Origin of the sequence: Haloprofundus marisrubri (assembly GCF_001469955.1) — an archaeon.
In the GTDB taxonomy this organism is placed as follows: Archaea; Halobacteriota; Halobacteria; order Halobacteriales; family Haloferacaceae; genus Haloprofundus; species Haloprofundus marisrubri.
In genome coordinates, this window is the sequence record NZ_LOPU01000038.1 from 1 (window position 1) to 48,708 (window position 48,708).

Below are 48,708 nucleotides of genomic sequence, written 5' to 3' on the forward strand. Positions count from 1 at the left end.
TCTCGTTGGTTTCGACCCGTGCTGGCACAGATTCCCCTTTTGGCTCGACCATCGACAACCCGTGGGCTTCTGTCTTACCGACGTTACATACGCGACGTTGCTCGTGTCTCCCTATTCTCGAATTTAACCGTATCAGCCGAACTAGTCCCGAAGAACAAGCCGTTACATTCGCGGCGCAACCCCCTGTTTTGTCGGTAGACTTATCGGCGTCGCTTTGGAACGTTCGGCCATCCGATGGCCGACGAAAATCACTCCGAGACGGACCGCGACTCGCTCTTCCGGTACGAGGAGCCGATTTTCGCACGAGAGGAACTCCTCGATATTCGGCATATCCCCGGACCGGAGCGAATCGTCGGCCGCGATACTCACATGCAACGAGTTGCGAACGCAGTCAACCCCGCGATATTCGGTCGCCCGCCGAAGCATCTTCTCATCTACGGCAAGACCGGAACGGGAAAGTCGCTCGTCTCCCGCCACGTAACTGAACGACTGGCGGCCGAAGCGGCGAAAGACGAGGTCACGGTTCGGACCGCGTTCGTCGACTGCGGCGAAGAAAATACCGAGACATCGGCGGTAAAGACGATTGCGAGTCAGCTAAACGAACCCACCGAGACCGGCATCTCGGTTCCCGAACGTGGACTGGCGACGGGCGATTACTACAAACGGCTGTGGCGGATTCTCGATGCTCGATGTGACGTTGCGTTGATTCTGCTCGACGAAATCGACATGCTCGAAGACGACGAGATTCTCCGCAAACTCTCACGTGCGGGCGAGAACAACCGAGTGTCGCGCTGTAGTATCGGTGTCATCGGCATCAGCAACAAAATCGACTACCCGGACCAGTTGACAGAGCGTGTCAAAAGCAGTTTCCAACACGACGAAATCGTCTTCAAACCGTACACGGCCGACCAGTTGGGGGATATCCTCGACAACCGCTGTGACGCGTTCCGTCCCGGGGTTCTCGGCGACGACGTCATCCCACTGACCTCCGCGCTTGCTGCACAAGAACACGGTGACGCTCGAAAAGCGATAGATATCCTCCGAAACGCCGGCCGCATTGCGACCGAAGAGGAACTGACCGAGGTAGTCGTCGGCCACGTTCGAAAAGCGAAGGAACGTACAGAGGCGAACCGATTCAACGAAATCGTGGCCGGAACACCGGTACAGGGGAAAGCGATTCTCCTCGCTCTGGCGATGTTGACGCTCGTTTCCGACGAAACCGAATTTTCGACGAAACGAGTGTACGACACGTACACTTCCATCGTGAACGAAATCGGGATGGACCAACTCTCCGAGCGCCGAGTCAACGAAATCTTGCAGGAGCAGGCGTTCTTGAACGTCATCAACTCTACCCGTACGAGTCGTGGTCGGGGCCGCGGCGTGTACAGCACACACCGTCTGCTCGAAGATGCTGACATCGTAAGAAAAGTGATTACTGCCGACGACCGGTTCGACGAGTTCGATGGTGTTGGCGCGTAACGTCCTGCTTCTCCAGTCTGAGTCCCGTTCGGCTGTTCTCCCGACGAGTCTTACTGCGCGAGTAGACGGTAGGCGTTCAGGCAGATAATCGCGGTGAAGAAAAACACCGCCCACACTTCTGCCGCCAATGCGCTTACGAGCGGAACGCCGACAACCGCAGCGAGCGTCACGACGAGTCCGACCAACCCGAGAATCAACTCCTCGGACTGCCAGATGTCGCTGACCCCGGTCGGCTCGACGTATACGAGTACATCGTCGAGGTTCGGTCCCGGTGCGACTGTTCCGGTACTGCGGTTGTATTCGATGACGCCGTTCTCGGCCAACTTCGGAAGATGTGTCTGTTGGAGAGAGACATAGACACTCTTGTACACTTTCTCGGGTGCTGGTGTCTCCTCCGCTTCGGTGGCCGCAATCGTCCGAGCGACGTCGCCGATGGTCACCGACTCAACTTCGTCGGCCAGTAACGCCATCACCATTCGACGACGGTCGTTCTTCAGCAAATCGAACACGACATCCTCTCTGGCCGCCGGATTCGGCGTCTCGGCACGCCCCCCTTCGCCAACAGGACTCAGTTCCGCGAACATCACATCTTACCAAGTGTGTAGTCCGTATTCATTCTTATTCAGAAAATCCAGTAATATAGCGTTTAATGACTGTGAATACGACCGTTCTCGTGTCCCCGAAAACGAGTCGGACAGCCGAGCGTTACCCTCCAATAATCGACGAGTTGTTTTGCAACAGTGGTTCTCATCGTCTCTTACTCCGGTTTCTTCGCTTCGGTCCGAACTCCTCTCGTAGCCGAATAAGCTGCTGTTACCCCAGGTAACGCCGCACATAGCTATCACTGATACGCCCGTACGATTGGACAGTCGTCTCGGACGACGAAGAGCCGAGACCACCCCCCCATCATGGCTGCTACACGATACGTTCCCGGACTGCATCCGCACGCGCCGAAGCGCAACGTTCTCGTCTGTCTCTGGTATGCGTTCCTCCTCGTCTTGTTCTCGGGAGTTCTCCTGTAGGTTCGCCGGTCGATTTCGCCACGCCGGCCACGAGACCGACAGCGAATCGATTCGGCCGTACCACGTCTTTTCTCGCACAGCGGTCTCTACACTCTCCTGCACAGCCATCTCTATCTCTCGCCTCGCGTGCGCGCGCGAGTGTAGTGTCTGGGGCTACGCTACTCCGCTCGACTCGCTGTTTCGCTGCGCCGCGCCGTTTGGGGCGTCGGGCCCTCACCACCCCGTTCGTCGACCTGACAGCGGCACGTTCCCCGGTCGAGCAACTCCGAGAACGATAGCGACCGGTCACAGTCGCCGCAGACGATAGTCGTATCCACATATACGTCGAACGAGTCGAGCGCGACGATATCCGCCCGGGAAAGTCGTTCTATCGTCTCTTCGGTGACCAACCGCATCCGATTCTGTAGCGAGAGCACGGTTTTGTCCGCTTTTTCGACCCGAGACCCGGGGTCGGACGCTCGTTTCCGCGTCTCTCCGAGGCAGTCCCGAAGGTGTGTGTGCACGGTCTGGTGTGAGACGAAGTCGTTGCGAACTCGTTCGACGTTGACTCCGACCCGCTTGAGGTAGTTCTCGGTCTCGGCTCGCTGTCCAGCGCTCACGGACCCGTCGCTCAGACGTTCATAGAGGTGTGAAACGTCACCGTCCAGCACAGTCATCGGCGACTCGGTCACCACCGCCTCCAACACCCGTTCGTTGAAGAACGTCTCCAGGCGACGGAGACTGTACCGCTCGCCGCTCTCTCCGAGCCACTTCGAGACGAGAACTCCGTCTACTTGCCCCAAATCGTACCGTTCGGCAACTCGTTCGACCTTGCACCCGCAGCCACCTTCGGATTCGTCGGTGGTTCCCTGCTGCTGGTTCATGGTTGCTTGCCCTGTTTTCGATTGGTGAGTTAAACCTTTCGCCGAACGTGTAGTTCTCTATTTCTTTTGTTTCTCGAAATTCATCACACCGTCTGAAACCTCATGTCCCGTGATAACACGAACCGCTCTCGGATTACACAGATACCCGTGTAAAGAGCGACCGTTTCCGAAACCTGTCGCCGCTCGCGGACGGAAACCGACGCATACCAAAGGGTCGTCGTTCGGAACGAGTACACAATGAACGAGTCACCAACCGGACAGACTGTTCTCGTTACCGGCGGCGCAGGATTCATCGGCAGCCATCTGGTCGACGCTCTCGTCGAGGAGAACGACGTCCGGGTGCTGGACAACTTCTCCTCGGGGCAGCGCGACAATCTCCGTGACGAGGTTACCGTCTTCGAGGGGGACATCCGAGACGACGACCTACTCGCACGCGCCATCTCCGGTGCCGACTTGGTCTACCACACCGCGGCGCTGGTCAGCGTCGCAGCATCGGTAGAGAACCCACTTCGGAGCCACAGTACCAACGCCTCCGCCACTGTCTCGCTGCTCGAACACGCCCGAGCAGAGGACGCGAGGGTCGTTCTCTCGTCGAGTGCGGCTATCTACGGCCAACCGGAAGCCGTGCCCATCGACGAGTCGCACCCGAAGAGCCCCGAATCGCCGTACGGTGCGGACAAACTCGCACTCGACACGTACGCGCGACTCTACCACGACCTCTACGGTCTCGAGACGGTTGCACTCCGGTATTTCAACGTCTACGGCCCACGTCAGACCGCCGGCGACTACAGCGGTGTCATCAGTATCTTCCTCGACCAAGCGACGACGGACCAACCCATAACCGTCGAAGGTGACGGCGGACAGACCCGAGACTTCGTTCACGTCCGTGACGTCGTTCAGGCGAACTTGGCCGCGGGAACAACCGATGCAGTCGGACAGGCGTACAACGTCGGGACTGGTGACACGATTTCGATTAACGACCTCGCGGAAGCGATTCGGGACGCTGCGGATTCGTCGTCGGAGATTACCCACGTCGACGCACGTCCGGGCGATGTCAGAGACAGCAGAGCGGACATCTCCCGGATTCGAGACGCCCTCGGTTTCGACCCGACGGTGACGCTCTCGGAAGGTCTGTCCTCGCTGTGTGAGTGAGGCAAAAAGTCCGGTAATCCGTCCGACAACGGTTCCGTCTCCGACTCTCCAGCAACTTACTTGGCTTCGTCGTCCTTTACGGTCGTGTCTCTCGTCTACACATCAACGAGAGTGATAGACTCTCAGAGAGTTATTTTCGAGTGTTTGGAACGTGATAAAGGCTATATCCTCTGAAACAGTCTGTGCATAAGTAATCCGGAGACAGCGACGCCATCGCAGCCGACTGCGTCCGAATCTGGAGAAAAGTATGAGACAGGATATCAGCAGTATTCGAGTATGATTTCGGGCCGAGACATGGGTACGTATGCGAAACTGTTCGTGCTCTGCATCGTCTTGCTGAGCGTTGCGTGTGGTTCGGTCGCCGCCACCGACGAACCGGCAGCTCCCGTCTCCGATTCCTCCAGTGTTCTTGCCTCCACCACGGACCCGGCGGCCGACACTGTCTCTCCGTCTGCGAACCCGCTCTGGCAGTTCACCGTGACTGACTCGCTGTCGTACGCCAACGACGACTTCTCTGCCACCGACGTCCCGCGGGTTCTCGCTGACGTCGGAAGCAGACTCTTCACGACTATCTTCGGCGACTCGATGCTTCGAGAGAACACGACCAGTATCGCGCTGACGATGTTTTTGGGTAAACTGGACGGCGCGTCGACGACCACGCTCCAACGAACCGACGACATATCACTCGGCGGAGACGTGTACGCGGCACCGCCTATCGAGTGGATGAACCCGAGCTCGGACGAACGTCTCGCCGAAATCGACTACTTCGCGCTCATGTTGAGCCTCACGACGGTGCTCGTGAGTATCGGACTCGTCGCGTACCGTCGTCTCTCCGCGCCGCACGGAATCGAACGCGAAGTCGAACCTTCGCTTGCGGAACCGGAGTCGAAACCGACCGACGAGGAGCGTATTATGAAGCTACTCGAAACCCACGACGGGCAGATGAGACAGGTCGCCATCGTCGAAGAAGTCGAGTGGTCGAAGGCGAAAGTAAGCCGACTACTCTCGCAGTTAGACGACGAAGGAAAGATAACGAAACTCCGCCTCGGCCGCGAGAACCTCATCTGCACCCGCGGTTGCGAACCGGAGGCGTCTCGGTCACCCTTCGCGGCGGTTCAGGAGAACTGAGACCCTACCGTAGTAACTAGCGCCTAACCTGTTTCAGTGGACGAATAACAATCTCCCTAACTAGTCAATTCTCGGTAACGCCCGCATCTACGAGTGCGGGTGGGGAGTGATTATGAGTCTACAAACAGGAATCTACGTCACAACGCGCCGTCTGTGCCGGTCTCTGACCGGTCAGGCGTCGTCGAGACGCTTCACCGCGATTACCCTCGCAGTGGTGCTTCTCGTGAGTTCGATAGCCGGCCCCGTTGCCGCAGCGTCTCCGGACGCTGCCGACCAAGCCGCTATCGGAGATATCGGCCCGGCCGCGGCCGACGAGACACCGATAGAGTCGAACGAAACGTACAACGCCGCTGACGGTGTCGTCTTCTCGAGCATGGTGGAAACCGCCGACGGCGGCTTCCTCCTCGCCGGCTGGGTCGACAGTGGGAAAGACGACCTCGGCGACCAAGCGACCGTCGTCAAAGTCAACGCCGCGGGCGAGCGGCAGTGGACCAAACGATTCGGTGACGAGGGTACCGACCGACTGTTCGACATCATCGAGACCGACGACGGCTACCTCGCCGTCGGTCGGTCGAACGACGATTCGGGCTGGTCACAGGCGTGGGCAGTCGGCCTCTCCGACGACGGAACCGTCGAGTGGGAGGAACAGTACGGTGACGCTCGCGGTGACTCGTTCTGGTCTGTCAGCCGCGCGGGCGACACGTACCTCATGAGCGGTTGGACGCCGACCGACGGCAACGGTGCCGACGGCTACGTCGTCGCAACCGACGAAATGGGCGACGTCGCGTGGGAGTGGACCACCGGCGGTTCGGAAGACGAGTACATCCGAGATAGCGTCGTCACCGACGACGGCGTCGTGTTCGTCGGCGATTCCGAGACGTTCTCCGGCAACAGTGTCGGCTACGTGGCGAAACTCGGTACCGACGGCACGCTCGCTTGGGAACAGACCCACGAGAACGCAGGTACTGACGTGGAGTACCGCGCTGTCGCCGCCGGTGACGGCGAGTTCGCCATCGCCGGCGTCGACAACGGCCAGTCGACCGACAAACCCGACGGCCTGTTCGCGCGCTTCAGCGACACCGGTGAGTTCCGCAACAGTCGGACCTACGGTGACGACGGCTACGACATGCTGGAAGGTATCGCCCACACCGGCGACGGCTACATCCTCAGCGGCGGAAACCGCCTCTTCGCTTCTTGGGACCTCGACGGCTGGCTCGTCCGGACCGACGAGAAAGGCAACTCCGAGTGGAGAGAGCGTCTCGGAACGACCGACCGCGACGCGTTCTGGCCCGTCGTCGTCACCGACAACGGCTACGCTGCGGCCGGATTCACTGGCGACCAAGGCTGGTACGTCAGCGTCTCCCGACGCGTCGACGGCACCGTCTCTTCGGTGAACGGCACGTCGACGGTGACCTTCGGCGACGAACCGCTGCAACTCACCTACGACGAAGAAAAGAACGCGAGCAACGTCTCACCGTCGCTCACGCGTCGCCAGTTCCTCGACCAGTCGATGCCGGGTACTCCGATGTACGCGGCGAGCATCGACAGCGCTGCCGACGGTGAAAACTCCATGACGCAGGTCGTCGCCCGCTTTGACGAGGCGACACTGCAAGAGCGCAACATCACCGCGACGTCACTCCGATTGGGTTCGTACGTCGACGGTCAGTGGCAGTTTGCAAACAGCGAGACCACTGTCGAAAACGGAACGGTAGTCGTCCGCGCGATGCTTCCTTCGGCGGCTAACACCGTCTACGGTGTCTCGTCGCTCGAAGGACCGACCGCTACCGTCGACGGCGTCCCGCAAGGTGCGGTCGCACCCGGTGAAGCGGTGGAACTGAGCGCAGCCGCGTCGAACGGTGGGTCCGACGAGAACATCTCCGTCTCGTGGGCGTTCGCCGGTGGCGAGGCCGAGGGCGAGTCGACGACCGTTCAGTTCGACGAACCCGGCTACCACAACGTCACCGCGACGGTGACCAACGCGTACGGTCTCTCCGACGAACGGACCGTCTCCGTCGCTGTGAACGACCAGCCGAGCGTCACCGTCGACGCACCGGATACGTTGTCCGTCGGTGAATCTGCGCAACTCAGCGCAACGGTCACCAACGATATCGGCAACGCCACCGTCACGTGGCTCCTTCCGAGCGGCAACCAGACGGGTTCGACCGTCGAGTACACGCCGCAGTCTGCGACCGAGCAGTCCGTCGTCGTCGTCGTCCGCGACGAGTTCGGCGGCGAGACGAGACAGACGCTGGATATCTCGGTCGACGAGGTACAGAACCAACAGACCGAAACCGAGCAGGACACGTCCACGACGACGCCCGGATTCGGCACTGTCGTCGCGTTCGTATCGCTAGTGCTGTTCGCGGTGGCTCTCACGCGTCGAACGCGGCGCTGAGGTCTCACCCGCTGCCATTCTGACGAAGAGATAAGTCGATTGCAGACCTCTGTGCGGTATGGATTCGACTGCCCCCGGAGACGCTATCAAAGCCGACCAGTACCAGTACCAAGACGGGACGGTGGAAGTCGTTTTTGCGGTCTCCGACGGCCGAGTCCTCACACTCCGTGAGTACCCCGACGTTCCGACGTTCAACCGTGCGACCGAGGTCGCGGCGTACCGCGGTACCCACCAAGGGGTCGCAGAACTCCCGGACTTGCTGGAGTTCGAAGACCTCGACTTATAAAGAGAGTCAGCGGTACTGCTGGTAGACGCTGAGCACGATGATGAGCGTGAGGAAGATGACCGCCCACACCTCGACTGCGAGTGCGTCGAGCACCGGTACGCCGAGTTGTGCGCCGACAATAGTCAGTAGTCCGACGACGCTCACGACGAGATACACCGACCGCTGCATCGCTCCGAGTCCAGTCGACCCGTCGGTGTACACCTGAATCTCATTCATGCGACCGCCCGGCATAATGCGCTGGTCGTCCGCGTCGTACTGGATGATTCCCTGTTCTTCGAGTTTCGGAAGATGCGTCTGCCGAAGCGAGACGTAGACGCTCTTGTACAGCTTCTGGGCGTCTTCCTCGTTATCCGCCTCCTGTGCCGCGATTTGTTCTGCGAGTTCGGAGACAGCGATACTGCCTCCGCTCTCGGCTAATCCGTTGATAGTGGCCCGTCGGCGGTCATTGCCCAGAATATGGAATATCTCCGCCTCGTCCAGTTCTCCTTCCGTGTTTACCTCGCCCGTCATTCTCTCTAACGAGTTCATTATCCCTCTCTCTCACTCCTCGCGCGGCATTGTGTGACCCACTGTCCCAATTTCGTCTCAGTGTATTGCTTGTGTCTTCAGGCAGGTTTAATAGTTCGCACTGTCACGCTCGCTTTCAGTATCACATTTACAACTGAAATTCGGCGTTAAAATAACAGTGACAGAGCGAACAAACGCATCACTCCGTGTCCTTGACGAGTCCGAACAGGACGAGGTTCGTCCGGGTGTGCAACTGGTAGAGTGCCCCGCAGACGAGGAGGGAGAAGACGACGAAGATGGGAAGCAAGGCGTTGAGCGACCGGATGTACGGGACACCCAACAAGTTTCCGAGGAGGAAGGCGACGCCGACGCTCGCGGTGCTGAGATAGTAACTGTTCCAGGACATCCCCTCGATAGGGAACGAGTCGATGGAGAGTCGGAGCGATCCGTCGTTCGTTTCGCCGTGTTCTGTAGTCGTCTCCGCTCCGACGGTGACCGGAAGCGTTCCTCGCTCGAGCATCAGTCGAACGCTCTCACGGGCGACTGTCGTCTCCGTGTTGTCGAGCGGAAGCCGTCCGACGAGTCGCTCGGTAATCTCCGAAGTACCGCTGTCGTCGCTACACCCGCCTTGCCCGCTCGTCTCGTCGTCTGTAGAGCGGTTACCGGTGAGCGTAGACAGGAGTCCGGAGAGCCTCATAGTACACTGTCCACCGTCTGCACACCGTTATATATATTTTCTGGGCTTAGCTCACTGAATACGATGCCCGAAAACGTGGCTACTCACCCGTAGTTTAGCTGTTCATCCGCTGCTGCGGGATGTGTTCACCGGTCTGTCGCTCCCGAGACGTCGTGCATTCGAGACAACCGTGCACGTCGTCGATGTTGTCACCGAACACCCGCGCGAACTGTGGCGTCACGTGCCGACCGCAGTTGCTGCAGCGTGGACTCGTGTTCGATGCACCCCTTCCGTTCCAGTTCAGGTCTGCCATTGTTGGATTCTCCCTTGTGTTCGTTCCGCGTCGGCGGCGGCGTTCACCCCCGGCGGTCTGCTTTCTCCGTTTGCGGCCGTTCGTCGGCCGTAGCGCGGATTTCTCCGCCTTCGATTCTTCTGTGGGTGCAGAGACCTGATAAAAGACGAACACCGTTTGTCAAGGTTTATTCGAGTTCATGCAGAGTAGATGTACATTTCTCCGTGAATGAGGGTTACACCCCCCGAATCCGCAGACGCGTGTAACCATCCGGTAAGGTCCTTCGTTCCGTATCGTTCAACGGTTTCGAGGGCGTGATGAACGACGAAAGCGGTCCTTGATTCGAATTCACGGAGTGGTTACCGCCTATAGCCGATTTTTAACCTGCAAGTAATAATGTTACAGCCTCTTGGACATACATCCGTCTGAGTATATCGACTACAGGGGGAAACTGTACAGGTGACCGACACGACTCCACATCAACGGGCATTTCGGTGGCGAACGTCGACGTTCGCCGCCGCGGAACCGGCGGAACGTCGTCCGTCCGGTCCCGAGTCGACCCGCTTTCAGGCACCACCGTAATCAAACCCGATTCGCTACCGACACGCCTCCCGCGAGGGCTTATATGCCCTCCCGTGGGAGTAACGCCGACCCGGGTCACCCGACGTGTCAGAAGCGACTCAAATCCACGTCCACACATGCCAGAGAATATTACCGATACGAAACCCGACAGTCCGGTTGCGAGCGCAGCTCTCCTCGACGTACTGGGTGACGAGTGCTCACGCGCCATCCTCGCCGCCGCCGGCCGAGAGTCGATGACTGCAAAGGAGTTGACGAACTCCTGTGACGTCTCACCGGCGACAGTGTACCGGCGCATCAACACCCTCCTCGACCACGGATTGCTCGAGGAGTCAATAGAGTTCGGCGCGAACTCCGGACGACAGAAAGTGTACAAGACGACGTTCTCACACGTCGACATCGACCTCTCGGACGACGGGTTCGACGTCACATCGCACGACCAGAACGGCAGTTCCTACCATCTCATGCGTCTGCTCTCGGAGATGCCGTTCGAGCACGTCCGCACCAACACGGTCGACCGAGAGCTCACCGTCCAAATCGGTCTCACCGACGAGATGTTCGAGCAGTTCGTCGAGATTTGGGGCCAAAACTGCCAGTAACGCTGTTTTAGCGGTTTGGGTGGTAGAAGTCGGAGGGTACTGTTGTTTATGACATGGATAACAAATACCCAGTCTGTTGAACGGTCTATCAGAATGTACAGATGCACTATTTGAGTGGATTCCAACGAGACCTGCTGTACGTTATCAGCGGGTACGAAAGACCGTCGGGGCAGCAAGTGAAAGACGAACTCGAGCAGTACTACGACACCGAGATAAACCACGGACGACTGTACCCGAACCTGGACACGCTCGTCAACAAAGATCTCGTGGAGAAAGGCCAACTCGACCGGCGAACGAACTACTACGCGCTCACCGAACGCGGTGAAGAGGCGATGCGGAAACGCCGCGATTGGGAAGAGAACTACTTCTCATTCCAAGAGTGAGCCCCTGCAGGGGACCCCGGAGCCGAAGGTAACCGCGGCATAACAAAATCCGAAGCAAGCCTCTGTGCGGTTGACTAGTTACGAACTACGGACGAATTTGCGTGCACGACGGGCAATATGAAATCAGAAACTAAGACCTCAACACGGCTCTCTACGGAACAGTTGCTACCGACTGATATCTTCGCGGCGTTGCTGCTCGCTGGCGGAGGTGTACTCGCAGCGCTGTTCGTACCCCCGTCTCTCGGTTTGGTCCGACTCCTGCTCGGTCTCCCGCTGCTGCTGTTCCTTCCCGGATACGCACTGGTCGCAGCGCTGTTTCCGAACCGACCGGCCGACCGAACCAGCAGTTCGTGGTCGAACGTCCGTGAACCGCTCGTCCACGGTATCACCGGCGGCGAACGGTTGGCGCTCTCGTTCGGACTGAGTCTCGTCATCGCACCGATTCTCGTCCTCGGTCTCGGAGCGTCGGTCTGGGGAATCTCACTCCAGTCAGTTCTCGGCGCGTTCGGCCTCTTCGTGACGTTGTTCTCGCTCGTCGGCGTCGTCCGTCGCTACCGGCTCTCCGTCGAGGAACGGTACAACCCCTCGTTCACAGTCGGATACACTCGGTACCGACGCCGACTCTCGAACGGTGGGACCGCCATGACGGCAGTCAACGTACTGCTGGTACTCGGCGTCGTCGCTGCCGCGAGCAGTATGGCGTTCGCGCTCGCTGCGCCACCGGCCGGCGGACAGTTCACCAACTTCTCGCTTCTCAGCCAGGACGAGAACGGGACGTTCACCTCCGCAGGCTTTCCCTCGGACGTGACGCAAGGAACCGCGATTCCGATGGCGACGAGCATCGAGAACAAAGAGGGCCAACAGACGAACTACTCCGTCGTCGTCCAACTACAGCGGATGGACGGCCAGCAGGTAGTTGAGCGACAGGAACTTACTCGCTTCTCGCGTACGGTTGGGGACGGCAGTACGTGGCGACACAAGCACTCCATCGTCCCCTCGATGACCGGCGAAGACCTCAGAGTCCAGTATCTGATGTACGAAGGCGAACCGCCGGCCGACCCCCGCGCACAGAACGCCGACGACACCCTCCACATATGGATTACCGTAACCGAACCCTGAACACGCCCGTATCGACGACCTCTGACGCGTACACCGACTGTATCCCCCGTCGCTCGCTCGCGGCTTCCGCCTCGAGGTGTCGCTGACGTGTGGCCGTGGGAGCATCTCGCGTTCGGCTACATTCTGTACTCGGTCGGACACCGTATCGTCACCCGTCGAGGCGTGACGACTCCTGCAGCGCTCGCCGTGGCGTTCGCAACACAGCTGCCTGACCTCATCGACAAGCCGTTGGCGTGGACGTTCGAGATTCTGCCGAGTGGCGTCTCGCTGGCGCACTCGGCGTTCTTCGTTCCGCCAGCCACGCTGATGGCGTACCTCGTCGGTCGTTGGACAGGGTTTAGACGGCTCTGGATACCGTTTTTCATCGGCTACGTCTCACACCTCTTCGGTGACGGAATCTCGGACATCGCCTACGGCGGGAGTCCGTCGTTTTCGTTCCTGCTTTGGCCGCTGTACGAGACGTCCGCACCGTCGCGTGCTGGCCTCTTCAGCAACTTCTTCTACTACCTCGGCAACTACATGGAGACGCTCGCCAGCCCGGAGGGCTTCATATACGTGCTCATCGAGCTGACGCTTCTGGGGACGGCGTTTCTTCTCTGGCTGTGGGACGGCGCTCCCGGCCTTCCACGCTTCCGATTCAGTTCGTCGTCGCCGAACCGCGACCGGTAACACCGGTCACGCGCGCGTATACGCCGCGGAGTACCGTCTCGAGGCTGCCGAAGAACGGAAGCGGGTCGTCGACCGACATCACGTCGTACCCTGTTCGACTGACGCTATCGGTGAAGAACTCTCTCATCACCCGGGGTCGGTCGCTCGTTTTCGAGAGGCGTATGACGTCGCCGAGTAGCCACCGCATGCGAACGCCGGCAACGTACGTCAGTGTCGGCTCGGCGTCGCCGAAGCAAGCAGCCCGATACAGCAGGTAGGGAACGTCGACGCCGGCCCCGACAGTGAGTGCGAGACTGCCCCACAGACGCGGGTTCACCTCCATCAGCTTCGGTTCTCCAGTTCTAGCGTCGATACGGAACTCGACCATTGCGACACCGCGCCACTCGAGATGCTCCAGCAGACGTCTCGCCGTTTGCCGGAGTTCCGGGTCGTCGACGGTCTCTCGGTACGTACTCGCACCACCGTCGTCGTGGCTCGACCGCAAGCGATGCTGTATCGTCAGTCCGAGAAGCGTTCCCTCACAGCTGTACACCGTGTACACGCCGCGTTCACCACCGTCGGGGACGTACTCTTGGACGAGAGGAGTACCGGCAGGAGTACGGGCGGCCTCGAACGCCTCCTCGAACGTCGCTCGGTCTTCACAGACGTACACGCCGCTCCGCGAGGAGCCCTCCCGCGCCTTGACGACGAGCGGTCGACCGAGCGTCTCGACTGCTCGGTCGTACGACGGCGAATCGAGGAGCGTTCTCGGATGCGCCACGTTCGCCTCGCGGGCCGCTCGAATCGTCTCTGATTTGTCGAGGCAGATGAGCAACCGGTCTTCCGGAGGTAGTGGAACGACGGTGTACGGTTCGAACCGCGCTCGTGCTCTCGACACCGGTCGGACTGTCGTCTCCGCGACGGGGAGAACCATCCGATACTCGCCGTCACGTAGCTCTGCTTCGAGCCACGAGAGAAACGCTTCGGCGTCCTGTTCGGGTGCTGGATACCGCCGCGTCTCACGAGCGTACTTCGACAGCGACCCTGCGGACCGACGAACCGGACTGGCGGCAACGACGTCGACGCCGCGCCTGCCGAGACACCGAATCGCCGTTACTGCGTACCGGCAGTGAGCGTCGAGAACGAGTACCGTATCAGTCGCAGACGAGTGTTCGGATTTGCGGCGTCGGGTGCTTCGGAGTATCGAATTTCTGCGCTGCCCGCCGTCGGACAACGGTTTTCGGCCAACTGTCCTCACGACGCCACGCCTCAGGGGGTTATTGGTGCCCGTGGCGGCCGTTCGAGCGCGTATCGAGCGACGACGACGCCGACAACGGCAGCGCTCACCACCGCGAGAGTCCACGAAAGAGAGAGGCCATCGAATGGGGCGACGCTGAGCACCTGCAGCAGCAACAACCCGATTCCGCACACGCCCGCGAGGAGATAGCCGACGTGCCAAGGGTGTTTGCTCTCGGCCCCGTGGCCGAGATACTTCTCGACGTTGCTGCTCGGTTGCAACGAGATGACGTTCTCCGAACGGTCCCACTCGACGATACCTCGCTCTTCGAGCATCGGGAGATGGGTCTGATACAGCGAGATGTAGACGCGCCGGCGTTCCGCGCGAGCGAGTTCGCCGGGTTGTTTGTCGTTCTCGGTGGCCGCGACGTAATCGACGAGGGGACTCAGCTTCGAGGCACCGCCGTTGGCTCGAAGGTGACGGATGATGCCGAGCCGACGCTGGTTGCAGAGCGTGTCGAACAACTCACCCTGTGTGAGCCCACCGGACGGTGCGCTAGTCATCCCTCGCGTGAGGCCATGAGTTCACTCCGTCGACGGTCCGGCTTGGCTGGCAGTACATGTCTTATCCATCCACACTATCGCCACTTTACTATCCGCCGACTAACGGGAAGGTGGGCTGTCGTTGCCGTTCGCTGTAACGTGGTTGTCACTCCGTTCTATCGTATCGTCTGTAAATAATTTCGTACTGTTCTATACCGAAAAATGGTAAACTGGCTCATACTACTCCATCAGGCTGTGAATAACAAAGCTCCGATACCAACAGGTCAGGGTTGCAACTGTACGGACTGGGAGACGGACGCCCGGTCGAGGTTACACTACGTCATTCATGACACAAAGAGACAAACACGGCGAAACGAAGGAGACCCGCCGCCACGCGGCTGGAGAGTCACCTGTCGAACTCGGGTCGGACGTAGACGTCCACGAGACCGCAGTTCTGGGCCACTCACACGGTAACGCGTCGGAACCAACGGTGTTGGGTGATGGCGCAACGGTGCGTGCGGGCACTATCATCTACCAAGATGTCGTCGCCGGTGACGGGCTCAACACAGGTCACAACGCACTGATTCGAGAGCTCACGACGCTCGGCGACAACGTACTCGTCGGGACGAACACCGTCATCGACGGGCAGACCGAGATTGGCTCGAACGTGAGTCTCCAGACGAACGTGTACATCCCGACCGGGACCACCATCGGAGACCGCGTCTTCGTCGGCCCCGCGGCCACACTGACGAACGACCCCTACCCGATTCGCAAGGAGGTCGACCTCGTCGGACCGACACTCGAAGACGACGTCTCCATCGGCGCAAACGCGACCATCCTCCCCGGCGTCACCGTCGGCGAGGGCGCGTTCGTCGCTGCGGGCGCGATAGTCACCGAAGACGTCCCACCGCGAACGCTCGCAGTGGGCGCTCCCGCGAAACACCGGGCCCTGCCGGAGAACCTTCAGGGACGCAACTTACTCGAATGATACCAATCGCCAGCCCCGAACTTGGCCCTGAGGAACAGCAACGCGTCGCAGACGTGATTGAGAGCGGATATCTCGCGGACGGCCCCGAGGTACGCGCCTTCGAGGAGGAGTTCGCCACCTACTGCGACGCCGACCACGGCGTCGCCACCTCCAACGGAACCACGGCGCTCCACGCCGCCTTCGAGGCGCTCGACATCGGTCCGGGTGACCGCGTCGCAACCACGCCGTTTTCGTTCATCGCGAGCGCGAACGCGATTCGACTCACCGGCGCCGAGCCGGTGTTTCTCGACATCGACCCGAAGACGTACAACCTCGACCCTGACGAACTGGAAGCGGCACTGCGCGACGGCGAACAGATAGACGCCGTACTCGCGGTCCACCTCTACGGACTGCCGGCGGAGATGCCGCGCTTCGTCGAACTCGCAGAGGAGTACGACTTCGCACTCGTCGAAGACGCCGCACAGGCACACGGCGCGAAAATCGACGGCCAGCCGGTCGGTTCGTTCGGAGACGCAGCCTGCTTCTCCTTCTACCCGACGAAGAACATGACGACGGGTGAAGGCGGCATGGTCGTCACGAACCACCGCGACGTCGCCGAGGGCGTCGCCGAGTACATCAACCACGGCCGCTCGAACGCCTACGGCGGGAGCTCCTCTTACGAGCACGTCTCCGTCGGCCACAACTTCCGGCTGACCAGTCTCGGCGCGGCTATCGGCCGCGCGCAACTGGAGAAACTGCCCCGCTTCGTCGAGGCACGCCAGCGTCACGCCGGCAAACTGAACGAACTGCTCGAAGATTCGTCGGTGACGACGCCGTACACGCCGGACGGCTACGAGCACTCCTTCCACCAGTACACGGTCCGTACGGACGACCGAGACGGACTGCAGGAGACGCTCGACGAACACGGTGTCGGGTCGGGAATCTACTACCCAGTTCCGATTCACCAACAGAAACCGTACGCTGACCTCGGTCATACCGCCCCGAACGCGGAAGTGGCGGCGACGGAAGCACTGTCGCTGCCGGTCCACCCCGCACTGTCGGCCGACGACCTGGAGGTCATCGCCGATGCGGTTCTCGCCCACGGCGAGGAGGTGATGGCGTGAAACCCAAGGTCGGTGTCATCGGCGTCGGTCACATGGGACAGAACCACGTTCGCGTCTACAGCGAGATGCCCGGCGTCGAACTCGCCGGCGTCTTCGACGCGGACGACGAACAGGCCGCGCGCATCGCCGAAGAGTACGGCACGACGGCGTACTCGATGGACGACCTGCTCGCAACGGTCGACATGGTCTCTATCGCGGTGCCGACGCGCTTCCACGCGTCCATCGCCCGCGACTGCATCGACGCAGGCGTCGACCTGCTCGTCGAGAAACCGTTCGTCGACGACCTCGAAGTCGGTCGCGAACTGGTTCGCCGCGCGAACGAGGCAGGTGTGACGCTCCAAGTCGGCCACATCGAGCGCTTCAACCCCGCCATCACGGCACTCAACGACATCGCCGCCGACCTCGACATCATCGCGGTCGAAGCCCACCGTCTCGGCCCGCCGATTAACCGTGACCTCGGCGACAGCGTCGTGATGGACCTGATGATTCACGACGTGGACATCATCCTCTCGCTGGTCGACGCGGAAGTCGAGTCGGTCTCGGCGCTCGGAACGCGGAACTCGCAGTACGCCGACGCGCAGATTCAGTTCGACGACGGAACCGTCGTCTCGCTGACGGCGAGTCGACTCACCCAGCGCAAGGTGCGGACCCTCAGCGTCACCGCCGACGAGTGCCGCGTGGACGTCGACTACATCAGCCAGTCGGTGGACATCCACCGCAACTCGCTGCCCGAGTACATCAAGCAGAACGGCGAACTGCGCTACCGCCACGAAAGCATCGTCGAACAGCCGATGGTCGAAAAGAACGAACCGCTGCGCGACGAACTCACGGCGTTCGTGAAGGCGGCGACGGAGAAGACGACGCCGCGAGTCACGGGCGAAGACGCCCTTCGCGCCATCGAAGTGACCCGCCAAATCGACGAACTGGCCTCGAAGGCCGAACGTCACGAGGTAATTCAATGAGCAGCATCCCGCGCGGAATCGGCCTGTACGGGTCGGAGTATTCGACGCAAGCACAGCGCATCGGCCTCACCAGCGGCGCGGTCCCCATCGCCATCTACGGTCTCGGCAAGATGGGACTTCCGCTGGCGAGCGTCTACGCCGAGATGAGCGGCAACGTCACCGGTGTCGACATCGACGAGGACGTCGTCCGGATGATAAACCGCGGCGAGTGCCACATCGACGGCGAACCGGGACTTCCCGAACTCGTCTCCGAACAGGTCGAACGCGGCCGATTCGAGGCCAGTTCCGACTCCCGTAAGGTCGCCAAGGACTCGTCGGTCCACGTCGTCATCGTGCCGACGCTCATCAACGAAGAACACGAAGCGGACCTCGGAGCGCTCGAATCGGTCTGCGCCGACGTCGGCAGCGGCCTCGACCCCGGCGACCTCGTCATCATCGAGTGTACCGTGCCCCCGCGCACGTGCGAGGAAGTCGTCATGCCGATTCTCGAACGCGAGAGCGGCCTCTCACGCGGTGAGTTCGGCCTCGCGTTCTGCCCGGAGCGTACATCCAGCGGGAAGGCGCTGTACAAACTCCGTGAAGCGCACCCGAAAATCGTCGGCGGTATCGACGACGAGAGTACGCGCATCGCGGAGATGATTTACGGCGAGATTACGAACAACGACGTCATCCCGGTCTCGGACGCGACCACCGCAGAAGCTGTCAAGGTGTTCGAGGGTCTTTACCGCGACGTGAACATCGGGCTGGCGAACGAACTCGGTCGCGTCACCGACAGCCTCGGCATCGACACGACCGAGGCGATAGAGGCGGCGAACACGCAGTCGTACTGCAACATCCACACGCCCGGAATCGGCGTCGGCGGCCACTGCATCCCGTACTACCCGTACTTCTTCATGCAGCAGGTTCCCGAGCAGACGCCGCTCATCCAGACCGCCCGCGACGTCAACGACTCGATGCCCGGCTTCGCCGTCGAGAAACTGCTGGACGGACTCTCGCGTCGTCACACCGACATCGACGGTGCGAAGGTGCTCGTCCTCGGAGTCACCTACCGTGCAGGCGTCGCCGAGACGCGAGCGACACCCGCAGCGCCGCTCATCGAGGAACTACAAGGCCTCGGTGCGGACGTGTACGCGACGGACCCGCTCGTCGACGTCACCGAGTTCGGTGCAGCGTCGGTCGACCTCGAAAACGTGACCGACGACGACTACGACGCCGCCGTTCTCGTCACTGCACACGAGCAGTTCCAGAATATCGACTGGAACGAGTTCGCGGACATGATCGTCGTCGACGGTCGACAGGCACTCGACCTCTCCGATACGGACCACTACGTCTACACCATCGGCGTCGGCCCCGGAGAGATGCGTGAGAAGGGACGAGTCGGACAGTAAGCCACAACCAGACAACAGCTACGACATGATACCCGGATACGATTTCGCACTTGGACTCACCCACGACGTAGACCGACCGCATCAGAGCCCGATACACGCGGTGTACTACGCGCTCAGAGAGCGAAATCCAAGCCGTCTCCGGGGACTTAAGCCGGGGTCGAACCCCTACTGGCTGTTCGACGACATCATGGAAATCGAAGACGACCTCGGCGTCCGGTCGTCGTTTTACTTCCTCCAAGAGCAGTCGATGCTGCAGCGGCCGCTCGAGGAGTGGCGCGATTCGAGACACTGGGTCGAACACATCGGCCGATACGACATCGAAGCGCCCGACATCCACGACCTCATCCGGCGTCTCAACGACGGCGGGTGGGAAATCGGCCTCCACGGGTCGTACAGTTCGTACGACAAACCCGAACTGCTCTCCGAGCAGAAAGCGACGCTCGAACGCATCCTCGGCGACTCGGTCGTCGGCGGGAGACAACACTGTCTCAACATGACCGCCCCCGACACGTGGCGGCACCACACCGACCTCGGTCTCCAGTACGACTCGTCGCTCGGGTCGAGTTCGACGTACGGCTTCGAGCACGGGTACGACCCGATTCGGCCGTTCGACGACGAGTTCGTCGTCTTCCCGCTCACCATCATGGAACGAACGCTTCCCAACGTCTCCGAGAGCATCGACGAGGCGTGGGCCGAGTGTGAACGGTTGTTAGAGGAAGCCGCCGAGAACGAGGCGGTGATGACGGTGTTGTGGCATCCTACTTACTACGACGAGGAGGAACGCCCCGGCTACCGTCGGCTCTATCGACGACTCATCGAACGTGCACAGGAGATGGGCGGCTACGTCGGTCCGCTCGCCGAGATATACCAATCGCTCGAACATCCGGTCGCGGTCGACGCTGAGCGGTAATCTCCCTTTTTGGGCGGCAGAGTAGTCAGTGACAATCACGGGACTGCGCCGGGGTATGCTGCGGATAACAAAGCCCCGAACGGCTCTTTTGGTTGTCAACAATGAGAGTTGAACGGCTCGACTTGACAGCGTGGGCTAACGCGCTGCCGTCTTCTGGTTTCGAGGTCTTCCACACCCCTGAGGCGTTGAAGGTCCTCCGCGAACACGCGCCCGGTGAACTTCGGCTCTACGGTGGGTTCAAAGGAGAGCAGGCGATTGCGCTGCTCCCACTCGTCGTCCGCCGTCGTTCCGTCGGGACCGCCGTGTTCTCACCGCCCCCTGCGATGGGTGTCCCCCGACTCGGTCCGATTATGATGTCGCCGAGTCCCAAGCGACGCAAACGCGAGCGTGTCAATCGCGAGTTCACGAAGGAGGTGCTCGACGACCTGCAGTTGGATACGTCTCTCAGTTTCTTCCGGATGGTCTGCGGCACCGACTACCCCGACCCGCGGCCGTACTCGTGGAACGAGATGCGCGTCAATCCCTACTTCACGTACGTACTCGACACGGAGAACACGAGTACGGACAACTTGCTGAGTTCCTTCAGCAAGAGCCTCCGACGGGAGATTCGAGACGCCGAGGAGACCGACGTAACCATCGAAGCCGTCCCCGCTTCCGAGGGGGCGAAACTGGTGTACGAGGACGCGAAGTCCCGGTACGAAGAACAAGGAGAGAACTACCAACTGTCGTGGCCGTACGTCCGCGACCTGACGAACGCGCTCTCGGATGCCGGACGATGTCAGGTGTACGTCGCCCGTGCCCCTGACGGTGAGTATCTCAGCGGTATCACCACGCTGTACTCCAACGATATGGCGTACTTCTGGCAGGGCGGGACGATAAGCGAGTACGACGGGACGACCGTCAACAGCCTGATTCACTGGCGTATCATTCAGGATATCGCCGATGGCAACGCCCCAATCGACTCGGTCACTGCCTACGACCTGATGGGCGCGAACACCGAACGCCTCTGCCGGTACAAAGCGAAGTTCGGTGCCGAACTCGTTCCGTACTACACAGTCGAGTCCTCGGGTGCAAGCATGGATATGGCGAAGAAAGCATACAGTCTCATCAACGGATAATGGTCTCCAACGGGTACGGTCTACGGCCGAATAGCGCGATACAGCACCGCGATTCGAACACGGAGCAGCCGTAATGGTCGACAAGGGTGGCGAACTCAAGACGCTGCTGTCGAGCGCCAGCCTCGTCATCGTCGGCGGTCTCATCGGGTCGGTTGGAAAACTGTTCGAGCGAATCATCGTCGGACGCGCGCTCACACCGGAAGCGTACGGCGAGATGAACATCGGCTTCGCCGTGATGACGTTTGCGACGACGCTGTCGCTCGTCGGGTTCACGCAGGCGATTCCGCGATATCTCTCCCGGTACGACGACGACGCCGACCGACGCGGTCTCTGGGTCGGCGGGATGATGCTCACCGGCGCACTCGCGCTGCTCGCGACGCTCGGTGTTACGCTCTTCGCCGAGCAGTTGGCCGAGTGGTTCTTCGATAGCGGTGAGCAGGCCGTGACGCTGCTGCGACTGTTCGGTCTCACCATCCCCTTCGTCGTCGGGATGCAGGTCGCCGTCGGTGCGATACGCGGCTACGAGAACACTATCTACAAGACGTACGTCCAGGACCTGACGTACCCGCTGGTCCGTATCGGCCTCATCGCCGTGTTCCTGTTCGGACTCGGCGGCGGTCTACTCACTGTCGGGTACGCGTACCTCGCCTCCGCCGTGTTGGCGTTCGTCGTCGCACACGTGCTTCTCAATCGGATAATTCCGCTCCGAGGCGCGTTCAAGACGCACAACCGAAAGATGCTGACGTTCTCGGCGCCGCTCATCGTCTCGACGGTGATGTCCATCCTCATCATCCAGATGGACAACATCATGCTCGGCTTCTTCACGACGTCGTACCAGACGGGCCAGTACGGTGCGGCGTACACGCTTGCGTCGGGTATGCTCGTGGCACTCTCCGGATTCGGGTTCATCATGCTCCCGATGGCGTCGCGTCTCGACGCCGACGGCAACCACGAGGAGATAGACACCATATACTCGACGACGACGAAGTGGATTTACATCCTCACGTTCCCGGCGTTTTTGACGTTCGTCATCTTCCCGGATGACGTACTCCAAATCGTCTTCAACAGCGACTACACGCCAGCGGCGGCGGTGCTACCGATTCTCGCACTCGGTTTCTTCACCAGTGCGATGGTCGGCCGTAACCGCGAGACGCTGTCGGCACTCGGCGAGACGAGGTTTATCCTCGTCTCGAACTCCGTCGCGTTCGTCGTGAACTTCGGCCTCAACGTCACGCTGATTCCGATTTACGGGTTCGTCGGTGCCGGTATCGCCTCGGCAGTGTCGCTCGCCGTGCTGAATCTCATTGTCGTGCTGGTGCTGAAAGCGAAATTCGACATCACACCGACTTCGCCGGCGAACATCAAGACGTTCGTCTTCGTTCCCTTACTGCTGCTGCCGCTGGGGTTCGCATTCGAGCGCTACACCACGTTCTCGCCGTCGTTGGTGACACTATTCCCCTTCCTCGTGGTCGTCGGACTACTCGGAATCGCCGTCGTCGTCGCTGTCGGTGCGCTACAGGAAGAAGACCTGTTCGTCATCGAGTTCGTCGAGGACCGCCTCGGACGACAGATTCCGTTCGTTCGCCGGTACTTCGCGTCGTAACCCGACGCGTCGTCCGGTTGTCGTTCAGTTGCTGTTCGATTGTCGCCCGGCGTCCACGTTGCATATCCGTAGAGACTCGGCAACGTGACTGTGCGGAGTTCGTGACAGAAATATAAAACACCCGGCAGTGGTACTGCTCCTGTTCCGTTGTGTACCGAATTTGCGACAGTCTCAGCGGATGTTACGAGGTCACACGATTATCATGGAGTGGACACATCAGGAGTCATCGGAAACGGAAGGCAACGGAAAAACAGTCGTACTCGGGTTCGACGCACTCGACTTTCGGTATTTAGACGCGTTCGCCGACGACACCCCGAACCTCTCGGCGCTCCGAGAGCGGGGCGTCGAGTCGTCACTCGAATCGACGTTCCCGCCGTGGACTGGCAGTGCGTGGCCGTCGATGTACACCGGAACCGACCCCAGTCATCACGGCGTCTACGGGTTTTTCGACTACGAGGGCTACCCCGACGAAGGGACGGTCATCTCCCGAAACGACGTGCATAGACCGGCGTTGTGGAACTATCTCGACTCGGAAGGTGTCCCGTCTCTCGTTTTAAACGTCCCTGTCACACATCCGGCAGACCCCATTCGCGGCGCGCTCATCCCCGGTTATCTCGCAACAGAAGACACCGCAGGATTTCCGTCCGACGTTCGCAAAACGGTGTCAGCGGCGCTCGGTGAGGAGTACACCATCTACTCGCGTGGTGAGACCGCTTCGGACAAAGAAGAGAAACTCTCGGGCTATCTCGAACTCATCGACCTCCGGAAACGCGCCGCGCTCTCGCTCATGGAGACGTACGACTGGGAAGTCGCCGTCATCCAAGTACAGAAAACTGATGCTGTGTTCCACAACTTCGACGAAAAAGCGGCGCAGCGGAAGGTGTACGCTGCCGCAGACGAACTCGCCGGTGCAGTCCTCGACGTCGTCGACGACTCCACGAACGTCGTCGTCTGCTCGGACCACGGTATCGGTGAGACGACCGGCTACCGAATCTATCTCAACGAGATACTCCGCCAACACGGCTACGTCGAGACGACGACCGAAGGCAGACAGGAGTCGCTCAGCACCATCAAAACCGACCTGACTGGTGAAACATCACCGGCTGAGGGCACCGAGACGACGAGTGGAGAGTCGGTCCGGACTCGACTGTTCGGGTCTGCAGGGACGATGCTTCGCAAAGCCGGTGTCTCACCGACCAAGGTGTATCGGACGGCGAAACGGTTCGGCGTCGAATCGGCGCTCATGTCTGTCACGCCCGATGCAGTCCGGGATGCAGCGGGCGAGCACGTCGACTGGCGGGCTTCGAAAGCGTACCTTCCGAGCGGTACCCGTCTCGGGGTCCGAATCAACCTCGAAGGGAGGGAGTCTGAGGGCATCGTGCCGCAGTCGGAGTACGAAGAAGTTCGAACGGAACTCATCGAACTGCTCTCGTCGCTAGAGACGCCGGACGGAGACCCCGTGTTTGAGTTCGTAAAACGGCGTGAGAAACTGTATCAGGGCGAGTACGCCGAGAAAGCGCCGGACATCCTGTTCATGCCACACGAGATGAACCACCAGTTGTCGGTGAAGGTGTACGACCCGCCGTTTCTCTCCATCGACACCTACGACCACAAGCAACACGGCGTCTTCCTCGGTGCTGGTCCCGCCTTCGAAGGCGTCGCACCGGAGTCGATGTCGCTGACCGACATCGCACCGATTTGTATGGCACTCGCAGGATTCGACGTTCCCGAGCGGATGACAGGCGAGGTTCCAGAAGGAATTCTCTCGTTCTCGCCGTCGGTTCGAGCGTACAGAGACGTCCCGTACGGAACCGAACAGGCCACCACCGACGGTGAGGAGGAAGTGACCGAACGTCTCGAGGACCTCGGATATCTCTGATGGGTTCGTCCGGTGACGAACTGAAATCGCTGTTGTCGAGTGCGAGTCTCGTCATCGTCGGGGGACTCGTCGGGTCGACGGGGAAACTGGCCGAACGAGTGATAATCGGACGCGAACTCTCCCCCGCAGACTACGGCGAGGTGAGTATCGGACTCGCCGTGCTGACGTTCGTGACGACGCTGTCGCTCGTCGGCTTCACGCAGGGCGTCCCGCGCTACCTTTCGCGCTACGAGAGCGACGAGGAGCGCCGTGGAGTGTGGGTGAGCGGTATCGTTCTCGCCGGAGCCATCGCGGTCGTCGTCGGTGCAGGAGTGTTCGCCTCCGCGGGGTTCCTGACGGAGAATCTCTTAGATAACGCGGATTCCGTCCGATTGATTCAGCTGTTCGGCCTTGCAGTCCCGTTCGTCGTCGGGATGCAAATCGGGGTCGGCGCGATTCGCGGCCACGAGAACACCGTCTACAAGACGTACGTGCAGGATTTGCTCTACCCAATCGGGCGAATCGTCCTCATCTTCGGGTTGCTCTCGCTGGGGTACGGCGTCGTGATGGTCGGCTACGCGTATCTCGTGGCCGCGATTGCGGCGTTCGTGCTCTCACACGTCCTGCTGAGTCGGCTGATGAGGCTTCGAGGACAGTTTCGAACGCACACCCGCGAGATGCTGCGATTTTCCGCACCGTTGGTCATCTCCACGGTGATGTCGACGATGCTCACGCAGACGGACACCCTCATGCTGGGATACTTTCGGGCATCGGAGGAGGCCGGAATGTACAGTGCGGCGTACACGCTCGGTACTGGGATGTTGGTCGTGCTGTCGGCGTTCGGATTCCTCTACCTCCCGCTGGCGTCGCGTCTCGACTCCGACGGTCAACGCGACGACGTTGGTGTCATCTACCAGACGACGACGAAGTGGGTGTACATCATAACGTTCCCCGCGTTCTTGACGTTCGTTGTCTTTCCGCGCGACATCCTCCGAATCGTGTTCGGGTCGGCGTACGAATCCGCAGCATTAGCGCTCATCATCGTCTCTATCGGCTTCTTCTTGAGTGCTGCCGTGGGTCGAGACCGTGAGACACTGTCGGCACTCGGCGAGACAAACTACATTCTCGTCGGCAACGTCGCCGGGTTCGTGTTCAACTTCCTCGTGAACCTCGTGTTGATTCCCCAGTACGGGATGGAGGGTGCGGCGTTTACTTCCGCGGTTTCGATGGCTATCGTTCACGTTGTCGTCTGCGGAATTCTCAAACTCCGGTTCGACATCACGCCGTTTTCGAACGAGTCCGTCAGGACGTTCGTGTTGCTTCCAGTTGTGTTGATTCCACCGGCGTTAGTACTCTCGAACTGGGTTTCGCTGTCAGCGCTGACGCTGCTCCCGTTTCTGGTCGTCACGGGACTGCTCGGAATCGGCGTCGTCACCGTCGGTGGCGCACTGCAGGCGGAGGACCTCGTCGTCGTCGAGTTCGTCGAAGACCGAACCGGTGTCCGTATCCCACTGGTCCGGCGGTACTTTCCGGCGTGATTTCCCCGACAGTTCCTCGGAGTCCGAATGAGAATCTTCGAAGGTAGTCGCTACGAGGCCAAACACAGTGACAGAACGGAAGCAGAAAGGGAGAAAATCGAAAGCGAGACAACGACACTGGCGACGGTTCGATCGACGGAAGTCGGGACGAGGAACTCAGTCGAACTCGTGGGGGTCGTGGACGATGACCTGCAGGTCGTCGTTCTCGTTGAGGTCGAACACCATCGCGAACAGCATGAACAGCCATCCAACGAAGAACAGCAGCACCGAGGGGACGCTGTCTTCGTGTTTGAACAGCTTCTTCGCTGCCGACCCAGCGCCGAGCGCTGCCGCGGCCGCTCCGAAGTAGTAGAAGAACGGTAGCGGGTGGAAGTCCTTCACGAGATACTTCGCACGGAGTCGCCACAGGAAGTCACGAAGCAGCAGTGCCGACGCCTTCGGGATGAACTCCTTGTACTTGATGTGGCTGACTTCGTCTTTGTACACCGCGCGGCGGGAGACGTCCGCGACGACCATCCCGTGGACGTTGAGGCGGACGAGCAGGTCGTTTGCGAAGCCGTAGTCCTCGTACAGTTCGTCGAGGTCGACCTCGTCGAGTGCGGCGTAGGAGATGGCCGTCGACCCGTTCTGTGGGTCCATCAGCTTCCAGTAGCCGCTTGCAATCTTCGTCAGAAGCGAGAGGACGAAGTTGCCCACCTGCCGGAACATCGGCATGTCCTGACGTGCACGACCACGCAGGCGATTGCCTTTCGAGTAGTCGGCGTCGTCGAGGGCGACGGGTCGGATGATGCGCTCGACGATGTCGGGTTCGGTCTGCCCGTCGCCGCTGATGACCGTCGTCACGTCGACGTGGTCGGTCAGCGCGTGCTGGTAGCCGGTTTTGATGGCCCCGCCGACGCCACGGTTCACTTCGTGTTGAATCGGGACGACGCGGCGGTCGTAGCCGTCACCGCCGTCGGCCCGTGGGGCGGGGGCTTCCCAGCCTTCGTTGACTCTCTCTGCGGCGCGGCAGATGGCGTTCCACGTGTCGTCGCTAGAGCCGTCGTCGATGACGTACGCTCTGTCTACGAACTCGGGGAGCGTCTCGATGACCTCGCCGATGAACTTCTCTTCGTTGTACGCCGGTATCACGGCGCCGATGGTTTTTCCTTCGTACATCTTACAGCGGGGTGGCGTCGGGTTGGTCGACGGTCTGTCTCTCACTGTAGCGGGTCAGCGATGCGTTTCGGCTGACCGCTCGTGGGTCGGTCACGACGTCGACGATGAGTTCGGTGAGGTTCACGCGTGCGTCCATGAACTCCCGGCGGCGTTCCTGCCAGAGGGCGGGGACGCTCTCGTCGGCGAGCAGTTCGTCCGCTCGCTCGACGACGGTGTCGAAGTCGGTGATGTTGTCGATGAGGCCACAGCGTTCGAGTTCGGCGAACTCGCCGAACTCCTGGTCGACGAACGCGCTGGAGCGAATCGCCGGCGTGCCGAGCAGCGATGCTTCGGTGACCATCGTCCCGGTGTCGGCGATGAGTAGCGACGCCTCCGCGAGCGCGTCGTGCATCCGTGCGGGGTGGATGTCGTACGGTCGCGCCGGGAGGTCGTCGAAGTCCATGTTGTCGCCCTCGTCGGAGACGAGCACCGTCGCCTGTTCGGAGAGGTGTTCGATGAGGTTACGGCGGTCCTCCAGCGAGAAGCCCTTCTTGCCCGCGTCGTGCATCGCGTCGAACGAGTTGAAGCGCAGCATGACGAAGCGCTCGTCGGGACCGACACCGAGTTCTTCGCGGACGCTCGGGTCCGAGTCGAACACGTCGGGGTGGAGATACGCGCACTCCTTCAGTCCGGGGAACGTGTAGTGGTTCGGTCCGAGGTCGAGGCCGTACACGTCGGGCGTGAGCACGACATCGGCAAACTTGCTGGCGAGTTTCGGCAGCAGAGTCCCGGGTGCAGAGTCTCGGAGGAGAATCGTCTCGGCGCGGAGGAGCGTCCCCGCGTAGGCGGCGTACGCACCGAGGCCGACGACAACGTCGGGGTCGAATCGTTTCGCGGATACTGGAATCTTGAGCAGTTGCGTCGCCAGTTCCTGTGCCATCCCCACGTTCGAGTATGCGGCCGTTCCGTGGTGGCCGTATATGTCGAACGGGAGGTCGTAGTATTCGAGGAGGTCTACTGTACACGTGTAATCACGCGCCAGGATATGGACGGAGTGCCCACGTTCCTCCAGTCGCCGGACCACGTTCTTGTAGACGTGAACGTGAGCCGGAGTGTTCGTGAATATTAGATACCTCATCCCGCTCGTAGAATAACCTCATCCGGCCTTTGTTATGGCCCGTCTACCGCTTCTCACACGTGTAACCCCGTTCCGTCTGCCGGTTTCGGAACTGAGCGTACCTTCGTCACAACGAGTCAATCAGGGTGTGGATAACAAAGCCCGACGATAGAGTACACCCGGATAGTAGCACCTCGTCGTATGCACGTTCTCAACCTGACTACCAACGCCGATGCAAGATTCTACCGACTACAGGTCCGGGCACTCGAAGAGTCGTACGGGGTAACCTCTACGACTCTCTCCGTTCCGGGCAAACATCGTGCCGGCTCCCCACGAACGGCAGCCGACTACCTGCGGTTCTTCCCGCAGGTCGTCCGCGAGTCACTCGGGGAGTACGACCTGATTCACGCCAACTACGGGCTCACAGCGCCGATGGCGCTCTCACAGCCTAAACTTCCGGTCGTCCTCTCGCTGTGGGGGTCGGACCTCGAAGGCTCCTATCGGCCCGTGAGCAGAGCGTCCGCGCGCTTCTGTGACGCCGTCATCGTGATGTCCGAGGAGATGGAGCAGTCGCTCGGACAGGACTGTACGGTCATTCCCCACGGCGTCGACCTCGAACGGTTCCAGCCGACTTCGGTGTCCGAAGCCCGAGCGGAACTCGGCTGGGACGACGACAGTTATCACGTGCTGTTCCCGTACTCGCCCGAGCGGACGGTCAAAGACTACCCCCGAGCCGAACGCGTCGTCGAGGCCGTCCGCGAACAGGTGTCGAAACCCGTCGAACTGCACACTATCAGCGGCCTCCCGCACCCCCGTGTCGCGGTGTACATGAACGCCTCCGACTCGCTGCTTCTCACCTCGAAACGCGAAGGCTCGCCGAACGTGGTGAAGGAGTCACTGGCGTGTAACCTCCCCGTCGTCGCAACGCGCGTCGGCGACGTTCCGGAGCGACTCGCGGAGGTCGACCCCTCCTACGTCTGTGATTCGGACGACGAACTCATCGAGAACCTCGTTCGAGTGCTCCAACAGGGTGGGCGGTCGAACGGTCGCAAAGAGGCCGAACGCGTCGGCATCGCGCAGATGGCGGACCACATCTACGAAGTGTACGAGGATGTGCTCGCCAAGAACGGACGGAAAGTCGCACAGACGGCCTGAACGACGGCGAGGTCTTTCACTGCGGTTAGCCAAGAAGAGACGAATCGCTGCGAGGAGCGCTATTTTACGGAAAGCTATCGACGTATCGGGCGGGCGGGCGACCCGACGACGGTCGTTCCCGCGTCGACGTCGTCGAGGACAGTCGAACCGATACCCAACTCTGCGTCGTCACCGATGGAGAGATGACCGGCGACGGCGACGTGAGGGTGGACGACCACACGGTCGCCGATTTCGGTACTTCCCGAGACACCGACGCCGTACGCCATCGAGACGTTTTCGCCGACGACGACCTGATGAGCGATATGCACCTGTGCGCTGAGAACTGAGCCGTCGCCGATGACCGTCTCGGAGAACGCCGCCCGGTCGACACTGCTGTTCGCGCCGATTTCGACGTTGTCGCCGACGACGACCGCACCGAGATGCGGTTGCCGGAGCGGTCGGTCACTCTCGTCGCGAGTGAACCCGAATCCGGGTTCGCCGAGCGTCGTGCCGGCGTGGATTTTGCATTCGTCGCCGAGAGTCACAGCGTCACCGACGTACGCTTGTGCGCCGATATAACAGCGCTCGCCGAGTTCCGCGCCGTCTTCGACGACGGCGCTTGGATGGATGGTGGTCTCTGCTATCGGGTCGGCGAAGAACTCGCGGACGACTTTGACGAAGCCGAGTTTCGGGTCAGAGTGCCGGATGACCGGTCGTTCGAGTTCCGGCGTCGACTCCGGACAGACGAGTAACCCCGCGTTCGAGCGAGCGAGCTTCTCGGGACTGTCGTAGCGGGAGAACGCAAAATCGTCCGCGGTGGCGTCGTACAGCGACTCGACGCCGGTGACGAGTACGTCGTCGCCGTCGAGCGTCGCGCCGAGAAACGATGCGATGTCGGAGGCGCGGAGTTCGGTAGTCACGACCGAAACGTCGGTCAGAAGGGGTATTGTAATGGCCCGATTGTCCGCCGTCGTCGGGTGCTTCCAGTGGGGCGGAATCGAACTGGCTCGCGTTCGGGTTTTCAAGGTTTCGGGGGGGTCGAGCTACTCCATGTAGCCGAGGCCTTTCAGGCGGTCCTCGACGCCCGAGAAGTCCTCTTCTTCGGCGTCACCGCGGCCGACCTCGCTGTAGGGTGCGTATTCGACAGAGCGGGACGCGGCTTCCGACTCACTCTCGAACGCTTCGAGCAGGACGCGGCCGTCGGTTCCCTCCGGCACTGGTTCACCGAGCGCGTGCAGCAGCGTCGGAGCCACGTCGACGACCGTCGCGCCGTCGACGGTCGCACCGGGGGCGATGTTCTCGCCCCACGCGAAGAAGATGCCTTCGGGACGGTGCGACGCTTCGAGATGCGAACTGTCGATACAGACCTCTTTAGAGAGCGACGCGCGGACCTCGTAGCCGGGTTGGCCTTCGAGGACGATGTCCGCGGACTGCTCGTCGTCGTCGTATATCTCGTCACCGTCGAACACCTCGAACGGGTGGTCGCCCGTCTTCGGGTCGGTGTAGTTCTCGAAGAGGTCCATCAGGCGCGCTTTGACTTCGGGGACGCGTTCGCGAGGGACGATACCCTCGTCGAAGCGGTCTACGGCGTTGATGAACACGTGACCGGAGCCGTGGACGAATGCCTCCGTCTTCGAGAAGTCGGCGTCGTACAGCGCGTGGTCGCCCGGCACTTGGTCGGCGACGGAGTCGACGAATCGGTCGGGCAAGTGTCGCGCGACAGTGTCGATGTCGAGGTTGACCGCGCCGAGCGTCTCCTCGATGCGCTGTTTCGTCAGGCCGAAGCGCTGGAGTGCACCGCGTTTCTTGTCCTGTTTTCGGACGAGGAAACCTTCCTGTTCGAGCAGCGTGTTCGCACAGGCGTACTGGTCGATGGGGCCGAACCCGTGGTCGGAGACCACGTAGAGGTTCGCCTCGCGCTCCTCGACGTACCGGAGCACGTCGCCGAGAATCGTGTCGAGCAGGCGGTAGTGGGTCAAGAGCGTCTCCTCGTCCCAGATGAGGTGTTGGAGGCGGTCCGGCGCGGTGAAAACGAAGAAGAACAGTCGCCAGTCGTCTTCTTTCATCAGCTTCGAGAGCAGTTTGCGGCGCTGCGTGGCGAGGTTCTCGATAGCGTCGGGGAACTCGTCTTTGCGGTTGTGGTAGTCGGCGTACCGCATCCCGATGATGTAGTCGGGAATCTCGTCTTGAATCTCCTCGGAGAGCGACTGCGGACTCGTGAATCGGTCGTTGAAGCCGGGTGTGAGCATCCCGGTGACCATCTTCCCGTCGATGTTCGTCGCGGGGTAGGTCATGGGGACGTTGGCGACGACAGAGGGCGACAGCATCTCCCAGAGCGCTGGACGCGAGAGGTCCGAACTGGTGTACATCTCGCGGCGGTAGTCCTCGGTGAGGCGCTGGAAGTCGTAGAGGCCGTGTTTGTCCGGCCAGACGCCGGTCGCAATGGAAGGCCACGCCAGCGGCGTCGATGCCGGACGGGTGCTCTCGAGCGACCCGGATGCGCCTTCGTCTGTGAGACGCTTGAAGTTCGGAAGATGCCCGTCGTCTATCCACGACTGAAGCATCCCCCACGGGACGCCGTCCAGTCCGAGCACGAACGCTCGCGTCGATGAATCAGAATGCATTGCTACTACACGGACACATACCGGATACGCGCTTTGTTATGCATCGCGTATCTCTACGCGTCGAGTCGGTAGTTCAGCGTTGCGCGTCGCTGAAAAATTAAGATGGACCGAAACGGTCGTTACGCGAAGCCGTCGCGAGTGACGTACAGCGTGTACTCGGAGTTCGACTGGACGAGGTTCAACTGCCGTTGCGTCGGCAGCGACTCGTAATCGGCTCTAGTGTACGCTTTCTCGTTGTAGAGCAGTACTTCGCGTTGAGAGTCCATGTCGGTCGTGACGAAGTATCGGGGCCCCTCGAACTGACCGGAGACGTTGCTCAAGTCGCTGTCGGTCGTTCTGTTTGCAGGGTCGATTTGCGCGTCGGCGACTGGAACGCCCACGGGTTCAGTGACGTTCTCGAAGCCGTACACGGCGTCGGAGAACCGCTCGGGTCCGACACCCGCCGAGGAGAAGAACACCTCCTCGTTTCGGTGCTCGAACGTCGTCTCGAAGCCGGAGTACTGCTGTTCGGAGACGTGCTGGGTCGTCTTGACGATGTACGGCGACGGGAAGATGACCACCATCGACATGGCGAGCATCACGACCATCGCCACGGCCGCAACCGAGCGAGCGCTGTCGAACGTGAGTCGGCTCTGCAGTCCGCCGACGAGTTTGCTCAGCGCCACCGCGCCGACGATGGTGGCGACGACGAAGATGAAACCGAGTTGGCGGTAGCCGAGCGTCGGCGAACCGACGAAGTAGACGGCGAAAAGACCAACCAGCGGAACCAGTGCCGCGCCGAGATACAGCACGAGCGACTGACTCCGCACGTCGTCGTCGAGACGGCCCGTCGACGTGAGCAGGAAGAACAGCCCCGTCAGTGCGGCGTAAACCGTCGAGACGAGGAAGATTTTGACGAACAGTTCGGGAAGGCTCGCGCCGACGCTCACCGCACCGTCACTAACAGTTTGAGCTCGCTCGCCGCCGACGAGGTTCCCCAGAAGAATGTCGCTGTACACGCCCTCGAACGCCCCTTGGAACCGTTCGCGCGGAACCATCCACGCGAACAGGAACAGCCCCAAGAGGCCGGTCTGCGCGTACACCGGCCGGTGGCTGGCGACGATAGAGTCCATCGCCCGCCTGCGTGCGAGGAACTGGATGAGTCCGACCGTCCCACAGAGGATGAACAGGTTCAGCGCCTGCATCGGGTGGTAGAGCACGAGTCCAGCGCCGACGAGGAAGAACAACGCACCGAAGGCGAACGGGCCGCCGGAGACGTCGTCGGAAGAGCTCTGGACGTAGCGGACGAGCAGGTACACCGCGAGCGTAGCGATGAAGATAGCCTGCGTACTCGGGTGCGGCATCAGGTGCACGGCGATGTGGTTGATGGGCAGGAGCAGCCACGCCGAGAGCGCGCCGAACACGAGGGCTCGACTGCTCCCGGTCATCGCGCGTGCGGTGAGCGGTACGAAGATAAGGAATGCGACGAGCGTGACGACGACGACGAGCATCATCGAGCGCCGAAGTCCCATCGCAGTGACGATGTCTATGGCGTCGGTGAGGCTGTGGATGCTCGGGTAGAACATCTGCTGGGGAAGAATCGACGCACGCTGAATCGAGCGTGCCCATCCCAAGTGGCTCAGCGAGTCGCCCACTCCAACGAAGAAGTAGCCGCGAATAAGCGGCATCGAGACGATGGTCGTAACGGCGCTCCCCCCGAGGACGAGCGCCCAGAGGCGCGTCCGACTGGGAGGCAGAAACAGCGCGTACACTGCTGCGACGAGCACTGCAGCGCCGATGGCCCCCCAGACCACGACCGGCGTTCCGGCGTATATCGATAGCTCGTACCCCGTCGCCGGGACGCTTCGCGCGTAGAGAATAGCTCCCGCGAGCGCGAAGAACCCGACGGCGAGAAGCCCGGTCGCGACGAGGTCCTCACCGTCGGACCCATCGTCGGCCTGTCTGAAACTCATAAACTGTTACTGAAGTGGCGAGGAACGGCCATTGTTAATCGCTTCCTTCGGAGAGGAACTCCGACGCCAAGAAGCCCCGTACAGCCTCAAATCGGCGCTCTTGCTGCTGTTCGAGTCTCTTCTCGAACGCTGCGTCTTCGTCGCCCCACAGACCCGGGTGGGTGAGCAGCTGCATCCGTTCCGGGATGCCATCCTCGAAGGGATGGCCGCTACGCCACCGCTGGCCGGAGTCTCCGAGGTATGTAACGGCGCTGAAAAATCGCGGTTCGTAGCTGTTCACGAACCCATTGAACGACCGGTCGAGGGTCCATTCGGGGGGAATGTGGAACGCAATCGTCTCAGTGAGGTCGTCGACGACCGAGTCGAGCGCTCGCCGCTCGCCGTTGATACGGCGGAGGAGGTCGGACTCGAGCGGTTCCTCCCGCCAGTACTCGTGTGTGCTGAAGTGGAGTCCGACGTCGTGGCCGAGCGCCTCGATTTCCGCGATAGTCTCGCGGATATCACGTGCGTGGACGTTGTAGAATGGAGTCGTCACGAGGAAGAAGTACGTCGATTGTACGTCGCGGTCGGCTTCCATTCGGGCCATACGAAGGGCTTTTTCGGGTGACCAGTCGACGTCGTGTCGAAGGATAACCTGCCCACGCGACGGCATCCGCTCGTAATCGGTAAACGAATAGCCGTCCTCGATGAGCGAGTCCAAGAGACGCCCGTACTCGTCGAAGGTAAACTCCATCGGGCTACTCGTTGTGCGGAAGTTGGCTTTGGAATGAGGGGACTAATTTCTCGTAGGCATCAGACAGCCAACTGGACGATAGGTAGGTGAGATATAACAATGCCCAAATCGTGGTATACAACCACGTGTGCCGGATAAGAAGTCTCGCTTGCGAATGAACAGACGACGGTATCTGGCGGGACTCGCTGCAGGCATGACGGCCGGAATTGCCGGATGCGGCGACTCGTCGGAAGAGCCATCGGCTCGGTCGAACGAATCCACGGGAGAGACCGGCAGCAACTCGGTCTCGAACTCGGGGATTCCGTACGCAGACCGCTACGGAACGGTCGTCAACGTCGCAGCCTCGGGAGCCGATACGAGCGGTTCGGAGGCGGTGAACGAGTTACTGAACAGATTGGTCGGCGACGACACGCTACTGTACTTTCCGGAAGGTGAGTACCGTATCGACGCGATTTGGGCGCTTCAAGGCCTCCGCAACGTCGGTGTCGTCGGCGACGGCGCGGTGTTTCACCCGCCCGACAAACACGGTGGGGCATGGATTTCCTTCGACGGTGTCGATGGGCTGCTCTTCGAGGGTGTGACCATCGACTGCCGCAACAAAAAGACCGCCCCGCAGGTACAGGTTCTCTGTGAGGGCGGCGGAAGCAACGTCATCAGAGACATCGTTCTGGCGGGAGTCCACACGTACCCACAGAAGACACAGGCGTTCGTCTACCGCGTCGCTGGAGCGGAGACGGACCTTCTCGTCGAGAACGTGGATATGTCGAACGGGTCGACCCGGACCGAAGCGGTCTTCGTGTTTCCGACGAGCGATCCCGGGTCGCTGACGTTCAAAGACTGCCGGATTATCGGCTGGGGCGAACAGGGACTGTACGCATCGGCCCACGGTGGGCCTATCCAAGTACTCGGCGGCGAGTACGCGAACAACGGGCTCTCACAAGTTCGCGTTGGCGGTGGGAACGCTGATACACCCGCGCTGGTGAAAGACGTGACAGTCCGCATCGACAAACCACGACCAGATATGAAGAACATGCGCGGCATCTGGCTCAAAGAAGGTGATGGGACCGTTATCGAGGACTGTACCATCAAGATAACCAGTCTCGAAGGAACGCTGAGCTCCGGCGGTATCGTCGTCGACAAGGAACACGGGAAAACAACCGTTAGAAACACCGATATCCTCGTCAACGCGCCCACGTACGGTATCAAAGCGCGCTATCCGAAACAGGGGAACTTCTACGCCCCGAGTCTCCGGTCGAGACCGGAAACGTGGGGTCTCAACGTCGAGAACGTCCGTATCCACGGGAACGGAACGGGATGGAGCGCAATCCAGGTAGAAGGTCGAAGCGAGTCGATGTTGAACCGCGTCGACATCAAACAGTCCGGGACGGACCGCGACGGCATCGACGTTATCGACTCGCCCGGAACGGTACTGGAGAACCTCTCGGTCGTCGTCGGCCGATACCCGCTTCTCGTGAATTTGAACGACGAAGACGACGGTTGTGGCGTACTCATCGGAGAGGGTTCCAAACTCGAAAGCAGAAACCACCAGACGAGCGACGATGCCGACCGGTATCTCGTCAACGAGACGCTCCCGTTCTGTATCGACAGGCAGTTTTTCGGAGAGGGAACCAACAACGGACGGTTTGCGATAACCGGTGTCAACAACAGCGGCGTCGTCGGAACCCTAGTTGAGCAAGTCTGAAATTCTTTGTTTTGCGTGTGTTCAGTTGTCTGAACAGACGCCCACTGTAAGCGAGCAATAACAGACCAGCGTGGCCGGTAACCAGCCGTTAACGCCCGGTTTATCCGATGTTTGAGGCCTTCAGACAGCCAAAAATGGCGTTTTGTTGCCATCATTCAGATTTCCGTACATTCATGAAATTCTGAAGTTTCGTTCAGGAATTAGTGAATGTATTCGCTCAGAATCGGGGGGACTAGGAAAGATTTATAGGTGCAGTCTTATCTTAACCGAGTGCATGGCACGCGAACTGGCAGTCAATGAGACAGAGCAAGAGTCGACTACTGATGGCGATAACGACGGATTACTCCTCGGTCGCCGGTCTTACCTCCAGATGGCCGGTGCAGCCGCGGCGGCTGCAGCGACGGGCGCCGGTGCCAGCGGCGTCGCGTCCGCAGCAGTCTCCGAGAGCAACTATAGCAACGTCGTCAACATCGCCGAAGCAGGTGCAGACACCTCGGGCAACCAGACGATAAACAGCGTCCTCGAAGACCACCTTCAGGACAACACGCTCGTCAAGTTCCCGCAAGGTACGTACAAACTCGCGCCGCTCAGCGAGAGCGGCCTCAACAACTTTGCGATGGTCGCGCCGAACGGTGCAACCATCACGCCCGACCACTCGGGCGAAGAAACCCTCATCTACCTCTCGAACGCCCAAGGCGTTCACATCGAGGGCTTCGACGTCGAACAGCCCGGTAGCACGTCCTCCCGTGTCGTCTTCAAGGCGACGTCCGGCACGAACGTGCTCAAAAGCTGGCGACTTCTCGACCGGCAGGACGCAGACAGCGAAGTCGGCGGCGCGTTCCTCCAGTGCGCTGGCTCCGACACCGTTCTCACCCTCGAGGACATCGACTTCTCGAAAGGTGGCCTCGGCATGGGTGTCTGGGTCCGACCGACCATCGTCGGCGACTATCCCGACGTCGGTGAAGTGCCGGAACTCGACCCCGCTGGCACGCTCAACTTTATCAACTGTAACATCTCCGGCTGGGACCACGAAGGTCTCTACGCCAGCGCTCACTCCGGCCCCGTCAACGTCATCGGCGGTCGCTACGGCAACAACAACATCCAGCAGATTCGTACCGGCGGCCCGAAAGCGGTCGTCAAAGGTGCGGAAGTCGTCTGCGACGACAGAGACCAGACGCCGCGTGACCGCAACGCGCGTGGTATCTGGATGAAGGAAGGCAACGAGATGCTCATCGAGGACTGTGACATCATCATGAGCGACGTCGGTGCGTCCTCCGGTGCCATCGTCCACGGAACGGAAGGTGGCAAGATGACGATTCGGAACACGCGCATCCAGGTAGACGACGACGTGAAAGCCGTGAAGTCGCGGTCCCCGAAAGACTGGCCGTTCCGCGCTGTCTCGATGGACACCGCTCCCTCCTCGCGACGTCTCATCATGGAGAACGTCAGCGTCACGGGAACCGCTTCGGACGACGAGGCGATTCTCATCTACGGCCGCGACGGCTCCGAACTGCGTAACCTCTGTGTCGAACAGAACGGTAGCAGTCAGAACGGTATCAAGATCAACGGTTCGAGCAACGTTTCGCTTCTCGATTCGACCATCAACGTCACCGGGCAGGCGACCGTGTTCAACAGCTCCGACGTGAGCACGGCCAACGTCTCCGGCAGTGACAGCTGTCCCGCCCCGCAGTTCGACGACCAGCCCGTCGAGTACGACGGTGGAAACAGCGGTGGGAACAGCGGTGGCTACAACAACGAGTCGGACCTCTCGAACTACCTCGAAGCGAGCGGTGAGGGTTCCTACGCCTTCGCTGCCGCTGGCGAAATCGCCAACGGCGGTCAGGCGAACCTCCAAAGTGAGGACTCCATCGAGTCACAGACTGCAAGCGGTTCGGTCGTCAACGGCGGCACGGACTCCTACGGCTTCGAAGGTCAGCTGAACGCACTCGACGCCGACGACGGTGTCACCGTCCGAGTCAACGGTGAAGCGGTCAACGTGACCGACTTCCCGTCGGTTTCGCGCCCGAACGTCGTCACCGTCAGCGGCGACGACGGCCTCGCAAGCTACGAGTTCACCGTCGACGGCGAACTCGACGTCGGCCCGGCCAGCGCCGGCACGTTTAACGAGGAAGACAACATCCACGGCGCGACGGCCGAAGGCGCAGTCGCCGGCGGCGCGGACGCGTACTCCTTCTCGGGTAGCATCACGCAGTTCCGCTTCACGGAAGGGACCGCGACGGTACTCGTCAACGGTCAGGAAGTCGACCCCTCGGAGTTCGGTTCGGACGATGGTTCCACCGACGACGGCAGCACCGACGACGGTTCCGCCGACGACGGCAGCACTGACGACGGTTCCACCGACGACGGCAGCGCCGACGACGGACGTGGCGAGACAGGCGGCGAGGAAGATGTCGAACGAGACCCCGACCACCCGCACCTCCTCGTTATCAACGGTCCGGACAACGGCGTCACCAACTACGCGGTGGCAGTCACCGGCGACATCAAGCACACCGAAATCGTCGGTACTACCGACAGCGAAGACGAGGTCAACGGAAACAAAGCCAGCGGCGCTGTCGCTGGTGGCATCGACGCCTACCTCTTCTCGGGTAGCATCACGCAGTTCAACCTGAGTGGTAGCGCGAGCGTCGACCTCAAGAAGGACTACCAGCAAGAGTAGGCCACACGAACGCCTGCAACACAGGCACGACTCTCGTCGGTGCCCGCCCGACACTCCGCTTCCACATCACACAGACGGACATCAGTTAGGTCCCGTCGATTCGGTATCCACCACCTTCACCGCGGGCAAACACACGCCACCCGTCTCTGACACACCATTTTCCGGGTGGCTGTTCTCAGAACTCGAGAGCGACAGCCTCGCTAGTCGCTACTCGGTATCGAAAACCGCACAACGGCCACGAAAAGTCGAAAGCAACAGCGTTCTCGGGCGAAAACTGAAATCGAGACGGGCTACTCGACGGTGACGCTTTTTGCGAGGTTCCGTGGCTTGTCGATAGGTCGGCTCAACATCGCCGCTGCGTGGTACGACAGCAACTGAAGCTGAACGTTCGCAACGACGCCGGCGAGTTCGAGGTTCGTCTCGGGGATGTCGAGAACCATGTCCGCGAGGTCACGGACGCTTTCGGGATTGCTCGTGACTGCGATAATTGGCGCACCGCGGGTCTTCGCCTCCGCGAGGCTGTGAATCGTCTTGTCGCTGTCGAGTCCGTCGATGATGCCGATGATGGGCGTCGACGGCGTGACGAGTGCCAGCGGTCCGTGTTTGAGTTCGCCGGCAGCGAACCCTTCGGCGTGCTCGTACGTGATTTCCTTGAACTTCAGTGCACCTTCCAGCGCCACCGTGTAACCGGTGTTGCGGCCGATGAAGAAGTACGAGTCCACGTCGCGGTACGCCTCGGCGACCGACTGGACGGACGTCTGTTCCAGCACCGATTCGATGACGTCCGGGAGGTCACGAATCGCCGCGAGCAACTCGTCGGAGCCTTCCGACGGTTCGCCGTCGTGGCGGTCACGGTAGTACTGTTCGACGAACAGGGCGAGACAGACGACCTGCGAGGAGAACGTCTTCGTCGCCGCGACGCCGATTTCGGGTCCTGCGCGGATGAACAGGGCGTCGTCGCACTCGCGGGCGGCGGTGCTGCCGACGACGTTCGTCACTGCGAGCGTCTGCGCGCCCGCGTCTTGCGCTTTTCGAAGCGCAGTGAGCGTGTCCGCGGTTTCACCGCTCTGGGTGACACCGACGACGAGAGTGTTCTCGTCGACGTGTGGGATGGAAGTGGCGTACTCGCTTGCGAGGAACGCCTGTGCGGAGAGCTGTCTGTTCGAACACATCTGTACTGCGTACTTCGCCGCGTGGTAGGAAGTCCCGCACGCGACGAACTGGATAGTCTCGACGTCCTCGAACGTTCCCGGTGGGAAGTCTTCGAGGTCGAGTTCGTTCGACTCCGGCTTGACCCGACCCTCGATGGCCTGCCGGAGCGACTGTGGTTGCTCGTAGATTTCTTTGAGCATGTAGTGGTCGTACGCGCCCTTGCCTGCTTGCTCGGGGTTCCAACTCACCGTCTCGACGACCGGTTCGTCGACTGCGCCGGTTGCGTCGGTGAGCGTGTACCCGTCCGGCGTCACGACCAGCATGTCGCCGTCGTCGAGGTAGACCACTCGGTCGGTGTACTCGAGGAACGCGGGCACGTCGCTGGCGAGGTAGTAACAGCCGTCGGCGACGCCGAGGACGAGCGGCGAACCCTCGCGGGTCGCGTACACTGCGTCGTCGCCTTCGACAATCATCGCAAGCGCGTAGCTTCCGGAGAGTTCGTCGACGGTTTTCCGGAACGCCGTCTCGGCGTCGTATCCGGCATCGAGGAACTCCTCGACGAGGTGGGGAACCACTTCGGTGTCGGTGTCGCTACGGAACTCGTGGCCGTCGGCAGCGAGCCGTTCGCGGAGTTCGCCGTAGTTGTCGATGATACCGTTGTGGACGACGGCGACGCGACCAGACTCGTCGGTGTGCGGGTGCGCGTTGTCGTCGGTCGGCGGGCCGTGGGTACTCCAGCGGGTGTGACCGATACCGATCGGGCCAAGCATCTGGCCGTCGGCGAGGTCACGGAGTTCCGAGACGTTGCCCTGTCGTTTGACGACAGTCGGCCGCGAGCCGTTGCGTTGCTTGACCGCGAGACCGGCGGAGTCGTATCCGCGGTACTCGAGATTCGAGAGGCCTTGAAGCAGTTCTTGGACGCCATCTCCGTCACCGATACGGGCGATAATTCCACACATGTTAGCCGTGTCCTCCGTTTCGACCGGGAGCAGGCACTCGTGCGACGGGATACGTCGGAGTGTTTTGTTCCAGTGTCATGGGTAAATTCGTTCTGCGACTTGAGGGTCGAGTGAACGAACAAGCCTATACGTGGTACAATCATTGTTATACGCTAATTGACGACGGGCAACCCAGTCCTAATCACGAGAAGGAACCGCCGTATCGGGGTCCTCGGCCGGTTGAACGGAGGTTTTTGGAAAATCCTGCTCAGAACTGCTCGGAGAGGGAATAATCGGTAAAAAAGACTGACGCAGTAGCTGACATCAGGTGAGGGTCGTGAAAAATCAAAAAGAAGGCCGTCGATAGCGAACGGCTACTTGATTCGAGAGAACTTCTCGGCGGCGACTCGTCGAGTCTCGCGCACGTCGCGCGCGTGAACCAACGAGACGGCGAGAACCGACGCGACGAACGCGACGGTGACGAGAACCTGAAGCAGTTGGCCGACGGCGGCTAGTTGAAAGAGGATGGCGAACGACCCGCCGACGAGACTGAGACCGAGGTACCGTTTCTCCCATTCGGTTTCGGTTTCAGCGTCGTCGTTCAGGTACATACCGAGAAGGTCGGCGTTCTCCGAGAGCGTGATGTTGCCGCGGTCCTGCTCGTACTCGATGATACCCGCCTTATCCATCTTCGGAAGGTGGGTCTGGTAGAGTGCGACGTAGACGCGCTTGCGCTGGTCGGAGTTGAGTTCCTGAACTTCGATGTCGTTCTCCCAGGCTGCGACCTGTTCTGCGAGTTCCGAGAGCGTGACCGTCCGCTCGACCTCCATGAGGTATCGGAAAATGTCACGACGACGGCGATTCTTCAGCAGCTCGAAAATGACGTCGAGCGTTAGCTGCTCCTCGCTGTCTTGTTGTGACTCTTGGAGTTTCTTGAACTGACTTTCAGTGACACTCATCTGCAGAACACGCTTCCGTTGCTGTCGCTGCTGACCGACTGAGTGTCGTCACTGTAGTTATTCGCCGAGTGGAGACGCCGCTCTAGAGACCGCATCCGTGCTTGCATGGTTGACACACCAGTTATCAATCACTACTCATTACATGATAAGCGCGCTCATCCATTTCACAGGGCGCGAAAACTACACCCGGAATTTGCATCAATTGAAACTAACGTTTGTCGATGCATACCGTGAATCCGCCCGAGCATAACCACAGAACATCAGAAAACAGTGAGAGCCTACGAGGACAGCGTGTTTCGTAAGGTGACGTTGCCCGAGCGCGCACTCGTTATCAGACACACCGAAAGACACGTTCTGAGCACTCTGGGCCCGTTTTTCTGGTATCGATAGGACGCGGCTCGGCAGTCAGAACACTTCGCTGCACACAGCACCACGAACACAACTCTATCAGGGCGCGTTCGCACGCGGATGGCGTGAGGGAGGACGTACCACCGAGCAACGACATTACACGTGCAGACAAAGCGACGTTAACCGAGTATCTCCCTCAGTGACGCTCGTTGGCTGATTTCGTGGCCCGAGTAGGTGTCTGTTTTAGACATCCTTGTTAGGAGACGTATACTAATGCTGTTTCCGGGGGGTTTGAACGTATAATGTTCGGGACCAGTGGAATACGTGGCCCCGTCGGGAGAGTCATCACGGCAGACCTCGCTCTCGATGTCGGCCGAGCCCTCGCTTCTCAAGGTGCGAAGACGATTGTCGTGGGGCGAGACCCACGCGAGAGCGGATCCGCGCTCGCGGACGCAGTGAGCGCCGGTGCTCGTGAGTGCGGTGCGGACGTCATCCGTCTCGGCGTCGCCGCGACGCCAACAATTGCGCGAAGCGTCGGCTGGCTCGACGCGGACGCCGGCGTCGCCGTTACAGCCTCGCACAACCCATCGACAGATAACGGCTTCAAACTCTGGACGCCGAGCGGGCAGGCGTTCGACCGCCCGAAACGGCGCGAGATTACCCGGCGAATCAACAGTGAGGCGTTCGAGTTCGCCGACTGGGATGGCCACGGCAGCGAGTGGTCGTGGGACCAAGCGATAGAGACGCACGCAAACCGAATCGAGACGGCGCTCGACCCGATTCGAGGACTGACCGTCGCCGTCGACGTCGGCAATGGCGCTGGCGGCGTCGTCGCGGACGCGCTCGAACGACTCGGCTGTTCGGTCGAAACGCTCAACGGGCAGCCTGACGGTCGATTCCCGGGTCGTCCGAGCGAACCGACCGCCGAGAACTGCAAGTCGCTCTGTGAGTTCGTCGCTGCGACCGACGCAGACCTCGGTATCGCCCACGATGGCGACGCAGACCGAATGATGGCAGTCACCGAGACGGGAGAGTTCGTCTCGGGTGACGTACTGCTCGCGCTGTTCGCCCGCGAAGCAGTCAGACCTGGCAAGCAGGTCGCAGTCCCCGTCGACACCAGTCTCCTCGTCGACGACGTGGTCACCGAAGCCGGTGGTTCGGTCGTGCGAACGAAAGTAGGCGACGTATACGTGGCTGCCGAGGCCGCAAAACCCGACGTTGTGTTCGGCGGTGAGCCGAGCGGTGCGTGGATATGGCCCGACGAGACACTGTGCCCGGACGGTCCGTTCGCCGCCTGTCAACTGGCGTGGCTCGTGAGCAAACAGGGCCCGCTCTCGTCGCTCGTGTCGAGCATCGAACGATATCCGATTCGCCGGAAATCGATACGTGTCGACGACGAGTTGTCGACGATTGAAACCGTTCAAGAGCGCCTCACAGCCCAGTATGCCGCCGTCGACACGACCGACGGGGTCCGCGTCGAACGCGACGACGGCTGGTTCCTCGTCCGTGCCAGCGGAACCGAACCGATAATCCGACTCACCGCAGAAGCTCGGACTGACGCCGAAGCCGACGCGCTGCTGGCCGAAGTGAGCGAACTCGTCGAAGCGTCGAGAGAAAAAGTACCGAGAATCGACCTCTCGGACTGAGCCGCCCGTTTCACAACGTTCAGCGCCGTAAGCTTTCGTTTCGTGTGAAACCGACTCCTGTTCTTACGTGGCACCCAGCTTATTTACTATTCGATGACGCGGACCGTCGAGCAGCGCACGGGAGACAGAGGCGACGAGTGCCCGGACTGCGGAGGGCCGCTCGTCACCGACACGGAGCGAGGGGAACTCGTCTGTGACTCGTGTGGTCTCGTAGCAGAAGAAACTGCTATCGACCGAGGGGCAGAGTGGCGTGCATTCAACAAACAGGAGCGGGACAGTCGCTCGCGTGTCGGAGCGCCGATAACGCAGATGATACACGACAAGGGGCTGACGACCGAAATCGGCGCGGGCAACCGCGACGCACACGGTCGAATGATAGACTCCGAGAAGCGACGACAGCTGTCGCGCATGCGCACGTGGCAAGAACGGATTCGAACGCGCAACGCGGACGAGCGAAATCTGCAGTACGCGCTCAGCGAAATCGACCGGATGTCGAGTGCGCTGGGGATTCCGGATTCGGTCCGAGAGGTGGCGGCGGTCATCTACCGACAGGCGCTCAACAAGGACCTGATTCGCGGACGTTCTATCGAGGGCATCTCGACGAGCGCGCTGTACGCGGCCTGCCGTCAGGGCAACGTACCGCGAAGTCTGGAGGAGGTGTCGAGTGTCTCACGCGTCGAGCAGCGCGAAATCGGTCGGTCGTACCGGTATATCGCAGACGAACTCGACCTGCAACTGGAGCCGACCGACCCCGCGCAGTATCTACCGCGCTTCTGCTCGAAACTCGGCGTCAGCCACGAGGTGCAGGCGCAGGCACGCGAGATTCTGGAGAAGACGACTGCGACGGGGCTTCACTCCGGGAAATCACCGCCGGGATACGCCGCCGCGGCCATCTACGCCGCAGCAGTACTCACCGATACGAATCTCACACAGCGAGAGGTCGCAGAGGTCGCACAAGTGACCGACGTGACGATTCGGAACCGCTACCGCGAGCAGCTCGAAGTCGTCACGTAGAGTCTCGGTCGAAACAGACCGACGACGGAGTCCGCAGCGGCGCGTCGGCGAGCAGTCGCCGGATTTTGTGCAGATAGTGCCGTATCACGACCTTCGTCCCCTAATTAGGGTGCGGTTTCAACTCGGTAATTAGCGTATAACGAAGGGGGTAGCTCTTCTATGAAAGTAGTGGCGCACGTGGACTTCCCTCGAGCGCTGGGCCGGCACTTGCCCGGATGTCGGTTCGCAGGCCACCTGCGCTTGCTCGGCTACTGGCCGTGGAGCCGAGACGAAGGCGTCGGTCTGCACCCTTTTGACGAACTCACACCGTGAGCGGGGCGTCCATCGTCGATACGAAGTCGACGAAAAGCGACCGAAATCGCAATCAGCGAGACCGAGTTGCATCGGCGACCGGCACCCAGTGATTACCTGGTCATCTAGCAGCTCAGTTGTCGGTGTCGGACAACTCTTCAGTGCGGTCGGCGACGGCCTCCGGCCGGTCCATTGCGACTTGGATTAAGGCAGTGTGGAGTTCGCGTTTCTGTGCGTCCTCGATTTCGGGATAGTCGAGGGTCAACCGTTTCAGGAACCGGCGAAGGTCACGACGCGTCTCTTCGGGCAGATACAGCGTCGTCGGTACCCACTCGGGTACTTCTTCGGTGCTGGATGCGTCGTCGGTCTCGGCCTCCGGGTTCGAACCACTCGAGGACGTCGGCTCGGTTTCGGTGCCGGAGCTAGTCTCCGATTGGTCGGAGTTCGACTCGTCTCCTTCCCCATCTGCCTGCTGCGAGTCGCCGGCCGAACTCTTCGCTGCGCCGAATCGGTCGCCGAGTCGCCGCGTCGAGCGCTCGAGTTCTTCGTCTTTTTGGGTCACGAGAGGTCTCCTGGGCGTACAGAGTGGTCCGTAAATCGTACTTTCGCCGTTCCCTCTTCCACATCTCTGTGGTGGAAACGCGATATAATGCAACACATTATTTAATTCACGCTCCGTTCGACGTCCGCTGCGAGGCGGTCGAACACGGGAATCATGTCGGAGTCGTCGTTGTAGGCGTAGAGTGTCTCTCCTCTCCGCATTGCGTACTTGATATCTGCCCGTTTCCGAATCTCGTACGGAAGAACGAGTTCTTCGAGTCCAGGGGTCGAGCGAATCGTTTCGAGCGTCGACTCCGCGACACCGTCGCGAGGGACCAGATTCGGTGCGATACCCAGAATGTCGACGTCGATGCCGAACGCGGCCTCGATTTCTTCGATTTCGTCGAGTGCCATCTCCAGAGCATCGAGCGACGAATCCTCGGCCTGAATCGGAATCAGCAGCCGGCGTGATGCGAGAATCGCGTTGTCAGTGAGAACACCTAGATTCGGTGGACTATCGACGAGTACGTAGTCGTAGCTACCGCCCGGCAGCGCCGATATGACGTTCTGAAGTCGGCGTTCTCTGTTTCTAGCGTTCGAGAGCGCATCGGCGACGCCGCGCATGTCGTAGTTGCTGGGTACGAGGTCGATGTCTTCGTCGGTCGTGACGATGAGGTCAGTCGGGTCACCGTGTCCGCTGTTAGTGAGATGAAGTGCGATGTTGTCGATTTCCCCCCGGTAGAGTTCCTCCTTGAGTCCGAAGTGACGAGTGAGATATCCCTGCGGGTCGAGGTCGATGGCCAACACACGGTGGCCCCGATTTGCCAGTCCGACCGCGAGATGGGCGGTGATGGTCGTTTTCCCGACCCCTCCTTTCTGATTCGTAATGGCTATCGTATGCACGTCTGTCGGCAGTTCAAAAAGTAATGCAATAACGTTTCGGGTGCAGTAAATTAGATAATGCAGTGCATTTTTTGATGTTGTGAATTTCGGGTGTGGTGCGTGGCAGAGAAATCGGGGAACGAACGAGAGCGAAGAAAAACGAGCGAAAACGAACCAAAGCGCTCCCACAGCGACGAGTCGAAACAGACGAATTAGATCTTTCACGAACGGGCCGGAGAGTTCGCCGAGTCGACCGACAGAAGTCGGGAGTTCCCGCCGGTACGGACGAGTACGCGTTACACTGTGTACAAGAAGAGTTGTACAGAGTAAATACGATCGAATCGTCTCGATATCTGTTGCAAGTTTCAATGCGGACCGCAGAGATGGAAACGCAGCCGGGGTCCGAACCCCCGGCTTGTGCCGGATGTCCGCCTTTTCAGGTCTCTCTATAGCGACGTATCGTGTATCCAGTTAGCCGACAGGACGAACGAAGAATCACGGATGTGGATGGAACTCCAGTCGAAACACGGGTCAAAAAAGCTCGATAGTGATGAAAGACCAACTGATTCTCGAAGAAGAGCCGAGATTCAGACACACACACCACCGCCGCGAATGTAACGGTCTCGAGGGAGGGGGAGGGCGAGAAAAGGCGGAGACCGTTGCCGGTGAATCGTCCGCAAAGGAAAGGAAGGAGACATATCGGGTAGCTGTTGTTTAGGATCTAAATAGAACCAATTAAATACTAACAACGCGAAAATTCCAGTAAGTTAACTTCGTTGCGAAACAGGAAAGCAACGATACTTCGTTGCTTGTGGGGTTCGTGCAGTTGAAACGGGTGTTCACGTCTCTTCGGGTTGCTGGTTCGTGTCTGCGCGTCACCTCCGGTCTCAGCGTCTCTGTCCGCATCTCGTTGAGATACACCGTGTCTTTCCCAGCAACAACCTCCGCTTCTTCTCCACCCCCCTCTCTCGTACGCGTTACATCCGCGAGACTGGTGTGTGTGAGGTCGACCCCCAGAAGCACCACTGAAAACACCCTCTACACCCTTCTGGACCTTTGTAAGCCTCGAAACCGTTTTGAGACCTAATTTACATTAGCGATGGTACCCCCTCTCAGACTCCCCAAAATGACGGCTTCGTCTGTTTCGACTGTTTCGACTCGATCTACAATTTCTGGTGGAGTTTTATCGTGGAGATTCTGGCGGTTCCTCTCCGTCACTTCTGCCCGACCCGTAACTAGTCTACAATCCTACTAGTCAGCTATCTTTTGACTTATAGAGCCTAAGCGAGAAAGCCCATGACTTGGGTCGTGAGAGAATGTCACACTGTTCGGTTCGAGGGTTTTCATTCGCGGCGGTGGTGTCTCCCGTCTTCGACGAATTCCTCGAATACATTCGCGGCGGTGGTGTCTCTCGTTGGTTTCGACCCGTGCTGGCACAGATTCCCCTTTTGGCTCGACCATCGACAACCCGTGGGCTTCTGTCTTAC

At 60.4% G+C, this 48,708-nt stretch carries 40 protein-coding genes; 23 read left to right on the forward strand and 17 right to left on the reverse strand.

Going from position 1 to position 48,708, the window contains the following annotated elements; translation table 11 throughout:
• Positions 1-234 precede the first annotated feature (234 nt).
• Positions 235-1,479, forward strand: coding sequence for a Cdc6/Cdc18 family protein (locus AUR64_RS18450; RefSeq protein ID WP_058583447.1), 1,245 nt, complete (start codon positions 235-237; stop codon positions 1,477-1,479).
• A 50-nt stretch (positions 1,480-1,529) separates the two neighbouring features.
• Here the strand turns inward: AUR64_RS18450 and AUR64_RS18455 are convergent, their stop codons facing one another.
• Both AUR64_RS18455 and rdfA read right to left on the reverse strand, forming a co-directional pair.
• Entirely contained in the window at positions 1,530-2,063 is a 534-nt protein-coding gene (locus AUR64_RS18455; RefSeq protein WP_071391324.1) for a DUF7344 domain-containing protein, read from the reverse strand.
• A gap of 596 nt (positions 2,064-2,659) precedes the next feature.
• Positions 2,660-3,364 carry a rod-determining factor RdfA gene (rdfA, locus tag AUR64_RS18460; RefSeq protein ID WP_058583448.1) on the reverse strand — a complete coding sequence of 235 codons (705 nt, stop codon included), beginning with the start codon at positions 3,362-3,364 and terminating at the stop codon, positions 2,660-2,662.
• Between the two features lie 237 nt (positions 3,365-3,601).
• On the opposite strand from rdfA, the gene AUR64_RS18465 reads away from it, so the two are divergent.
• The 4 genes from AUR64_RS18465 to AUR64_RS18480 all read left to right on the forward strand — a co-directional run bounded on the left by AUR64_RS18465 (position 3,602) and on the right by AUR64_RS18480 (position 8,325).
• Positions 3,602-4,516 (forward strand): NAD-dependent epimerase/dehydratase family protein, encoded by a 915-nt coding sequence (locus AUR64_RS18465; protein ID WP_058583449.1) that lies wholly within the window; start codon positions 3,602-3,604, stop codon positions 4,514-4,516.
• A 276-nt stretch (positions 4,517-4,792) separates the two neighbouring features.
• The gene (locus tag AUR64_RS21065) at positions 4,793-5,644 is read left to right on the forward strand and encodes a helix-turn-helix transcriptional regulator (RefSeq protein WP_205628425.1); all 852 of its coding nucleotides are present in this window, start codon (positions 4,793-4,795) and stop codon (positions 5,642-5,644) included.
• Between the two features lie 112 nt (positions 5,645-5,756).
• A complete protein-coding gene (locus AUR64_RS18475) occupies positions 5,757-8,039 on the forward strand; it encodes a PKD domain-containing protein (RefSeq protein WP_082230855.1) in 2,283 nt (760 codons plus the stop codon).
• Positions 8,040-8,097: 58 nt separating this feature from the next.
• Positions 8,098-8,325: a hypothetical protein gene (locus AUR64_RS18480; RefSeq protein WP_058583452.1), complete on the forward strand. Its 228-nt coding sequence runs from the start codon at positions 8,098-8,100 to the stop codon at positions 8,323-8,325.
• Between the two features lie 6 nt (positions 8,326-8,331).
• Here AUR64_RS18480 and AUR64_RS18485 read toward each other — a convergent pair whose 3' ends face one another.
• The 3 genes from AUR64_RS18485 to AUR64_RS20185 form a co-directional block, all read right to left on the reverse strand.
• Positions 8,332-8,853, reverse strand: coding sequence for a DUF7344 domain-containing protein (locus AUR64_RS18485; RefSeq protein ID WP_155120662.1), 522 nt, complete (start codon positions 8,851-8,853; stop codon positions 8,332-8,334).
• Positions 8,854-9,031: 178 nt separating this feature from the next.
• Positions 9,032-9,529, reverse strand: coding sequence for a hypothetical protein (locus AUR64_RS18490; RefSeq protein WP_058583454.1), 498 nt, complete (start codon positions 9,527-9,529; stop codon positions 9,032-9,034).
• A 94-nt stretch (positions 9,530-9,623) separates the two neighbouring features.
• Entirely contained in the window at positions 9,624-9,821 is a 198-nt protein-coding gene (locus tag AUR64_RS20185; RefSeq protein ID WP_082230856.1) for a DUF7563 family protein, read from the reverse strand.
• A gap of 677 nt (positions 9,822-10,498) precedes the next feature.
• Here AUR64_RS20185 and AUR64_RS18495 point away from each other — a divergent pair.
• From AUR64_RS18495 to AUR64_RS18510, 4 genes are all read left to right on the forward strand, one after another.
• Complete coding sequence (locus AUR64_RS18495) at positions 10,499-10,978, forward strand: winged helix-turn-helix domain-containing protein (protein ID WP_058583455.1); 480 nt, start codon at positions 10,499-10,501, stop codon at positions 10,976-10,978.
• Between the two features lie 101 nt (positions 10,979-11,079).
• Positions 11,080-11,361 carry a helix-turn-helix transcriptional regulator gene (locus tag AUR64_RS18500; protein WP_058583456.1) on the forward strand — a complete coding sequence of 94 codons (282 nt, stop codon included), beginning with the start codon at positions 11,080-11,082 and terminating at the stop codon, positions 11,359-11,361.
• Between the two features lie 117 nt (positions 11,362-11,478).
• The gene (locus tag AUR64_RS18505) at positions 11,479-12,480 is read left to right on the forward strand and encodes a DUF1616 domain-containing protein (RefSeq protein ID WP_082230857.1); all 1,002 of its coding nucleotides are present in this window, start codon (positions 11,479-11,481) and stop codon (positions 12,478-12,480) included.
• 87 nt (positions 12,481-12,567) lie between these two features.
• Positions 12,568-13,149: a metal-dependent hydrolase gene (locus tag AUR64_RS18510; protein WP_058583458.1), complete on the forward strand. Its 582-nt coding sequence runs from the start codon at positions 12,568-12,570 to the stop codon at positions 13,147-13,149.
• Here AUR64_RS18510 and AUR64_RS18515 read toward each other — a convergent pair.
• Positions 13,118-14,386, reverse strand: coding sequence for a carboxylate--amine ligase (locus AUR64_RS18515; RefSeq protein WP_155120663.1), 1,269 nt, complete (start codon positions 14,384-14,386; stop codon positions 13,118-13,120). The genes AUR64_RS18510 and AUR64_RS18515 overlap by 32 nt on opposite strands.
• An 11-nt stretch (positions 14,387-14,397) precedes the next feature.
• Positions 14,398-14,928, reverse strand: coding sequence for a DUF7344 domain-containing protein (locus tag AUR64_RS18520; RefSeq protein WP_058583460.1), 531 nt, complete (start codon positions 14,926-14,928; stop codon positions 14,398-14,400).
• A 325-nt stretch (positions 14,929-15,253) separates the two neighbouring features.
• Here AUR64_RS18520 and AUR64_RS18525 point away from each other — a divergent pair, with 325 nt between their 5' ends.
• The 9 genes from AUR64_RS18525 (at position 15,254) to AUR64_RS18565 (ending at position 26,375) form a co-directional block, all read left to right on the forward strand.
• The gene (locus AUR64_RS18525; RefSeq protein ID WP_058583461.1) at positions 15,254-15,895 is read left to right on the forward strand and encodes an acyltransferase; all 642 of its coding nucleotides are present in this window, start codon (positions 15,254-15,256) and stop codon (positions 15,893-15,895) included.
• Positions 15,892-16,998, forward strand: a complete 1,107-nt coding sequence (locus tag AUR64_RS18530) for a DegT/DnrJ/EryC1/StrS family aminotransferase (protein WP_058583462.1) — start codon at positions 15,892-15,894, stop codon at positions 16,996-16,998. The genes AUR64_RS18525 and AUR64_RS18530 overlap by 4 nt, the downstream gene beginning before the upstream one ends.
• Positions 16,995-17,960, forward strand: coding sequence for a Gfo/Idh/MocA family protein (locus AUR64_RS18535; protein WP_082230859.1), 966 nt, complete (start codon positions 16,995-16,997; stop codon positions 17,958-17,960). The genes AUR64_RS18530 and AUR64_RS18535 overlap by 4 nt, the downstream gene beginning before the upstream one ends.
• Positions 17,957-19,348: a nucleotide sugar dehydrogenase gene (locus AUR64_RS18540; protein ID WP_058583463.1), complete on the forward strand. Its 1,392-nt coding sequence runs from the start codon at positions 17,957-17,959 to the stop codon at positions 19,346-19,348. The genes AUR64_RS18535 and AUR64_RS18540 overlap by 4 nt, the downstream gene beginning before the upstream one ends.
• On the forward strand, positions 19,323-20,258 hold the full coding sequence (locus tag AUR64_RS18545; protein WP_205628426.1) for a polysaccharide deacetylase family protein: 936 nt from the start codon (positions 19,323-19,325) through the stop codon (positions 20,256-20,258). Before AUR64_RS18540 ends, AUR64_RS18545 begins: the two co-directional genes overlap by 26 nt.
• Positions 20,259-20,359: 101 nt before the next feature.
• Positions 20,360-21,376 (forward strand): GNAT family N-acetyltransferase, encoded by a 1,017-nt coding sequence (locus tag AUR64_RS18550; RefSeq protein ID WP_058583465.1) that lies wholly within the window; start codon positions 20,360-20,362, stop codon positions 21,374-21,376.
• A 73-nt stretch (positions 21,377-21,449) separates the two neighbouring features.
• A complete protein-coding gene (locus AUR64_RS18555) occupies positions 21,450-22,979 on the forward strand; it encodes a flippase (RefSeq protein WP_058583466.1) in 1,530 nt (509 codons plus the stop codon).
• A gap of 202 nt (positions 22,980-23,181) precedes the next feature.
• Positions 23,182-24,858, forward strand: coding sequence for an alkaline phosphatase family protein (locus AUR64_RS18560; protein WP_058583485.1), 1,677 nt, complete (start codon positions 23,182-23,184; stop codon positions 24,856-24,858).
• Positions 24,858-26,375, forward strand: a complete 1,518-nt coding sequence (locus AUR64_RS18565; RefSeq protein ID WP_058583467.1) for a flippase — start codon at positions 24,858-24,860, stop codon at positions 26,373-26,375. Before AUR64_RS18560 ends, AUR64_RS18565 begins: the two co-directional genes overlap by 1 nt.
• Before the next feature lie 156 nt (positions 26,376-26,531).
• On the opposite strand, the gene AUR64_RS18570 is transcribed toward AUR64_RS18565, so the two are convergent.
• On the reverse strand, positions 26,532-27,533 hold the full coding sequence (locus AUR64_RS18570; RefSeq protein ID WP_058583468.1) for a glycosyltransferase family 2 protein: 1,002 nt from the start codon (positions 27,531-27,533) through the stop codon (positions 26,532-26,534).
• A gap of 1 nt (position 27,534) precedes the next feature.
• Positions 27,535-28,650 (reverse strand): DUF354 domain-containing protein, encoded by a 1,116-nt coding sequence (locus AUR64_RS18575; protein WP_058583469.1) that lies wholly within the window; start codon positions 28,648-28,650, stop codon positions 27,535-27,537.
• Between the two features lie 180 nt (positions 28,651-28,830).
• Here AUR64_RS18575 and AUR64_RS18580 point away from each other — a divergent pair, with 180 nt between their 5' ends.
• The gene (locus tag AUR64_RS18580) at positions 28,831-29,784 is read left to right on the forward strand and encodes a glycosyltransferase (protein ID WP_058583470.1); all 954 of its coding nucleotides are present in this window, start codon (positions 28,831-28,833) and stop codon (positions 29,782-29,784) included.
• 74 nt (positions 29,785-29,858) lie between these two features.
• Here AUR64_RS18580 and AUR64_RS18585 read toward each other — a convergent pair whose 3' ends face one another.
• The 4 genes from AUR64_RS18585 to AUR64_RS18600 form a co-directional block, all read right to left on the reverse strand.
• On the reverse strand, positions 29,859-30,683 hold the full coding sequence (locus AUR64_RS18585) for a DapH/DapD/GlmU-related protein (protein WP_058583471.1): 825 nt from the start codon (positions 30,681-30,683) through the stop codon (positions 29,859-29,861).
• Between the two features lie 123 nt (positions 30,684-30,806).
• Positions 30,807-32,387 carry an alkaline phosphatase family protein gene (locus AUR64_RS18590; protein ID WP_058583472.1) on the reverse strand — a complete coding sequence of 527 codons (1,581 nt, stop codon included), beginning with the start codon at positions 32,385-32,387 and terminating at the stop codon, positions 30,807-30,809.
• Between the two features lie 119 nt (positions 32,388-32,506).
• A complete protein-coding gene (locus AUR64_RS18595) occupies positions 32,507-34,339 on the reverse strand; it encodes a hypothetical protein (protein ID WP_058583473.1) in 1,833 nt (610 codons plus the stop codon).
• A 34-nt stretch (positions 34,340-34,373) separates the two neighbouring features.
• Positions 34,374-35,072: a hypothetical protein gene (locus AUR64_RS18600; RefSeq protein ID WP_058583474.1), complete on the reverse strand. Its 699-nt coding sequence runs from the start codon at positions 35,070-35,072 to the stop codon at positions 34,374-34,376.
• Between the two features lie 154 nt (positions 35,073-35,226).
• Between AUR64_RS18600 and AUR64_RS18605 the strand changes: the two genes are divergently transcribed.
• Positions 35,227-36,774: a hypothetical protein gene (locus AUR64_RS18605; protein WP_155120664.1), complete on the forward strand. Its 1,548-nt coding sequence runs from the start codon at positions 35,227-35,229 to the stop codon at positions 36,772-36,774.
• Positions 36,775-37,048: 274 nt separating this feature from the next.
• Complete coding sequence (locus AUR64_RS18610; RefSeq protein ID WP_155120665.1) at positions 37,049-39,451, forward strand: hypothetical protein; 2,403 nt, start codon at positions 37,049-37,051, stop codon at positions 39,449-39,451.
• Between the two features lie 290 nt (positions 39,452-39,741).
• On the opposite strand, the gene glmS is transcribed toward AUR64_RS18610, so the two are convergent.
• Positions 39,742-41,562 carry a glutamine--fructose-6-phosphate transaminase (isomerizing) gene (gene glmS / locus AUR64_RS18615; protein WP_058583477.1) on the reverse strand — a complete coding sequence of 607 codons (1,821 nt, stop codon included), beginning with the start codon at positions 41,560-41,562 and terminating at the stop codon, positions 39,742-39,744.
• Positions 41,563-41,915: 353 nt separating this feature from the next.
• The gene (locus AUR64_RS18620; protein ID WP_058583478.1) at positions 41,916-42,500 is read right to left on the reverse strand and encodes a DUF7344 domain-containing protein; all 585 of its coding nucleotides are present in this window, start codon (positions 42,498-42,500) and stop codon (positions 41,916-41,918) included.
• A 650-nt stretch (positions 42,501-43,150) separates the two neighbouring features.
• On the opposite strand from AUR64_RS18620, the gene glmM reads away from it, so the two are divergent.
• The gene (gene glmM / locus AUR64_RS18625; protein WP_058583479.1) at positions 43,151-44,494 is read left to right on the forward strand and encodes a phosphoglucosamine mutase; all 1,344 of its coding nucleotides are present in this window, start codon (positions 43,151-43,153) and stop codon (positions 44,492-44,494) included.
• Positions 44,495-44,587: 93 nt separating this feature from the next.
• On the forward strand, positions 44,588-45,508 hold the full coding sequence (locus AUR64_RS18630; RefSeq protein WP_058583480.1) for a transcription initiation factor IIB: 921 nt from the start codon (positions 44,588-44,590) through the stop codon (positions 45,506-45,508).
• A 424-nt stretch (positions 45,509-45,932) separates the two neighbouring features.
• Here AUR64_RS18630 and AUR64_RS18635 read toward each other — a convergent pair whose 3' ends face one another.
• Positions 45,933-46,361 (reverse strand): hypothetical protein, encoded by a 429-nt coding sequence (locus AUR64_RS18635; RefSeq protein WP_058583481.1) that lies wholly within the window; start codon positions 46,359-46,361, stop codon positions 45,933-45,935.
• 101 nt (positions 46,362-46,462) lie between these two features.
• A complete protein-coding gene (locus AUR64_RS20780) occupies positions 46,463-47,242 on the reverse strand; it encodes a ParA family protein (RefSeq protein ID WP_058583482.1) in 780 nt (259 codons plus the stop codon).
• Positions 47,243-48,708: the final 1,466 nt, after the last annotated feature.

What these genes read in the sequence shown, in the direction of transcription:
- AUR64_RS18450 (WP_058583447.1), top strand. Translation starts at nt 235, where the DNA reads ATGGCCGACGAAAATCACTCCGAGACGGACCGCGACTCGCTCTTCCGG.
- AUR64_RS18455 (WP_071391324.1), bottom strand. Translation starts at nt 2,063, where the DNA reads ATGTTCGCGGAACTGAGTCCTGTTGGCGAAGGGGGGCGTGCCGAGACG.
- rdfA (WP_058583448.1), bottom strand. Translation starts at nt 3,364, where the DNA reads ATGAACCAGCAGCAGGGAACCACCGACGAATCCGAAGGTGGCTGCGGG.
- AUR64_RS18465 (WP_058583449.1), top strand. Translation starts at nt 3,602, where the DNA reads ATGAACGAGTCACCAACCGGACAGACTGTTCTCGTTACCGGCGGCGCA.
- AUR64_RS21065 (WP_205628425.1), top strand. Translation starts at nt 4,793, where the DNA reads ATGATTTCGGGCCGAGACATGGGTACGTATGCGAAACTGTTCGTGCTC.
- AUR64_RS18475 (WP_082230855.1), top strand. Translation starts at nt 5,757, where the DNA reads ATGAGTCTACAAACAGGAATCTACGTCACAACGCGCCGTCTGTGCCGG.
- AUR64_RS18480 (WP_058583452.1), top strand. Translation starts at nt 8,098, where the DNA reads ATGGATTCGACTGCCCCCGGAGACGCTATCAAAGCCGACCAGTACCAG.
- AUR64_RS18485 (WP_155120662.1), bottom strand. Translation starts at nt 8,853, where the DNA reads ATGAACTCGTTAGAGAGAATGACGGGCGAGGTAAACACGGAAGGAGAA.
- AUR64_RS18490 (WP_058583454.1), bottom strand. Translation starts at nt 9,529, where the DNA reads ATGAGGCTCTCCGGACTCCTGTCTACGCTCACCGGTAACCGCTCTACA.
- AUR64_RS20185 (WP_082230856.1), bottom strand. Translation starts at nt 9,821, where the DNA reads ATGGCAGACCTGAACTGGAACGGAAGGGGTGCATCGAACACGAGTCCA.
- AUR64_RS18495 (WP_058583455.1), top strand. Translation starts at nt 10,499, where the DNA reads ATGCCAGAGAATATTACCGATACGAAACCCGACAGTCCGGTTGCGAGC.
- AUR64_RS18500 (WP_058583456.1), top strand. Translation starts at nt 11,080, where the DNA reads ATGCACTATTTGAGTGGATTCCAACGAGACCTGCTGTACGTTATCAGC.
- AUR64_RS18505 (WP_082230857.1), top strand. Translation starts at nt 11,479, where the DNA reads ATGAAATCAGAAACTAAGACCTCAACACGGCTCTCTACGGAACAGTTG.
- AUR64_RS18520 (WP_058583460.1), bottom strand. Translation starts at nt 14,928, where the DNA reads ATGACTAGCGCACCGTCCGGTGGGCTCACACAGGGTGAGTTGTTCGAC.
- AUR64_RS18525 (WP_058583461.1), top strand. Translation starts at nt 15,254, where the DNA reads ATGACACAAAGAGACAAACACGGCGAAACGAAGGAGACCCGCCGCCAC.
- AUR64_RS18530 (WP_058583462.1), top strand. Translation starts at nt 15,892, where the DNA reads ATGATACCAATCGCCAGCCCCGAACTTGGCCCTGAGGAACAGCAACGC.
- AUR64_RS18540 (WP_058583463.1), top strand. Translation starts at nt 17,957, where the DNA reads ATGAGCAGCATCCCGCGCGGAATCGGCCTGTACGGGTCGGAGTATTCG.
- AUR64_RS18550 (WP_058583465.1), top strand. Translation starts at nt 20,360, where the DNA reads ATGAGAGTTGAACGGCTCGACTTGACAGCGTGGGCTAACGCGCTGCCG.
- AUR64_RS18555 (WP_058583466.1), top strand. Translation starts at nt 21,450, where the DNA reads ATGGTCGACAAGGGTGGCGAACTCAAGACGCTGCTGTCGAGCGCCAGC.
- AUR64_RS18560 (WP_058583485.1), top strand. Translation starts at nt 23,182, where the DNA reads ATGGAGTGGACACATCAGGAGTCATCGGAAACGGAAGGCAACGGAAAA.
- AUR64_RS18565 (WP_058583467.1), top strand. Translation starts at nt 24,858, where the DNA reads ATGGGTTCGTCCGGTGACGAACTGAAATCGCTGTTGTCGAGTGCGAGT.
- AUR64_RS18570 (WP_058583468.1), bottom strand. Translation starts at nt 27,533, where the DNA reads ATGTACGAAGGAAAAACCATCGGCGCCGTGATACCGGCGTACAACGAA.
- AUR64_RS18575 (WP_058583469.1), bottom strand. Translation starts at nt 28,650, where the DNA reads ATGAGGTATCTAATATTCACGAACACTCCGGCTCACGTTCACGTCTAC.
- AUR64_RS18580 (WP_058583470.1), top strand. Translation starts at nt 28,831, where the DNA reads ATGCACGTTCTCAACCTGACTACCAACGCCGATGCAAGATTCTACCGA.
- AUR64_RS18590 (WP_058583472.1), bottom strand. Translation starts at nt 32,387, where the DNA reads ATGCATTCTGATTCATCGACGCGAGCGTTCGTGCTCGGACTGGACGGC.
- AUR64_RS18595 (WP_058583473.1), bottom strand. Translation starts at nt 34,339, where the DNA reads ATGAGTTTCAGACAGGCCGACGATGGGTCCGACGGTGAGGACCTCGTC.
- AUR64_RS18600 (WP_058583474.1), bottom strand. Translation starts at nt 35,072, where the DNA reads ATGGAGTTTACCTTCGACGAGTACGGGCGTCTCTTGGACTCGCTCATC.
- AUR64_RS18605 (WP_155120664.1), top strand. Translation starts at nt 35,227, where the DNA reads ATGAACAGACGACGGTATCTGGCGGGACTCGCTGCAGGCATGACGGCC.
- AUR64_RS18610 (WP_155120665.1), top strand. Translation starts at nt 37,049, where the DNA reads ATGGCACGCGAACTGGCAGTCAATGAGACAGAGCAAGAGTCGACTACT.
- glmS (WP_058583477.1), bottom strand. Translation starts at nt 41,562, where the DNA reads ATGTGTGGAATTATCGCCCGTATCGGTGACGGAGATGGCGTCCAAGAA.
- AUR64_RS18620 (WP_058583478.1), bottom strand. Translation starts at nt 42,500, where the DNA reads ATGAGTGTCACTGAAAGTCAGTTCAAGAAACTCCAAGAGTCACAACAA.
- glmM (WP_058583479.1), top strand. Translation starts at nt 43,151, where the DNA reads ATGTTCGGGACCAGTGGAATACGTGGCCCCGTCGGGAGAGTCATCACG.
- AUR64_RS18630 (WP_058583480.1), top strand. Translation starts at nt 44,588, where the DNA reads ATGACGCGGACCGTCGAGCAGCGCACGGGAGACAGAGGCGACGAGTGC.